Genomic DNA, 57671 nt, shown 5'->3' on the forward strand with positions numbered 1-57671 from the left:
TCTATTCCGATGTAATTATCCTGCCTACTGAATACAAAGCCTATTCCGTCATATTCACCTTCTAAGTAAAATTTGACTGCTGTTGCAAACGTTGACCAGGTACGCCTGTTATTTGCTTGGGCCATCTCGCCTGTTACTTGACACGGAACTTTGGTCTGCTTACCATTTCGTGTTTCAAACTTCCACAAGATCCATTGAGGAAGGGCCTTTAACTCAGCAGGAATTTCATTAAAATTGTATGGATTTTCTTTCATTTCGCCCTCCAATTTGCCTTTTAGGGTATAAAAAAGAGAAGTCGGTTAAAACCAACCTCTCTATTAAGTTTTATTTAGAATGGTAGATCGTCATCCCCAACACTAATTGGTGATCCACTTGGTTGAGGTGGAGTTACATTTGATGGTGCCACGAATTTGACTTTAGCAAACGTTTTATCATTCTTTGTTTCGTGTTTTACGTAAGCTAAAACTGTTTTACCTAAAATCTCACGTACAACAACAGTTAAATCTAATTCCTGTTTACCTGTGTAACCACAAGCTTTCAAGAATGAGTTACGTTTCTTTTCAGTGTCTTCTTTATAATCTTGATTACTGCTAGTTAGATATAGAGTGTTATATAGGATTTTTGCTCCTTGATGCTTTTGTTGAATATCTGAACGGATTTCTACATCGAACCCCATAGAATATTGACCTTGCCATTCTTTTGCTTCAGCAGCTATCATCGTAACTTCATATTTACCTTCCTCTACAAGACCGAATCCTTGTGATACATTTTCTTCATCAAATTTAAATTTAAAACTCATTATTTATTCCTCCAATTGGTTTATTGTTTAATTTAACTCTTCATTCTTCGTTGGTATCCCACAATCCTGACCAATCACATAACTTGTAAAGACCGATACCCATTAGAGCTAGCAAGTTAGAAAATAAAACATTAAAGAGAAGCTCGTTAGGTGTATTTATGAAGTGAACCGTGACTCCAAAACTAACCGCTAGCACTAACAAGTAGATCGTTTTCATGGTTATTCCTCCGCATTCATTAGTATTAATTCTTGTTGCACGCAGCCTTTACGTTGATCTAAATGATTCTTAGCAAACACGCTTTGATTACCTTCAAAAACAAATCCTCTTGTACCATCTGCCTTTTTAACTAATTGACCAACAACATGAACGATTCCCATAATGTGATTGACGATCTTATCCCGAATATCTGGAATGAATTGCGTATATTGTTGCCCATCATCATGAGTGATATTTCTTGTTGTCTCCCAAGCTGTGAAAATAACATTTGCATCTAATGAATTAAATGTTTCTACTAACTTTAAAAGATGGTTATCTAGCAAAGCGTAGTCCTTTAATTCCGGCATACCACTTTTTGTATTTTCACCTTTTTTAAGCAGCCATAACTTTTGGTAATGCGTTAAATTATCGATAAAGATGTTATCGTATTTACTGATGTTCGCTTTGGCCAGTGCGTAGAACTGTAGAATGCTATCATGTGGATTTTCGCCATCAATTTTAGCCATGTCTATATTTTCATATCCTTCTAATACTTGGCTTGTCCCATCGATATCAAGGACTAATGTTTTACCTGGTAATAATCCAGCAACCGTTGTTTTTCCGTTACCCGGCTTTGAATAGATAATGATTTTCGCTTTTTTACTTTTGGTAATAGCAGCACCATTTGTAATTTCCAATTAATCCACCTCTACTCTTCCTAATAAATAATCTGTTGATACACCTAAGGCTGTTGCAATATCGCTTAATACATAAATGGTAGGTTTAGAATCTCCTGTTTCATAATTAGAAACTGTGGATCTATCTTTATTAATCTTTTCTGCTAACTCTTGTTGTGTAAGATCCTTCTTTTCTCTTACTTCCCTAAGCTTTGCAGGAAACATAATATTTACCCCTCTGCCATTTTCTTTAGAACAAAGATTGAAGCTTCAAAGTCCTTAATTTTACTTTCAGTATCTTGAATATTTTGTTCAACGATTGGCTTTTTCTCTGCCATTCTTTCCAAATCACGTTGATAATCACCTAATCTTCGTTGTTCCACACTTAATGACTTTTCTAATTCTTCAATAGCAGCATTCATTTTACTCACCCGCTACTTTCTTTATGGAATGAGACTCTACATATTGTTTAATGCAATCTGTTTCATCGTGTATGTAATTACCACCAATATCACGGTACTCTTCACCAAAATAGATTTCCTTTCCACAACTTGTGCAATCACACATAACATCACTTATAACTGAATCCTGACGATTCCCGACTACCATTGAGTTTTCTACTGTTTGGTATCCCCGCAATTTTTTCTTCCATCCTTTCTGAAGTGTAGATAGAGTAGTAGACCACATTGTCACTTATAAATGCCACTTCATATGGATATTCTTCTGATTCGCGTTTTGTTATAACCGGCTTAATTTTGTATTCATCTAAAACTGATTCGAATGTTTCATTATTAAGTAAAACTTCATTACCACGAATACTAATAATGCCATCTTCATTTCCCGCTAACCTTATAGCTTGTACAGCTTTACTTATTTCTTTAATATTCATTAGCAGTTCACTCCTTTACATGAGTTGAATTCGTGCTATAATCATGTTGAAAATTTATTTTCTTAGATCACCTGTTGGCGCAGGTGGTTTTCTTTTTATACAGCTTTAAAACATTCAACATTTTGTTGCTCAACTAAGTATTCCGTTAGATTTTCTTTAAGTACGACATCCTGTCCAAACATAAAATACTTATCATCTTGCTTGATTTCACAACCGTAGAAATCTTCGATTGGATGATCAGGCTCCTTAATGGATTTACTTTTGTCAATGTCTTCCACAAATATTGCATCGATATTACTAGAAGCAATATGAACTGGCAACTTTCCAGTAGCACCTTCCCATTCAATTGTTGATAAAAAACCAAAACTATTTTTAAACGTTTTAAATTGTTCAGCTGTAAAACTAACCGTTGCACCTGATTTAAAAACCAATGTTACTTCCTTCAATTAGTTCACCTCCCTTCGATTTGAAACCTTACGGTTCATTTCCCTTAGCTGACACTTTGCTCTCATTTCGGTTACAAACATTTGTGTAGGGTTATTACGCACCTCAGCACATTGTTTGCGTACCTGAGATGCTTTCATTAATTTACTTGCGGATAATACTCCGTTCATGATTAGTCACCATCCTTTTCTCTTGTTCTGCTTTACGAGCAGCTAATACACGAGGAACCATCGTTTTCATTAAAAATCCAACCATTTTCAACTTGGTTTCTTCACTTGGCGGATTATCCAATACTGTTCGCTTCACTGATACCGCCCCTTAAAAACTTCACATTTCATGAAGTTAGTTGACAAAAAAATTTCTTCAATTCCTTTACCAAACTTTTGAGCGATTAAAAACATTTCATTCGCCTTAAATTGAGTAACCCCATGCTCTTTGTTGACATATGTTCTTTTATCAACTCCTATTAAATCAGCCATATCCTGTTGATTTAACCTATTATACATACGCAACTTTATTAGGTTGTCTTGCAATATTCCCACCTCCTTGTTAACGATTTTCATATTACATGAAGTTTTTACAAATTTCAACATTCACTTTCATGTTTTATGAAATTTATTTTTTATTTTCTTGTCCTATGAAATTTTCAGTTTAAAACTTCATGAAATATGATATAATATAGTTGGAAAGGAGGTGGAACTTCATGAAACAAGATGTTTCTAAATATGTTGGTCAACAAATTAAAAATTTTAGAAAACTAAAGAAAATGACACAAAAAGAATTAGGATTACGAATAGGAAAAAAACATAATACAATTTCATCTTATGAAAATGGGACAAACGAACCTGAACAAGATGTACTATTTGCAATAGCACAAGCATTGGATATATCGATCAATGATTTGTTCCCACCAACGAATGAAGTGTATAAGACGAATACTCCAAATATTTCTTTAGTACGTGAATCTTCATATACTTATGTTCCAACTTCAATTTCAGCTGGTTTACCACTAGAAATTGATGGAATGACAGAAATGGATTTGGAAACTATACATATTCCCGATGCATTAATGGGGAAATGGGCAGGTAGGGAAGATATCTTTATGACTCGTGTTAATGGTGACTCGATGAATAAAGTTATTCCACATACCTCTTTGATTGCCGTAAAAGCAGTCACTTTAGAAGAGCTTTACGATAATGATATAGTTGTTTTTAGTAACGGCTGCGATTATTCTGTAAAACGTTTCTTTAATGATAAGGAAAATAAACGATTAATATTCCGACCAGATTCATATGACAATCGTTTCTTTGATTACACAGTTCCTTATGAAGATGCTGCGAATATAAAGATACACGGTAAAGTAGTAATGTACATGGCCACATTAAACTAATACCTAAATCAATTAAATCTTTAGCGCTAAAAATTTAATGGACAGCCTTGCTAGCTGTCCTCTTTTTTTAAAGGAGAGAGAATAGTGACTGTTGGAATTTATATAAGAGTAAGTACCGAGGAACAAGTGAGAGATGGTTTCTCTATCTCAGCTCAACGTGAAAAATTAAAAGCATATTGTATTGCACAGGATTGGGATAATTTTAAATTCTATGTGGATGAAGGTTTATCAGCAAAAGATACTAATCGTCCACAATTAGAAATGTTACTTGATCATATAAAACAAGGTTTAATTACTACGGTTCTTGTCTATCGGTTAGATCGCTTAACTCGTTCAGTCATGGACCTATATAAGTTACTTGATACGTTTGATAAATATAATTGTGCTTTTAAATCAGCAACAGAGGTTTATGATACTTCTACAGCAATGGGTAGAATGTTCATTACCATCGTTGCCGCTTTAGCTCAATGGGAAAGAGAAAATTTAGGTGAGCGTGTTAAAATGGGACAAATCGAAAAAGCAAGACAAGGCGAATATTCAGCAAAGGCTCCTTTTGGATTTGATAAAAATAAGAATAGTAAACTTATAATAAATGAGACTGAAAGTAAAGTAGTTTTAGACATGGTACGAAAAATCGAAGAAGGTTACTCTATTAGACAACTTGCCATCCATTTAGACAGCTATGTTAGCCCCATAAGAGGTTACAAATGGCATATAGCTACCATATTAGACATTCTTTCTAATAACGCCGTATACGGGACTATAAAGTGGTCTGATGAAATAATTGAAGATACACATGAAGGAATCATTACTAAAGAACGGTTTATGAAATTACAAAAACTCCTTTCAAGTCGCCAAAACTTTAAAAAACGTCAATGTAATTCAATTTTTATTTATCAAATGAAATTAATATGTCCAAATTGCGGTAATCGTTTAGGTAGTGAGAGATCCCGATATTACAGAAAAAGAGACGATCAACATGTGGAGTGTAATCAATATCGTTGCCAATCATGTGCTTTAAATAGAGTAAATAAACCTTTTGCTTCCAGTGAAAAGAAAGTAGAGAAAGCTTTTTTAAAATACATTTCAGATTTGCATTTCGAACAAATTCCACAGTTTAAAGAAGATGATGATGAATCCGAAATAATAAAAAAACAAATTTCTAAAACAGAACGTCAAAGAGAAAAATTCCAAAAAGCATGGTCTAATGATTTAATGACTGATGAAGAATTTACGGATCGCATGAAAGAAACGAAGGAAATGCTGGAGAAATTGACCGAAAAACTACAATCTTTAACACCTAATCAAAATACAGAAATCGATTCTGATACCATAAAAGAAATTGTAGATAATATAAAAAACAATTGGTCATACTTACCTCCGGCAGATAAAAAACAATTTATGAGTATGTTTATAGAGAGTATCAAAATTGATAAAAAAAATGGCACAACAGAAGTATTAGATATAGATTTTTATTAGTATATATGTTAAGTTTACACATACAAAATGCTCCTGCTGCAGGAAACGCATTTCTTCCATCATATATCTCGCGCAATCTTCTGGGCTTCGAATGCTATATCTATTTTGATATTCTAAACGTACCATTCTTCTACCAAGTTCAAAAGCAGCTATAAGCTGGGCTGCCTTTGCAATCCCAACACCATGTATACTGACAAGCTCTTCTAACGTTGCATCTTTCAACATACGTAAACCGTCAAAGTGATGTAAAATTTTATCTGATAACTTTAAAACTGTTTCTTCTTTAGAACCTGTTCTAAGTAACACAGCAAGAAGCTCCCGATTCGATAAACTTCCAGCTCCTTCTAACAATAAACGCTCCCGTGGCTGTTCTTCTTTGACAACATCACGAATACCGTTCATTTCTCCACCCCTTTTATTTGTTCTCTCAAAGAAAATCCCATGCAATTTTACGCATGGGTTACATCAATATTAAATTGTTTTAATTCCCGAACAAGACGTGAAATTGGTAACCCGACTACACTATAGTAGTCCCCTTGAATATGTTGAACAAAAATAGATCCTTTACCTTGAATTCCATAACTCCCTGCTTTATCAAGAGGTTCTTTTGATGCAACATATACGTCAATTTCCTCTTCTGTTAATTCCCAAAACGTAACTTCTGTACGCTCGTAAAAAGTGACTGTTTTGTCTTTCGCTATAATTGCAACACCAGTATACACTTCATGTGTTTTCCCTGATAATAATCGCAACATTTCTTTCGCCTCAGCCTCATTAGAAGGCTTTCCAAGAATACGCGATTCATATGTAACAATTGTGTCTGCACCTAACACAATGTAATCACTATTCGTTTCTGCTACCGCAGATGCTTTTTGCAGGGCGAGGGACATAACGATATCAGAAGGTGATGAGTACGCACCAATCGTCTCTTCTACTTCACTTACAATGATTTCAAATGGTACATCCGCTAACTCAAGCAGTTCCTTCCTGCGAGGTGACCCTGATGCTAAAATAATTTTTCTCATATTTTCTCCTTCCTTTCTCACATGAAGCAGAATCATTTACATCAATCGTATCAAAGGAATAGTTTGTCCACAAATGACAGAAATATTATTTTCTCTAAATAAAATAATACTTTTTACTAAAATACGATTATATTCCTGCCATAGAGAAAGCACTTTGCTCTAAATTCAAAAGAAAAGAAAGAAGTACCTATACTTCTTCCTTCGTCATTTCATTATCCTATCATTTCACCTTTTGGGAAACAATTTTTTCATATGAAAGTATACCATCAATAATAACTTGATTTAATTTCGCCAAAGATTCCTTATCACCTTTTCCATCCTTCACTGTTTGCACAGCTATTGACGTATACATATACAATTTCTTTGCTTCTTCCTGCTTCATACTTTTTCCTTCTTTTTCAATTGCTTTCCACTCTTTTTCAATCGCACCTATATCTTTTGCATTACTTTTTCCACTAGCTTGTACGCTGGAAGCATATTTTGCTAAATGAGTATATAATGGCTGTACTTTTGTTAAAAATGCCCCAACTTCTTTATCATCTTTAAGTAACGCTTTATCTGTTATATCCCAGTTCTTTTTCAATACGGAGACATTATCATTTTTATACTGCGTCATTAATTGATTTATGCCTTGTTCATCGCTAGCAATACCAACAACTAATGCATACTTATCACCGCTCGGTTTTAAAGCTGCAACGCCTCCATTACCTTTCCACTCTTCAAGAGCGGCCTGTCCCTTTTCTTCGGAAGAATAAATCCCTCCTTGCACAAAAAATAACTTCATTGGATCTAATGACGTTCCTGTCTGTGCTTTTTGTTTTTCCTCTTTTGGTGCCGGTGTTTGTTCTGCCGTTCCGCCCACCTTTGATTCTTCATTTCGCATCTGCTTCGAAGCTGTTACTTCGCTTCCCCCTGTCGCACCTTGTCCTTTAAGTAACTGTAGCATTCCCATCCCAAAAGCCGTACCAATAACAATCGCAGTGGCAACGATTGCAATTAACGTATTGCTCCACTTCTTTCGTTTTTTTTCCTTAGACACCAATTTCGCTTTTTGAAACGGAACAACGTTTTTCGGTCTTTCACTTTCTACTACCATCCATTCAAATTCATCTTTCTTCTTCTCCTCATACTTCGCTTCTGTTCCATTCACTTTCACTGAGATCGTTCGTGATTGCTTGTCCATACACTCACACCTCACCTCTTATCATTGTCCGCATCATATCATATTCATTTCACAAAAAAACGAGATATTTGTCAGAGGAATTCGCCAAATAACCCTATATATTTATCTTATATGTATGCATTTGACTTCATTTGTAGAACAAAAAAACTAGATAGCAAAGACTATCTAGTTTTTCTCGCGAATATATTTTCGAACTTCCGAAATGAAATAAAGAGAACCTGTTATGATAAAAACATCATTTTCTCCAATCATTTCAACCTTCGTATCAATTGCCTCTTTCCAATTTTCAAAAACTAGTTTTGACTCTTTCTTTGAATACGATGCAAGCTTGTCAGCAGAAATAGCACGATCAAAGGCGAATGTTGTAAAAATAATGTCATCGGCAATGGTTTCTAATTGATCTACCATATTATGCAATTGTTTATCACCTAGGGCAGTAAATAAAACTATTACATTTTTATTTTTGTAATGTGATTCTACTGTTTTCACAAGACTTTCGATACCTTCTGGGTTATGGGCACCATCTATAATAATATCTGGATTGCTTTGCAGTTTTTCAAATCGACCAATCCAATACGCTTCCTGTAATCCAGTTCTTATTTCTACTTCCTCAATTAAAAATGATAAGTATGTTTTGACATACATGACTGCCATAAGTGCAAGTGCTGCGTTTCCTACTTGGTGAACACCTTTCATTGAGATTCGCACATCTTCAAAAGTGGCGAAAGGACAAGTGAAATCGAACCGTTCTCCATCTTCGCCAGACTGTTTATGTAACGCTGTAAAATGCTTGCCCATCTCGTATAAGTTTGCATGATTTTCCTTTGCAACTTTTTGAATGACTTGCAATGCTTCCTCATCTTGTACACCAGTAATAACCGGAACACCAGACTTAATAATCCCCGCCTTTTCATATGCAATTTCTCCTAGTGTATTCCCTAAAATATGCATATGATCGTGGCCGATATTTGTAATAATCGTGAGAACAGGATGAATAACATTCGTAGAATCAAAGCGCCCTCCAAGCCCTGTTTCAAATAAAACAACATCACAGAAATTAACTTTACCGAAATAACAAATTGCCATAACAGTAATAATTTCAAACTCAGTCGCTTCCCCTAAATCCGTCCCATCTAGTTTTTCAACGACTGGCTTTACCATCTTTACAAGTTCAGTAATCTCTTCATCTGCAATTGGTGTCCCGTTCACACTAATACGTTCGTTAAATGTTTCAATATATGGAGAGGTAAATGTTCCTACCTTATATTTTGCATCTTCTAACATGTAGCGCATATATGTTAACGTTGAACCTTTTCCATTTGTACCAGCAAGATGAACACATTTTATGTGACGCTCTGGATTTCCGAGCTCTTCTAGCATCCATTTCATTCTTTCTAATCCCGGTTTAATACCAAACTTCAATCGGCTATGAATCCACCCTATCGCTTCTTCGTATGTATGTATCACGTATGCTTCCCCTTTCAAAAGACAACCTTCATACTCCTATTATACGCAAAGAAAAGAGACTCACCAATATAGTGAGCCTCTAAAAAATATTTTACTTTTCAAGATCTGCTAGACGTTGGCGAACTGCTTCACGTTTTTCTAGGTAGTCTTGCTCTTTCGCACGCTCTCCGTCAATAACTGCTGCAGGAGCTTTCGCTACGAAACCTTGGTTTGAAAGTTTCTTCTGTACACGTTCTACTTCTTTGTCGAACTTCTCAAATTCTTTCTCAAGACGTGCTCTCTCTTCATCAAGATTGATAAGATCAGCTAACGGTAAGAATAACTCTGCACCTGATACGATTGCAGTCATTGCTTTTTCTGGTGCTTGTAAATCCGTTTGAATTATTAATTCGCTTGGGTTACAGAAACGCTCAATGTAAGAGCTGTTTTTCGTAAGTTGAGCAAGTACAGCCTCATCTTTTGCTTTAATTTGCATTTGAACTTTTTTGCTCATTGGCGTATTAACTTCTGCACGGATGTTACGAACAGAGCGAATGATATCAACTAGAAGGTGCATTTCTGCCGCAGCTTCTGTATCTTGTAAATCTTCACGAACTGTTGGCCATGCTGCTACTGTAATAGATTCGCCTTCATGCGATAAATGTTGCCAAATCTTCTCTGTTACGAATGGCATGAATGGGTGTAATAGACGCATTGTTTGGTCTAATACGTAAGCTAAAATAGAACGAGTTGTTTTCTTAGCTGCTTCATCTTCACCGTAAAGTGGAAGTTTCGCCATTTCAATGTACCAGTCACAGAAATCGTCCCAAATGAAGTTGTATAATGAACGACCAGCTTCACCGAACTCATATTTATCCATGTTACGCGTTACGCTTTCGATTGTTTCGTTTAAGCGAGTTAAAATCCACTTATCCGCAACTGATTTTTCACCAGTTAAATCGATTTCTTCATACTTCATATCATCCATGTTCATTAATACGAAACGTGATGCGTTCCAAATTTTATTAATGAAGTTCCAAGTAGACTCTACTTTTTCCATACTGAAACGTAGATCTTGACCTGGTGCGCTTCCTGTTGATAAGAAATAGCGCATTGCATCTGCACCGTACTTCTCGATAACATCCATTGGATCAATACCGTTACCAAGAGATTTACTCATTTTACGTCCTTGCTCATCACGAACTAAACCGTGAATTAATACATCTTTAAATGGACGCTCGCCTGTAAACTCTAAACCTTGGAAAATCATACGAGATACCCAGAAGAAGATGATGTCATAACCCGTTACTAATGCATCTGTTGAATAGTAACGTTTAAAGTCTGCTGCATCTTCATTAGGCCAACCAAGTGTTGAGAATGGCCATAACGCTGAACTGAACCATGTATCAAGTACATCGTTATCTTGATTCCAGTTTTCAATATCTGCTGGTGCATCTGTACCTACGTATACTTCACCAGTTTCTTTATGATACCAAGCTGGAATACGGTGTCCCCACCATAATTGACGAGAAATACACCAGTCGTGAATGTTTTCCATCCAGCGTAAGTATGTGTTTTCAAAACGTTCTGGTACGAACGTTACTTTCTCTTCTTCTTTTTGTTGAAGCTCTACTGCCTTTTCAGCAAGTGGAGCCATTTTTACGAACCATTGTGTTGATAAGTAAGGCTCAACAACTGCACCACTACGCTCACTATGACCTACTGAATGCATATGAGGCTCGATTTCTACTAATACGCCCGCTTCTTGTAAGTCCTTCACTAACGCTTTACGGCATTCGAAACGATCCATACCGTTATACTTACCAGCTTTTTCGTTCATTGATCCATCTTCGTTCATTACTAAGATACGTGGTAAGTCATGACGGTTACCTACTTCAAAGTCATTCGGGTCATGAGCTGGTGTAATTTTTACAACGCCTGTTCCGAAATCTTTTTCTACGTACTCATCAGCAATAATCGGAATCTCACGGCCTACGATTGGAAGTGTAACTGTCTTCCCGATTAAATGTTTGTAACGATCGTCTTCTGGATGAACTGCTACTGCTGTATCACCAAGCATCGTTTCTGGACGAGTAGTCGCAAGACGAATATGACCAGAACCATCTGTTAACGGATAGTTCATATGGTAGAATGCACCTTGAACTTCTTTATGAATTACTTCAATATCCGAAAGAGCTGTGCGTGTTGCTGGGTCCCAGTTGATAATATATTCACCGCGGTAAATTAAGCCTTTTTCGTATAATTGAACGAATACTTTATTAACCGCATCAGATAAACCTTCGTCTAATGTGAAACGTTCACGAGAATAGTCTAATCCTAAACCAACTTTCCCCCATTGTTGACGAATGTGAGACGCGTATTCCTCTTTCCATTCCCAAGCTTTTTCAAGGAATTTCTCACGGCCAAGATCGTAACGTGAAATACCTTCTTCACGAAGTTTCCCTTCTACTTTCGCTTGTGTTGCGATACCCGCATGGTCCATTCCTGGAAGCCATAATACATCGTAACCTTGCATACGCTTCGTACGAGTTAAAATATCTTGAAGAGTTGTATCCCAAGCATGACCTAAGTGTAACTTACCAGTTACGTTCGGAGGTGGAATTACAATTGTGTATGGTTGTTTCTTCTCATCTCCTGTTGCTTCGAAATATTTGCCTTCAAGCCACCATTGATAAAGGCCTTCTTCAACGGACATATGATCATATTTAGTTGGTAAATTCTTTTCCGTGTTTGACATTATTTTCCCTCCTTAAAATAAAAAATGCCCCTCATCCAAAAAGGACGAGGGACATCGCGGTACCACCTTTATTTACAAACAAATTCAGGAATTTGCTTATACTCTTAATTTGATAACGGACAAATCCGTCTTTTCCTAATGAGAACTATTCCGTTCAGAAAAGATGCTCCAGGGCTACCTTCTAACATAACTATCTAGAGAATCTCCCAGCTAATGATTCTCCTCTCTGAAGACGTTTCTTGTTATACTCTTCCCCTTCAAGGCATTTATATGATTGTTAATTATTATATACAATAGTGTAAAAAACGAAACCCTATTCGTCAAGATAAATTTAATACTACGGCTTTTGGGGCAAAAAAAGAAGATAAGTAGCATCCTCTACTTATCTTCTTTCTCCCGCTATTTGCGGGCAGTAAGACCCCATCACTTTATCCGCTCCCTTGCTGAGCAGCTTGTAATTGCGAAAGGAAATATTCTATATTGCTAACGAGCCAATGCGATTGTTGTAAGCTCTTTACTCCGAGCAGTTCATTTTCCTCATTGCGACTCTCTCTTCTTTTCTTATAAGACTGGATTTGCCGAATAAATTGCGATGGATACGTCATATATGCAAACATGAGTAGTTGCTCTTCTTTCGTAAAAGGGAAATTTTTTTGGTACATTTGATACCATTCAAACCGATCACTTCGCGCAATTGGATACGTATTTAAAGACCGAGAATAAAACCCTACTATATCTTGCACCGGTGTGGCAAACTTAGATTTTTCTAAACTAATAAAATAGCCATTCCGTTCATAATCAAATAAGAAATGATTAAGCGATACGTTACCATGTACAAAAGTAATACGTGTTTTTTCTTTTTCTTTCATCGCATCGTTCCACTCAGTTAATTGCTTCATTGCAAACTCACGCGCCCTCATTACATGATGATAGTACGTACAATATTGCAATTCAAACGGAGACATATACCACTTCGCTTCAGATTCTACGAGAAACTCTTCTAACATCTCACCATCATTCTCCCAGCGATCGGATATATTTGTATAATGTTTTTCTAAATCTTCTTCTGTATACGTTTCTTCTTTCACCGTTTTTTGATGTAACGTCCCGAGAGTTTGAAACATTTTATGGTATTGATCATTTTCCTCGCCGTTGCCTTCCGCACGTTCTAACCAAGGCATTAAATAATAATTATACGTCCCGTCACTTAAAATATAATTTCCATCCGTCGCATGGTATATAGGTACATAATTTGAAAAACCGTTCTCCTTCAAATATTGAATATGGTGCAAAAAGTTATTCCTCTCTAACTTCCCGTCTTCTATTTTCTTGAGCGCATACGGACCTTGATTCGTGTAAATTTTCGTTACACTTCCGTGCTCTTCCATATGCTGTGTATCCAATCTATATTGCCTTACAATGGGTTCATAGCGATTTCGTAATTCAATATCCATACGAATAACCCTTTCTATTCAAAACATTGCCTTTAGGAAAATAAGTGAGTGAAAACACTCACTTATTTCGCTTTTGCCCTTGAAACAGGAATATAAATAATTTGTCCCGCAGTTAAATATATATCTTCTGTTTGATTGACACGATATAAGTTTTGTACAGACGTTTCATAACGGTCTGCAACAGATTCGATTGTATCCCCTTCTTGCACGAAATACATTCTTAACTTTGTAAATTCTTCTTCCGGTTCTTTCGTAAATATTTTCGTTAAATAAAGTGCATTTTCATCTCGCTGTGAATACGTTTCTTCTTCTTGCTCTTCTTGTTTTTTCGCTTTTTCTTTCTTGAAATCTTTTCTTCCGAACAATTCAAATTGTGGCGTTGATTCTTTCTCCTCTTCACGCTCCACAAATTCATGTTCTTCTATTTCCTCTTCCTCTACTTCCTGCTCTTTTCTTTCCTCTAGTTGAAACGGTTCAAATGCGTAATCTTCCCACTCATCTGATTCCTTATAGACTGGTTCTTCTACGTGCATGGCGGGTCTATTTTCATCTTCTTGTGCGGAATCAGCCTCTAACTCAGCATACGCTGTTTCTTCCTCTTCATCCTCGATTCTTTCTTCATCACATAAACCAGTAATAGATATATCCGCTAATAATTGTAAGCAACCATTTTCCTTTAATTCATAATCAAATTCCTCAATAGATACATATAGTTCTTCAATTACTTTCACACGGTTTCTCGGAATTGATATTTCAAGCGGAAAGGAATGAACAAGTTCATTAACCCCATCTTCCCTTGTTTCTACATAATCAATCGACTTCGCTGGCGATAAATCTCTTAATGAATAAGCCGAATCATCTTGCCGCGCAACATACTCTCCCGTTAAATCTAATTGCCCTCTCACGATAACTTCATGATCAAGCTCTTCTATCTCAACGTCTGGATCTAACGAAATTGACAAAAGTTCTTCGACTTCCTGTCCTTTTTGGAACCAAACAGATTCTTTTAATGAAAAACGTAATGAATGATCTGTTGCCACTTCTTTTCCCCCTCCCAAACTATATGTCATTACAGATTTATGTATGGAAAGCTGACTTTATGAATAAAAAAAATCGCTCCCCTTATGGAGAGCGATTTTCTTTCAACAATTAAGCTTTTAATTTTGACATTGCAATTTCAGCTGCTGCAATCGTCGCTTCAATATCTGCATCACTATGTGCTGTCGATAAGAATAGACCTTCGAATTGAGATGGTGGCAAGAATACACCTTGTTCTACCATTTCACGATAGTAAGCCGCAAAGAATTCTAAGTTTGAAGATTTTGCTGCATCGTAATTAATAACTTGTTCATCTGTAAAGAAGATACCAATCATAGAACCCGCACGGTTAATATGATGCGGAATGCCATGTTTTTCAGCCGCTTTACGTAAGCCAGCTTCTAACATTTCAGCTTTACGCTCAAATTCTACATATGATTCTGGCGTTAACTGTACTAACGTTTCATAACCTGCTGCCATTGCAAGTGGGTTACCTGATAAAGTACCTGCTTGGTAAATCGGTCCGCTCGGTGCAACTTGGCGCATAATTTCTGCTTTACCACCGTATGCTCCTACTGGTAAGCCACCACCGATTACTTTACCTAAACAAGTTAAATCAGGTGTTACACCGTAATAACCTTGTCCGCAATTATAAGCAACTCGGAATCCGGTCATGACTTCATCAAAAATAAGCAATGCACCATTTTGCTCTGTTACTTCACGAAGACCTTCTAAAAATCCTGGTTGCGGAGGAACAACACCCATATTCCCTGCTACTGGTTCTACAATTATACAAGCAATATCATCACCAAATTGTTCGAAAGCGTATTTCACACTTTCTAAATCGTTATACGCTACGGTAATCGTATTTTTCGCTACACCTTCTGGTACACCTGGGCTATCTGGTAAACCTAGCGTCGCCACACCAGAACCCGCTTTAATTAATAACGAATCACCATGACCGTGGTAACAACCGATGAATTTCAAAATTTTATTACGTCCTGTATAACCACGAGCTAAACGTAGCGCACTCATTGTCGCTTCTGTTCCAGAGTTAACCATACGTACAATCTCAATTGATGGTACGCGCTCAATAACAAGTTTCGCTAATTTATTCTCAATTTCCGTTGGGGCACCGAAGCTTGTTCCTCTTTCAGCAACAGATTTTAAAGCTTCAACAACACGATCATTCGCATGACCATGAATTAAAGGACCCCATGATAATACGTAATCGATGTATTCATTTCCATCGATATCATATACTTTAGAGCCTTTTCCGCGCTCCATAAACAACGGATTCATACCAACAGACTTAAAAGCACGAACGGGGCTATTTACGCCACCAGGCATTAAATCTTGCGCCTCTTCAAACGCCGCAATCGACTTATCAAACTTTTTCATTATTTAGCGCCTCCTTCTTGTAACCATCTTGCTGCATCTTTTGCATGATACGTAATAATTAAATCTGCTCCTGCACGTTTCATGCTAATTAATTTTTCAAGTACAACTTCTTTTTCATTAATCCAACCATTTTGCGCTGCTGCTTTAATCATCGAATATTCACCACTTACGTTATAAGCAACGACTGGTAAATTAAAGTTATTTTTCACATCACGAACGATATCTAAGTAAGAAAGAGCTGGCTTTACAATTAAGAAATCTGCCCCTTCCATTACATCTGATTCTGCTTCACGGAATGCTTCCATACGGTTCGCTGGATCCATTTGATATGTTTTACGATCACCAAATTGCGGGGCACCGTGCGCCGCATCACGGAATGGTCCGTAAAATGCTGATGAATATTTCACAGCGTACGACATTACTGGTACGTGTCCAAAACCATTTTCATCTAATGCATGGCGAATTGCTGTTACGAATCCGTCCATCATGTTTGATGGCGCAATAATGTCCGCTCCTGCTTTCGCTTGGCTTACAGCTGTTTTCGCAAGAACTGCAAGAGACTCGTCATTTAAAATAATACCATCTTCAATTACACCGCAATGACCATGGCTTGTGAATTGACATAAACATGTATCTGCAACTACTACTAGCTCAGGGAATTCACCTTTAATTTGCTTAATTGCACGTTGCACAATTCCATGATCACAATATGCTGATGATCCAACTTCATCTTTTTCAGCAGGTAAACCAAATACAATAACAGAACGAATACCTAAATCAACAACCTCTTGCATTTCAGCTTGCAATAAATCTAAAGATATTTGATATACGCCTGGCATAGAAGGCACTTCATTACGAACATTTTCTCCTTCTAATACAAAAATAGGGTAAATAAAATCTTCCGTATGTAAAAACGTTTCACGCACAAGCGCACGCATATTACCGCTTTGTCTTAAGCGACGATGACGATTAAATTGTAAAGAGTTCATAGATTTCTATCCCCATTCTTTTATTTTATAGATTCACAAATGCATTGTAGTAATGCTTCTACAGTGTACTCTTTCGGCATAATAACATGTGGAAAATAAAGGATCGCCTCTTTTTCCGTAATAGGCCCTATACAAGCAATTGTACAGTTTTTTGTCCATTCTCTCCAGTTTGTACCCTCAAGTAAACGAACAAAACTAGTAACAGTTGAAGGGCTTGTAAATGTAATAATGTCTACTTTCCCTACTTCTAACGCTACTATAAGCTCTTGCCTTTTCCCTACATTCTCTTTCGTACCATATACGATTAGCTCATCTAGAGAAACACCAATTTCGCGAAGTGCAACTGGAATTACATCTCTTGCTAAATTCCCTTTCGGAAATAAAATGCACTCGTTTCCACTTAGTCTTTTTACAAACTCTTCTGCAAATACTTCTGCAACAAATGCAGTTGGAACGAAGTCCACTTGATAGCCCCGCTTTTCTAACTCTAACCTTGTTTTCACGCCTACTGCAGCAATTTTAGTCTTTGCGGGTAGCTTCTTTCTCAAACTATCTAGAAAAAAAGCTACTCCATTTTTACTCGTAAAAATAACCCAGTCATACGAATGCAGGTGCCCTGCTATATGTTGAATTTGCCTATGAGACATACCTTCCATACGCAAAAGCGGAATTTCCAATGGAATTCCGCTCTTTTCTTTCACCGCTACACTCATTTGTTTCGCTTGATGCTGGGCACGTGTAATTAATACCGTTTTGCCAGCGAGAGCGTTCATATTTATTGTTGCCCCTTATTTGCAGCAAGAATGAGTTCTTTGGCGCCTTGTTTAATTAAACGGTCCGCAGCCTCTAATCCTACTTCCTCTGGATTAGTTCCTACTACTGTCTCTTTCAATAAAATAGAACCGTCCATAGAACCGACAAGAGCTGTTAATTCGATTGCATCATTTTCTGTAAGAGTTGCATATCCAGCGATCGGAACTTGGCAGCCACCTTCAAGTTTATGAAGAAATACTCGTTCTGCCGCCACTGTTCTTTCTGTTACTGCATCATTCATATGCGCTAACAACTGTAGTAAATCCTTATCATCCTCACGGCATTCAATCGCTAATGCACCTTGTCCTACAGCAGGTACACATAACGTCTCATCTAAATGTTCTGTAATAACTTCATTATCCCAGCCCATTCTTTGTAATCCAGCTGTTGCTAAAATGATTGCATCGTAATCTTCTTCTTGTAATTTACGTAAACGTGTATCGATATTTCCTCGAATCCACTTCACTTGTAAATCTGGTCTCGCAGCTAATAATTGTGCACTGCGTCTTAAACTACTCGTACCTAAAATAGCGCCTTCTGCTAACTCTTTAAACGCTGCTCCGCTTTTTGAGATAAAAGCATCACGAGGGTCAACACGCTTCGGTGTACAACCAATCATTAATCCTTCTGGAAGTACGGCCGGCATATCTTTCATACTATGTACAGCCATATCAATTTCTTTCGTAAGTAACGCATGTTCAATCTCTTTAACAAACAAGCCTTTTCCGCCTACTTTTGAAAGAGTAACATCTAAAATAACATCACCTTTTGTGACGATTTCTTTCACTTCAAATTCATATGGTAAACCTAGTGCTTTTAACTGATCAATAAACCAGTTTGTTTGCGTTAATGCTAATTTACTCTTTCGTGACCCTACAATAATTTTGCGCATAATTCTCTCTCCTCATTATAAATACCAAAAGTGGAAATTGGATAAACTGCTTAATAGAAAAATATTGATTAGCATTACGAGAAATGCTCCGATGTTCCACTGCACGATTTTCTTCCCTTGCAACACATCTGCCACTCGTAAATACAGGCCAGCACAATATACAAATAGAACGACAAAAGACCCGATTACTTTCGTATCATACCAATGGAAATTGTCCAATTTCGTATATCCCCATATGCATCCTAATAAAATAGCTAATAAGAAAAATGGAACAGAAAATAAATTTAATCCGTAAGACATCGATTCTAGCTTCGGTAAATTCCCTAACCTTCTTAATCTCGCATTCCATTTTTTCTTTTTTAATAGGCGATATTGCAATAAATACATAATAGAAAAAATGAACGATACAGTGAAAGTTGCATAAGAAATAATAGCCATACCGACATGTACATATACAAGTTCTGAAACTAATTGCTCTGCCAGTACCGGCGACATCTTTCCGAGCGGTGTAAAAATAGAAAAAGCGCTTACGCCAAATGCGACAACATTTGTAAAAAAGACTAGAAAGTCAATTCTCATAAATCGATTAATGACTAACGACATCGTAATCAATAGCCAAACATAAAAATAAATCCCTGATAATAAAGTTAATATAGGGTTCGTTTCTGAATCTGTAGCCCTAAGTAACATAAAGATAGACTGCAGAACCCATACAATCGAAAGTAACCAAAAAGCAAATCGGTTCGCCTTTCGGTTACTTTGGAAATAATCTATAAAATATAAACTAATGCTACAAGCATATAAAATAATTGCAATATGATAAATAATACTGTTATTTAAAAAACTCATCCGATCATCCTTCCAAATTATAAAGATGGAACGGATGGTGTCCACGCTCTTTTATGTTCTACTTCTTCCGCACAACTCTCTACATCTTCCATTTCTAAGTCGAAAATCTTTGCAAATAACGCTAATTTTTCGTCTGCTCCCTCTTCAGCAGCAATTTCTTTCGCTACTAAAATTGGGTCTTTTAATAATTGATTAATAATACTTTTCGTATGCTTACTAATTACTTTTCTCTCACGATCACTAAGATTCGGTATTTTTCGTTCCAAGCTTTCCATCGTTTCACTTTGGATAGCAAGTGCCTTATCACGAAGAGCTGCTATTAACGGAACAACACCAAGTGTACTTAACCACGTTTTAAATAAAACAATTTCCTCTTCAATCATAAATTGAATTTTCTCTGCTTCTTTCAAACGCTCAGCACGATTTGCTTCCACTACTCCTTGCAAATCATCAATGTCATATAAGAAAGAACCTTCTAGTTCATCAATCGCTGGATCAATATCACGTGGCACTGCAATATCCACCATAAATAACGGACGACCAGAGCGCATTTTCTCTACCTTTGTCATCATCTCTTTCGTAATGACATATTCAGATGCACCAGTTGAACTAATTAAAATATCTGCTTCTAATAATGCACATTGCAATTCACTTAAAGGCTTTGCATGTCCCATATATTTCTCAGCCATTACTTCCGCTTTCGTAAACGTCCTATTCATGACGGTTACTTTTCGAGCACCGCTTCCATATAAGTTTTGCAGTGCCAGCTCACCCATCTTACCAGCACCAAGAATAAGCACATGACAATCTGTTAACTCACCAAATATTTTCTTTCCGAGCTCAACAGCAGCATAGCTAACAGACATCGCACTTTCACCAATCGTCGTTTCTGAGTGCGCACGTTTCGCTAACGTAACCACCTGCTTAAACAACTCATTAAAAATTGTGCCTGTCGCTTTTACTTGTTGCGCTTCTAAAAAGCTATCTTTTATTTGGCCTAAAATCTGTGTTTCTCCAACTACCATAGAATCTAAACCGCACGTCACGCGGAATAAATGATCTATTGCACCGTCTTGTTCAAAAATGGTTAAATATGGTGCGACTTCTTCTATTTCAAGCTGAAACCAATCAGCTAAAAACTTCTTAATATAATACCGTCCCGTGTGTAATTGATCGACAACAGCGTAAATCTCAGTGCGATTACAAGTTGATACAATGACATTCTCTAACACGCTCTTTTGATTTTGTAATGTAGTCATTGCTTGCTCTAGCTCTGCTGCCTGAAATGTGAGTTTCTCACGAAATTCTACAGGGGCTGTTCGATAATTTACACTAACAACAAGAATATGCACGCAGCATGTCCCCCTTCACCCGTTTTATCACTTTATCTACTATCATAATACAACTTTCCTCTTATGAATCTGACAATCGTGTGAACAACCGATTATTTTTTATTTATTCTCCGTATGTAATAAAGGAGATTCAGTAAAACTAATAAAGACTTTCTACTTTATAATGATTATAAATTAATAACTCTATTTGTACGTTACCAAAAAAAGCCCTCATAATCAAGTGATGGAAACTATTCCATATGAATTATAACATCATCTTTCCTATCTTCTTTCATCATGAAGAAAAATATGTATGATTGTTCCAAATTGTAGCACAAACTTTCTCAATACAATGTATTTGACATTGTATTTCTTTTTCGTTATATTGATTTTATAAAATTAAATTGTGCACAACTTAATTAGAAAGGAGTTATGTATGACAGAGAATTCTTTACATCTAGATAACCAACTTTGTTTTTCTATTTACGCCTGTTCTAAAGAAGTTACCCGCTTTTATCGACCATATTTAGAAGATATGGGTATTACGTATCCCCAGTACATTACTTTACTCGTACTATGGGAGCAAGATGGACTAACAGTAAAAGAAATTGGAGAACGTCTATTTTTAGATTCCGGTACGTTAACACCTATGTTAAAACGAATGGAATCATTAAAACTTGTAAAACGCGTTCGTTCCAAAGAAGATGAGCGCAAAGTTTGTATTAAATTAACAGAACAAGGTAAAGACTTAAAAGAAAAGGCTTGTTCATTGCCGAAAACAATGGCAACAAATTTAGGAATTACAGAACAAGAATATCGTTCTTTATTAATTCAATTAAATAAACTAATTGAAACAATGAAAACAATTAATGATAGAAAAGGGGAATAAACATGGATAAATTATATACTGCTTCAGTAACTGCTACAGGTGGAAGAAACGGAAAAGTAATTTCAGATGATGGCATATTAAATCTTGATGTAAAAATGCCGAAAGCACTAGGTGGTGCAGGCGGAGAGGCAACGAATCCAGAACAACTATTTGCTGCTGGTTATGCCGCTTGTTTTGATAGTGCATTACAACTTGTCATTCGTACAAAACGTGTGAAAGTAGAAAGTACAGAAGTAACTGCTCACGTTTCTATCGGAAAAGATACAGATGGTGGTTTCGGCCTATCTGCTGTACTTGATGTACATGTTGCTGGCGTCTCTCATGACGAAGCACAAGAACTTGTAGAAGCCGCTCACGGTGTATGTCCTTATTCGAAAGCAACAAGAGGTAATATTGAGGTTACATTAAACGTACGATAAAAAAATTTAGTAAATAAAAAAAACGCGCGACATTCGTCACGCGTTTTTTGTTTTTGTCATTCTATGAATTGCCTTCCACGCTTCTTCTTTTCCAAGTCCTGTTTCAGAAGAGAATAGAACGATTTCATCGCCAATTTCAACAGCAAGCGTTTCTTTTACAACTTTTAAATGCTTTTGCCATTTCCCTTTCGGAATTTTATCGGCTTTCGTCGCAATAATAATTGTTGGGATTTCATAATGCTTTAAGAAATCATACATCATCACGTCATCATTTGTCGGTTGGTGACGTAAATCAACTACTAATACAGCTGCGTCTAATTGCTCACGTGTTGTAAAGTAAGTCTCAATCATCTTGCCCCATGCTGCGCGCTCTGTTTTAGATACTTTCGCATATCCATAACCTGGAACGTCAACAAAATGCATCATCTCATTGATCAAGAAGAAGTTCAACGTTTGCGTTTTCCCTGGTTTAGAAGAAATACGTACTAACTTTTTACGATTTAAAATTTTATTAATAAAGGAAGACTTCCCGACATTTGAACGACCTGCTAATGCAATTTCTGGTAAATCACTGTCTGGATATTGTTCTGGTTTAACAGCACTAATTACAATATCTGCTTTTGTTACTTTCATTGTTTCACTCCTACTAATGCGTGCTCCAATACTTCATCTAAATGAGATGCAAGCACAAACGTAAGGTTTTCTTTTACGCTTTCTGGAATATCATCTAAATCTTTCTCGTTTTCTGCTGGCAAAATAATTTTTGTTAAGCCTGCGCGGTGAGCACTTAATGTTTTTTCTTTTAAACCACCAATTGGTAATACACGACCACGAAGTGTAATTTCACCTGTCATCCCCACTTCTTTACTTACAGGAATACCTGTTAGTGCAGAAATAAGTGCCGTTGCCATCGTAATACCTGCTGACGGTCCATCTTTTGGAACTGCTCCTTCTGGAACATGAATATGAATATCATTTTTCTCATGGAAATTCGGATCAATCTGAAGTTCTTCTGCACGAGAACGAATATAGCTAAACGCTGCTTGTGCGGATTCTTTCATAACATCCCCAAGTTTCCCTGTTAAAATTAATTTCCCTTTACCTGGCGCTACAGACACTTCAATCGCAAGTGTATCACCGCCTGCTGCTGTATACGCTAACCCTGTTGCCATACCAACTTGGTCTGTTTTTTCAGCTTGCCCATAACGGAATATGTGCTTACCAAGTAAATCAACAATGTTTTTCTCTGTTACTACAATACGCTTACGTTCTGCTGTAACGATAATTTTTGCTGCTTTACGACAAACTTTTGCAATTTGACGCTCTAGCGTACGAACACCGGCCTCACGTGTATAATAACGAATAATTTCAAGAAGCGCTTCATCACGTACTTGTAAATTACCTTTTCGTAAGCCATGCTCTTTTAATTGTTTCGGCAATAAATGTTCACGGGCAATGTGAACTTTTTCAAGTTCTGTATAGCCAGCAATTGAAATAATTTCCATACGGTCAAGCAACGGACCTGGAACACTTGAAAGTGTATTCGCAGTTGCTACAAACATAACTTTCGATAGATCATACGGTTCTTCAATGTAATGATCACTGAAGTTATGGTTTTGTTCTGGGTCTAACACTTCAAGTAATGCCGCTGATGGATCTCCACGGAAGTCGTTAGACATTTTATCAATCTCATCTAATAAAAAGACTGGATTAACTGTTTTCGCCTTTTTCATACCTTGAATAATGCGTCCTGGCATCGCTCCAACATACGTACGACGGTGACCACGGATTTCAGATTCATCACGTACACCACCAAGGGATACACGGACAAAATTACGATTTAATGATGTTGCAATCGAACGCGCTAACGATGTTTTCCCGACCCCAGGAGGTCCTACTAAGCAAAGGATAGGTCCTTTTAATGAATTCGTTAACTTCTGCACAGCTAAATATTCAAGTACGCGCTCTTTTACTTTCTCAAGCCCGTAATGATCTTTGTTCAAAATCTCTTCAGAATGAGCAAGATCAATCATATCTTCTGTTGCTTCTGTCCACGGAAGTGCTAATAACCAATCCATATAATTACGAATAACACCGCTCTCCGCAGAACTTGCTGGTAATTTTTCATAACGGTCTAATTCTTTCAGTGCAGCCTTCATTGTTTCTTCAGGCATTCCTGATTGTTCAATTTTCTCACGAAGTTCTTCAACTTCCCCGCCCTTACCTTCTTTATCACCAAGTTCAGTTTGAATCGCCTTCATTTGCTCACGCAAGAAATACTCTTTTTGCGTGCGCTCCATTGAACGTTTCACTTTTTGTCCAATTTTCTTTTCTAAACTAAGTAACTCTTGTTCATCTTGAATAATTGAAATAAGTGTATGTAATCGTTCCTTCACAGATACAATCTCTAAGATTTCTTGTTTCTGCTTCGTTTTAATCGGCAAGTGAGAAGCAATTAAATCAGCTAATCTTCCTGGCTCTTCCACATCAGCTACCGTTGCAAATGTTTCATTTGAAACTTTTTTCGAAACTTTAATATATTGTTCGAAATGCTCCAGTAATGTACGCATAAGAGCTTTCTCTTCTAGATCATCTTCCACTTCTTCAGTTACCGTTTTGATAGAAACCTGCACTACATTCTCTTCTTCGATAAACTCTACTACTTCAGCTCTATGTAAACCCTCTACAAGGACACGAAGCGTACCGTTCGGCAATTTTAACATTTGCTTCACTTTCGCCACTGTACCTACACTATATATGTCATCTTCTTTCGGATCATCGATATTCATTTCTTTTTGCATCGCTAAAAAGATGATATTTTCATCCATTGCCGCCTGCTCTAGTGCTTGTATCGATTTATCACGTCCTACATCAAGATGCAGAACCATCGTTGGATATACGAGAACGCCTCTTAATGGTAGGAGGGGTACGATTCTTTCATTCGTATTCATACTAGACATAGCACCTCCATAATAAATTAAACTCCTGTTCAACTATTTTATATTACAATACATCTAGATGCAATTGCAGAGATTTTCCGCAATTGTAAATCCCTCGTTTTTTCTCCCTTTTAAAAAGGAAAAAAGACTCCGCTTAAGCATACAAACTTAAACGAAGTCTGGCAAATTTTATTATCGTTCATTCTCACATTGATTGTGCATCTGTTTCGTCTACAGTAGTATGTATATCAAGGTCTCGATGCATATTTTCCTGCATAAATGTTAGCTCAAATACTTCTTTTAACTTACGAACAGGAATGATTTCAATTCCTTTTATTGTATACAAAAACGGTTGCATGTTTTCAGCAGGAATGATGACTTTCTTAGCACCTGCTTTTTTCGCAGCTTTTATTTTTGCGTACACACCACCAATAGGTTTCACTTCCCCGTGTATACTTATCTCACCGGTCATCGCTACTTCATTACTCACATACGTACGATGCACTGCTGAATATACACCTGTTGCCATAGCAATACCTGCCGAAGGCCCATCAATTGGGATACCACCTGGAAAATTAATATGTATATCGTACCCTTCTGGCAACACATCTAGAGAACGAAGTACTGTTAATACATTATCTACAGAACCTTTCGCCATACTTTTACGGCGAATGGATTTCGTTTGACTACCAATACTTTCCTCTTCCACAATCCCGGTAACATTTACCGACCCTTTATCTTTCGCCTTGATTGCTGTTACTTCAATTTCTAATAACGCGCCTGTATTTGGTCCGTATACAGCAAGTCCATTTACAAGACCGATTCTCGGAATAGGATAAATACGTTTTTCATATTTCGGTGTAAGTTGGCTAGAGTGAACAACCCACTCTATATCTTCATCTTTAATGAAAGAACGTTCTTCATTTATTGCCATACCAGCAGAAATTTGTACAAGGTTAATTGCTTCTCGTCCATTTCTTGCATACATCCCGATCATTTCAACACCATTTTTACCTATTTGCATTTCCACTTTATCAGCTGCATTCTTCGCTACTTTTTGAATCTCTTCTGTATCTAACTCACGGAAAAACACTTCTAAACAGCGTGACCGAATAGCAGGAGGAATCTCCTCTGGCGAACGTGTCGTCGCCCCAACTAAGCGAAAATCGGCTGGCAAACCTTTTTGAAAAATATCATGTATATACGTTGGAATCATCGAATTTTCTTCACTATAGTACGCACTTTCCAAAAATACTTTCCGATCTTCTAACACCTTTAACATTTTGTTCATTTGAATTGGATGTAATTCACCAATCTCATCAATGAACAAAATACCACCATGCGCATCTGTTACAGCCCCTTTTTTCGGCTGTGGGATACCCGCTTGCCCCATTGCACCTGCCCCTTGATAAATCGGATCATGGACTGAACCAATTAATGGGTCTGCAATACCACGTTCATCAAATCTTGCTGTCGTCGCATCAAGTTCGATAAATGTTGCATTCGTACGAAATGGAGATTTCGGATTGCGTTTCGCTTCTTCCAATACAAGGCGTGCTGCCGCTGTCTTCCCGACACCTGGCGGACCATATATAATTACATGTTGCGGATTCGGACCACAAAGAGCCGCTTTCAACGACTTAATCCCGTCCTCTTGCCCTACAATATCTAAAAAGGATGTAGGACGTACCTTCTCCGCAAGCGGCTCTGTTAAAGAAATCTCACGCATTTTACGAAGCTGTTCTAATTCTTTTTTCGATTCTCGATCAATTGAAACTTTTTGTGTTCGCTGATTTCGAAGTAAATGCCAAAAATACAATCCGACAATTACACCAAAAACAAGTTGAACAAGTAAAAATATATTTGTCCAGCTCATAATTTATTTCCTCCCGCAATGTTTTATCACTTAGTATTTCCGCGGAGGAACATAGCTAAACATAAAGAAAAACAGCAATTATAAAAATTGCTGTTTCTTCTTCGCACTATGCAGATGTTTTTGTATCAAGTACAGTACCGTCTTGTAACACCAATTTCGGCGGTTCATTATCAGCTACTGTTTCTTTCGTCAGAATACACTTCTCGATATCTTTGCGAGATGGAAGTTCGAACATTACATCAAGCATTAAGCCTTCAATAATAGAACGAAGTCCACGAGCACCTGTTTTACGTTCAATTGCTTTTTTCGCAATCTCAACTAGTGCACCTTCTTCAAACTCTAACTCAACATCGTCAAGCTCCAATAATTTTTGGAATTGCTTAACAAGTGCATTTTTCGGTTTCGTTAAAATATCTACAAGAGCATCTTCATCAAGCGGCTCTAGATTCGCAATAACTGGAAGACGACCGATAAACTCCGGAATTAAACCGAATCTTAAAAGATCCTCTGGTAAAACGTGAGATAAAACATGCTTCTCATTTACATCAGCATTTTTCTTCTCAGCACCAAATCCAATTACTTTCTCACCAAGGCGACGTTTAATAATTGGCTCAATGCCATCAAACGCTCCACCACAAATGAATAGGATGTTCGTTGTATCAATTTGAATGAACTCTTGATGCGGATGCTTACGACCACCTTGAGGTGGAACGCTCGCTACAGTACCTTCTAAAATTTTCAGAAGTGCCTGCTGTACACCTTCACCAGATACATCACGTGTAATTGATGGATTTTCGGACTTACGTGCCACTTTATCAATCTCATCAATATAAATGATTCCTTTTTCCGCTTTCTCTACATCATAATCAGCTGCTTGGATTAATTTTAGTAAGATGTTTTCTACATCTTCCCCTACATATCCAGCTTCTGTTAAAGATGTTGCGTCCGCGATTGCAAATGGAACATTTAAAATACGCGCTAATGTTTGTGCCAATAATGTTTTACCACTACCAGTTGGCCCAATAAGTGAAATATTACTCTTCGCTAATTCTACATCATCAATTTTACTGTTAGAATTAATGCGTTTGTAATGGTTATATACCGCTACCGCTAGTGCTTTTTTCGCGTTATCTTGTCCGATGACATACTCATCTAAGATTTCACGAATTTCTACCGGTTTCGGTACATCTTTGAATTCTACTTCTTCGTCCTTCGCAAGCTCCTCTTGTACAATTTCAGTACAAAGTTCGATACACTCGTCACAAATGTAAACACCTGGACCTGCAACTAACTTTCGAACCTGCGTTTGTGTTTTACCACAGAAAGAACATTTTAATTGACCTTTTTCATCATTAAATTTAAACATATTTTCACACCCCTTACAAAGTGCTAACCTCTTGCCTTCGTATGTACACGATAAATGTATCGTATGTAAATACATATTATGTCACTACGTGGCGAGAAATACAAATAATATGACTAGTTATGTACAAATAAAAAAATTTTAAAACTTTTGAAATATGTATATTCGACTTGTAAAGGAAGTTTTCCTTCTTCATCGAAAAGTTTTATAAATATATTTCTATATTTATAAAACAAGGCACGATTAAAATCGCGCCTTGTTATTTTATTATGCAGCGTTGTCTACTAAGAAGTCTACAGCTTTACGCACTTTAAGGTCTTCAGATAAAGCGTCTACGCTTCCAAGAGCTTGCTTGATAGCGTCTACTGGCATACCGTACATTTCAGCCATTTTTTCAACTTCTGCAGTTACTTCTTCTTCAGTAACTTCGATGTTTTCAGCTTCAATGATAGCTTCAAGAACAAGATTGATTCTTACGCGTTTTTGAGCGTCTTCTTTCATTTGCTCTTTTAACTTGTCAGCGTCAGTACCTGTGAATTGGTAGTAAAGCTCAAGGTTCATACCTTGTTGGCTTAAACGTTGCTCGAATTCACGAACCATACGATCTAACTCAGTGTCGATCATAGCTTCTGGAATCTCGATTTCAGCGTTAGCAGCAGCTAATTCTACTACTTCGTCACGTACTTTGTGCTCAGCTTCGTGCTTTTTGCCTTCTTCTAAGTTTGTACGAAGTTTTGTTTTTAATTCATCAAGAGTTGCAACTTCTTCGTCAGCTTCTTTAGCGAACTCGTCGTTTAACTCAGGAAGTTCTTTTGTTTTGATTTCGTGAATTGTTACTTTGAATGTAGCTGGTTTACCAGCTAATTCAGCAGCGTGGTACTCTTCTGGGAATGATACTTCAACTTCTTTAGAATCACCAGATTTAAGACCAATTACTTGCTCTTCGAAACCAGGGATGAAAGTACCAGAACCGATTGCAAGAGAATAGTTTTCGCCTTTTCCGCCTTCAAATGCTTCGCCATCAACGAAACCTTCGAAGTCGATTACAGCTGTATCACCGTTTTCAACAGTTCCTTCTTCTTTAACAACTAGTTCAGCTTGACGCTCTTGTAAAGATTTTAATTCGTTCTCTACATCTTCGTCAGTTACAGTTGTTTCAACTTTTTCTACTGCTAAACCTTTGTACTCGCCTAATTTAACTTCAGGCTTCACTGTAACTTTTGCAGTGAAGATAAGGTTAGCATTTTTTTCGAACTTCTCGATGTTGATTTCAGGATGATCAACTGGGAAGATACCAGCTTCATCGATCGCTTCACCGTATGCTTTTGGTAAGATGATATCTAAAGCATCTTGGTATAAAGATTCGATACCAAAGCGTTGTTCGAATAACGGACGAGGCATTTTCCCTTTACGGAAACCTGGTACGTTAATTGTTTGTACTACTTTTTTGAACGCAGCGTCGATAGAGTTGTTTACTTCTTTAGCATCAACTTCGATTGTTAAAACGCCTACGTTACCTTCTAATTTTTCCCATTTTGCAGCCATTTATTCTTTCCCTCCAACTATAATAATGTATGCACATACCTCTATAGATTAAAATCTTCATTATCTCTTTTTTGAAATAACAAAAGTACAAATAATCCTCTAGCAAAAGCTTTCAGATATAATGTTCCAATCTACTAATTGTCTAAAAGACAACTACGGTATATTTTGTTCGAGAATAATATGAAACATATTAAGTAAGAGAATTACACTTCTCTTCTCTTACAAACAGGCAGATTTCTGCCTTTTGCAACCCTTACATTATAACATAGAATATGCTCGTTTCAAGAACCGAACGATTCTTTTTCATAATTATACGGGCAAATATCCTTCTCTTTCAACACGTAATAACCATTGATAGGAAATATGAAACTCTTCTAATTCAATATTATACGCTGTCATAAGCTCTTCTTCATCAATAGTCAATCCGAAACGCTTTCTTCCAATTCTCTCTAAAACAGCAGCCCAAATCTCCACTTTATCCATTAATAGAGCGAATGGGAAAACGCTAATTCGCAATTCTTTCCAATATGTAACCATCGCATCAAATATATCGGGATAATTTTGCTCTAATCGGCTTGATAATGTATGTATAATGTTATTGGATTGCTCCTCATTATGACCTGTAAATGCTGGAATCACCTTGATCGTATTTCCAAACTTTTCTACCTCTATCTCTTCTTCTATTTGATTTTCTATCATTTTATATAAAATAGAAGTTTTCAAATAAGGGTGCTGTTTTTCGTCTATTAAAAATTTCTTTAAAATAGGTAATGCAAGATCCAAGTCTTTTAACGAAAGTTGCTGAATCGCTCTTAGCTTTTGCCCAAAGTTTTCTCCAAACATTTCATTAGTAAACTCATCCAATTCAAAATTCGAATCGACTAGTGACGTATCTACTTCACTTAACATACCTTCTGCAAATAAAGCGAGCTGTGCTAATTTTTCCTTTTGCTCAGGCATTACATCTTTCGTTTGCAAAACCTTTTCAACGATTTCAATGACACCTTCATAATCATTTGTTTGAACTAAAATCGTCACATATGTTTCAAGAATATCACCAAATAATACAGCTCCTGTTTCAAGTAACTGTTCACATTTGTCTTTCGCTTCTTCCATATGTTTTAATTCTAACAAACAAATAACAGAAGCGAGTTCCGTTTGTTCCGTTTCTGCATTATACTGACGTAATATTTCAAAGCAGCGCAATGCATCTTCGAATTTCCGCTCTTTCAGTGCTAAAAAACCTTCATCAATATATCGCTCTGATAGTTGTGGAAACAATACGACCGTATTTTCTTTTTTATCCATACGTCCGCCTCTTTTTCTAGATTTTAATTATCTTTAAAGTAAATATATCAAATGAGTAATAAGAACACAACATCCCAAAACCCTTTGTTTGAAATATGGAAATATTTAATTTTTACATTTCGATATAAACAAATCCTTACTAAAAATTAAAAATGTACAAATAAAAATCCTCAGCAATTAAAGCAGAGGATTCATCATTAATGGAAAGCTTTTATAATAGTGGGGTATATAACAAGGGTAATAATTTGGAGAACAATAATTGCCATAACAATCATGCTAAAATAGAAGATTGGTTTACTTCGCTTCATTAAAAACATAATAATAAGCATCGTACAAGCAAACAAACTTAAGAAGAACAAACTCGTTGTCGAACTAAGTATACCACTCGGGACAAAGAACAATAACACTACACTACAAGTACCTATAATTCCAAATAACCATTCCATTCATTCACTCATTCCCTTTCCCTCTCATGGCAGTTTTTTTACTAAGCGATTAAATGTTTTACAACATCAACTACATACGTTAATTTCTCATACGCTACAAATCCAAAAGCAACTGTTAAACCCGTTACAATTAATCCTTTCATCATTTCTTCCTCCTCGTTTTATCGTTGTTACCTTTATTATAGAGGATTAGCAATTTGTTACCATCGAACTTCCTTACAGTTACCTTACAGAATTGTAAGATTTCAAAATGGATAGAAAAAAACCTCATATTACTTGAGAGGTTTTCACGGAATTTCTCTATAATTACTTGCAAAATTAACTTTTTCTCCTGGTTATTTTTCGGAGAATCCACTCTTAAACTGATAGATTTACTAAATAACTTAGGGTTGAAATAATTATTTGTTACTTTTCTTAACTTACCTTCAAATGTTTTTAATTATAAGAAAACACTTCATTGAAATCGTGTTAATATATTTTTATACAATTAAGAATTTAATTTAAAAGGGGGATTATGTATGTTTAAAAAAATGGCTGCAGATGTATTAGGGCTAAGCGATGTAGGTTCTGTCATTACACCGAAAGATTACGATAAAGTTGATGCTGATGATTACGTGATGCATGAAGATGGGGAGAAAATTTATTTTTTAATCAAATCAAAATCAGATGAATATTGTTTCACAAACAAAGGATTAATCCACCTAGATGGTACAAGTGCAACAAGTAAAAAACGTACACTACGCCGCTTTAGTTATAGTAAGTATCAAATTAAAAACGTAGCACTTGAAACTGCAGGAACGATTGATTTAGACGTAGAAATTAAGTTCCAGATGGGGGATGAGCATTATTCAATTGATGTTCATAAAAAACATATTGAAGAATTAAAAGATTTATATAAGGCTTTACTTAAAATAGAAGAAATTTCATACGACAACGATATTACATTACAGTATGCACATAAAAGTCTAGATATGGCATCTAACGCTTTCAGCCGTATTTCAAACGCACAAGTAAATTTAGCAGAACAATTTAAAGAAATGAACGAGATTGCCTTTAACTGGCTCGTTGATACGAAGAAACAATATAACGTGAAAGATTATGGTTTTGTATTTGAGAAGTTTATTAATAACTAAACAAGAAACCCTTGTTATCAAAAGATAACAAGGGTTTCTTAGCGTCCCAGGAGAGATTTGAACTCCCACTCCGCCCATTCCCGTACTATTTTATATATTTTGATCGCAGTCTTAATATATCTTCTCCTTCACGAATGCCTGCCGATCCCTTCCTCACATTTTTTACGACAGTCCAATCTGGGTTAGTTTCATCACCGATGTTCTGTACTGTAAAGTTGCCATCACCATATTTCCGGTGACCTTCTGCCAATTTCTCTGTTAAATCATTCTCATTTGATCTAGCCATCTTTGCGCCATCTCCCTTTTTTATACAACCTTCTTAAACTGTCCAACCAATCACACGTCCAGTCAATTGGAGATTCTCGTTTTCCGCTTCTATTAATTGTAACACACTGTCGGGGATAAGTTCCGATAACGGCTACTTAATCGTACTAGAATGGTAAAAAGTTTTATAACATTCTAAGTGAACAATTGGGATAATATAGATATGGATTTAAGTTTCATCATAAGCCTATTGATTCTTTAAATTAAACAAGAGAAATAGGGCGCATAAATAGCGCTCTTTTCTTAATGCACTTTAATCTATTGTATATAATAATTATCATATGTTACTTTATATTTTTTACACCTCTTGCACATACATCAATTTTTAAACAAACAAAAAACCTTGTTATCAAAAGATAACAAGGTTTTTTTAGCGTCCCAGGAGAGATTCGAACTCCCGACCGTACGCTTAGAAGGCGTATGCTCTATCCGGCTGAGCTACTGGGACATGGAGCGGGTGAAGAGAATCGAACTCTCGACCAGAGCTTGGAAGGCTCTTGTTTTACCACTAAACTACACCCGCATATGTTATTTTATTTTTCTTCGTTAGCGCTGTTGCCCTATCGACAATATTTATTATATGTATAACCATACATAAAGTCAACACCTTTTTTAAAAGAGGATAATTTTTCTTATCCTCTTTTAAAAACTGCTTGTTCAACTAGTTGTCCGTCTAATGTTTCAAAACGAACTTCCATTTGATTTTCATCCATTTCTAATAAAGCAAATGTCTTTTCTACACGCTGACGTGGCAATAAAATACTGCCTGGATTAATAAATAAAACGCCATCGATTAATTCTGCACCTAATACGTGAGAGTGTCCGAAGCATGCAACTTGCGCCCCTACCTCTTCCGCATGGTACGCTAATGTTTGTAATGTCATTTTCACGTTATGACGATGTCCGTGCACAACTACGAAACGAATGCCATCTACATCAGTTACAATTTCATCTTGAAAGTTAGCATAATCACAGTTCCCTTTTACAACATGGAAACCTTGCAGCTCTTCATGAGCAGGCGTTAGCTCTGAATCACCGCAATGAATCATGACATCTACTTTTCCTTCATAGTTCTCTTTCAACTGCTGTAATTCCTTCACGGAGCTATGACTATCGCTTACGATTAAAGCTTTCATCAATCTCTCTCCCTTATTCTCCTAAAAACCATTCAGGGATTTTTTCTTCTAGCTTACGAAGAGCACGTCCACGGTGGCTAATGGCATTTTTCTCATCTGAACTTAGTTCCGCCATCGCTCTTTTATATTCTTCCACATAAAAAATCGGATCATATCCAAAGCCGTTTTCCCCGCGGCGCTGCTCTAAAATATACCCTTCGCACGTCCCGTTTACAATGACAGGCTTTTTATCCCCTTCAGGGAAAGCCACTGCTAATGCACAGTAGAAACGAGCTTTACGCTTTTCAAACGCTATTTCATTTAATTCTTGTAACACTTTATCAATATTCGCTTGATCATCTTTCGGCTCTCCAGCAAAACGAGCTGAATACACGCCTGGTTTTCCATTTAAAGCATCTACAATAAGGCCTGAATCATCCGCGATTACGATCGCATTCAGCTGTCTACTCAGACTATCCGCTTTTAAGATCGCATTTTCTTCAAATGTTTCACCAGTTTCTTCGACTTCTTCAATATGAGGAAAATCGTGCAATGATTTTACTTCTAAATCAAATCGCTCAAATAACTCAGCAAATTCACGTACTTTCCCTATATTTTTTGTCGCTATAACAACTTGTTTCATACTTTCCACCTCTACTCTATATGAGATACGATGTCACCTAACGCTTCTTTTTGCATGTCGATTAGTTGGAAGATACCTTGTTCCGCAGCATCAAGTAATTCATTTAACTGCGCTCTGCTAAACGTCGCCTCTTCTCCAGTTCCTTGCACTTCAACAAACTGACCTTTTCCAGTCATAATTACGTTCATATCAACGTCTGCTTTAGAATCTTCTGCGTAGTTTAAATCTAAAACAACACCTTGCTCTTCAACAATTCCTACTGACGTTGCTGCTAAATAATCTTTTACTGGAATTTTAGATACTTTTTCTGCTTGTAATAACTTCTCAAACGCTAATACCATTGCTACATATGCACCTGTAATAGAAGCAGTTCTCGTTCCACCATCCGCTTGAATAACATCACAATCAATCCAAACCGTTCTCTCACCAAGTGCTTCTAAGTCAACTACCGCACGTAATGCTCGTCCAATTAAGCGCTGGATTTCCATTGTACGTCCTGTTACTTTCCCTTTACTTGATTCCCTAATTGTACGTTGTTCTGTTGCACGTGGAATCATCGCATATTCAGCTGTTACCCAGCCCTTTCCTTCTCCACGCATAAACGGTGGGACACGCTCTTCAATTGTCGCTGAGCAAATTACCTTTGTATCCCCAACCTCAATTAATACTGATCCCTCTGGATGTTTTAAATAATTCGTATGAATATGTATATGGCGTAATTCTGTTTTCTCTCTACCATCTACTCGCATAAAAATAACCTCCTCATAACTACTTGTTAGTATAGCCAAATTTAAATGTATGATATGTATACAATAAAAGAAGAGGAACCCAAAAAGCAATTCCCCTTTCTTACTTAAGTATATCAAATTATTGAAGATTAAAAACTACCTGTATTCACGTTTTCTGGACGATCGACAGGTTTTATTAACTTTCCGCCCTTTTCATCTATAAGATTCGCTTTACCATTTACTTCAATAGAAACACTTTTCACGCCTTTCTTTTCTGTTAAAGATAAAACTAACGACTTCAATACGTAATTTGAAACCATATTTTTATCTGGGTTTATAAATATATTTTCATTAAAGTTTAATGTAAGATTTCCATCTTGTAACTTCGGATTCGTAATCAACTTAACTCCTGGATTAAAATCATTCAGAAGCGATTGATGAATCGGTCCTTTTACAAGTTCATCTACAATTGCTGCATAATCATTTTCTTTTCCTTCTACAACGCGGCGTGTTACTGGTACGTAGTATTGCTGCTTATTATTATTTTGTGCCATAAAATAAAGTGTAACCGGTTTTGTATTTGTTACATCCGCTACTTGTTCATCATCGAAGTTGATACCATTAGCACGGCTCACCCCTTCACCAATCGGTGTACCACCAGCAGGCATCTTTGCCAATTTCTCACCATTTATTTGGAACTGCACTTGTTTTATTTCTTTAAATTGCGTCAACGTCCAGGCTATTGACTCAACCAACTGACGCTCTTCCTCTTTTGCATAGTTTTTCATTTCTTTAGAGAAATCAATGACTGCCGTCCCATCTTTTTTCAAATCTAGTGTCATCGATGTATTCGCTGGAATGACTGCACGGAACCCATTCGGTAATAAATTCGTTACCGGTCCATCTTTCACAAGGTACTCTAACGTTTGCTGAATGACCTCATTCGCTTTCGGAGTAGGTATAGCTAACGTTTGCGGTACAACATAGCCATTTTTATCAACAAGGTATAGTTCTCTATTCACCGTTTGTCCTTGCTTATCTTTCTTAGCTACTTCTTTCTTTCCACCCTCTGTATACGTAACTTGTTTTGGCGGATCAATTTGTTCCGTTGCTTTCTCCTGATTTATAAAGCCACACCCTGTTAGTAAAACAGCGCTCACAGTAGCACCAACAACCCATTTAAAAGTGGATTTAGGCATGCCATTCCCCCCTAAAATCTAAGTTTGTACTATTATGTATACGAGCTGTTTCACTTTTTAGAACAAGCTGTGCTTCCTATAAACAAAAAAACTCCTGATTTCTCAGGAGCTCACTTATATGGATTCTACTATTATTCTTTTTCTAAATGAATATGTTTCACATTTTCAATCGGTTGACCGAACCATTTTGATGCAATTTCTTTAAATAGGCCTATTTTTCCTGTCGTTAAGAAGAGATGATCACTTTGTTCCTCTCCCTCATTCAACATTTTACTATGGTATAAAATTGTACTTACTTCGCGCGCTGTTTCATCACCTGAACTAATGAGTTGTACTTTATCTCCCATTACTTTTTTAATAACAGGACCTAAAATTGGATAATGTGTACAACCTAAAATAAGTGTATCAATATCAGTATTTTTCAGCGGTTGCAACGTTTCTCGTACAACTTCATACGCCATTTCACTTTCAAAATTCCCACTCTCTACAAGCTCAACGAAAGGCGGACACGCTAAACTTTCTACCATAACACGGTTATTAATAGACTTTAGCGCTTCTTCGTATGCACCACTTTTCACCGTTCCAATCGTTCCAATAATCCCAACATGATACGTGTTTGTCACTTTTAAAGCTGTACGTGATCCTGGGTGAATAACTCCTACCACTGGAATTGGTAATTGTTTCTGCATCTCTTCTAATACAACCGCAGTTGCTGTATTACACGCAATAACTAACATTTTGATATTTAAATCTAGTAAATGCTCCGTCATTTCCCACGTAAATTGACGCACTTCTTCTCGAGAACGTGGACCATAAGGGCAACGTGCCGTATCCCCTAAATATATAATACGCTCTTTCGGCAACTGACGAATTAATTCCTTCGCTACTGTTAAACCGCCAACTCCTGAATCGATAACACCGATTGCTCTATTCAACTTCATCACCCGTTTTCTCATTCATCATCTTATTTTATCATTATATTTTACACACTTTAAGTTCGCTAACTTAAACTGCTTCTGTATGAAAATTTTCATTTGTACCTGTATAGACTAGGACTTTTTTATTTTGCTCCTTTTTTTCATAATTTGCAAGACAGAAAAATAACCGACCTTCTATATGAAAGTCGGTTTCTTCTATATAAAGCGCGTATTTATTGCTCCATCTTTTTTTGGAAAGAAGACATTCCTATTAATAAGAAGAAATGAGAAGAAATTAAAATGACAATTAAAATAAAATTCAAACGATAACTATTTGTAGATTCCATAATTTTGCTCGCTACAGCTGGTCCAAATGCCATACCGAAAAAGTTAATTAAATTATATAAACCAAGACCGACTCCAACTTTAGTTGGATGTAATGTTTTCGGTATAAATGTGTTTAATGATACTTGAATAGCTGAATAACTCATAAATGTTAAAATAATCGCCACTACAATAACGACTATGTTCCCATTCGGAATAAACCCTAAAATTAAAAAGCCAACGATCATAATGACAGACGCTACATAAATCATATTCACATTTCCAAAGGAAGGGACAATTTTTCCAGTAATAAAACTAGATACAATACCAAAGAGTGATGCAATAAACAATGCAATTCCGATAACGAATGGAGACAATCCGTGCTCTCTTCCTAACAGCAATGGTAATAATAATAAACTAGCACATAGCGCCACATTCATTATAAATCCGACCACTATTAAACGAAGAAATGGTTTATTTGCAAACAACTCAATATCAATAAATGGATGCTCCGCGTTCTTCATACGAACCGTGAATAAAAATAAGAAAACTACCGATAACACAAATAGCCAACTATTAATATTTACACCTAATAAAACAGTCGTAATGAACGCAAATAATAACACCGCTCCAATGTAATCAAAATGAAACGCTTCATCCGTATGCTGTGCTTCTTCTGGCATAAATTTTATAAGCAAGAAAATCCCAACTACTGAAATAACCATAAATAAAAATAAATATGGCCAACCCAATGTATTTGTAATAGCCCCGCCAACTAAAGGACCAATACCTATTGCTAATGCAATAGAAGAACTGATCATCGCTAATGCATCAGACTTCTTATCAGGAACAACTAATTTTGCCACTGCAATCATACTAAGCGCAATAAACGCCGCTCCTCCACTCGCCTGCACTAATCTTGCAAGAATGGTAATCGTATAAGATTGATTCATAAATCCAATAATAGAACCCGCTACAAATATGATGATTGAAATAATTAATAATTTTTTTACACTGTAACGATCAGCCAGCTTCCCATAGATCATCGAACCAATACCGACAACCAAGGAATAACCTACTACAACCCAGCTTACTTTCGATTGGCTAATGGATAAATCATTAGCAATATCTTCTAACGCTATATTAAATAAAACCGCATTCATCGGTCCTAATAAAACGATAAAACATAATGTAAGAACAAACCATTTTGAATGGTTACTTATATCTTTCCCCATGTGTAGCACCTCTCCTGATTGTAGTAACTGTAAATGAAAAATAAAGTGAAACTTTAATCAGCGGGTGGTCTTCATCCTCCGCTATCACCACTAAACAACTTCATCAAATGTATAAATTTATCGCGCGACAAACTGAATTCGAAACGAAGCATGTATGTTGTTCGATATTCATGGAACTATCATAGTTTCAGCATTACAGTTTGTCAACGAAAAATATACAAAGTGAACTAAATTAGTGTTTTTAGTTTACTTTGTTCAAGAATTGTTATACACTAATTTCGAATCCGATATAAGGAGGACTGACGTGGTTATTCAAGTTTGCAATTTCTAACTTAATAAAATTAAGTAAATAAAGAGCTTTTATATAGAAGAAACATTATAGGAGGATTATGATGAAGAAAAAAATGTTAGTCGTATTAACGAGCGTAGAAAAATATCCAAATTTAAATAGAGCTACTGGTCTTTGGCTTGGTGAAGCTGTCCATTTCGTTAAAAAAGTAGAAGAAGCTGGTTACGAAGTAGATTATGTCAGCCCACAAGGCGGTTATACACCAATTGATCCGCATAGTTTAGCAATGGCGGAGAGCATCGATTGGGAATGGTATCAAAAGAAAGAATTTATGAATCGTCTCGGTTCTACAATGAAACCGAGTGAAGTGAATCCAGCAGACTACTCCGTCATTTATTACGCAGGCGGTCACGGTGTAATTTGGGACTTCCCAGAAAATAAAGAACTTCAAATGATTAGCCGCAACATTTATGAAAATGGCGGAATCGTTTCCTCTGTTTGTCACGGAGCTGCTGGTTTATTTCATATCACATTAAGTAATGGGGAACGTTTAATTAGTGGTAAAAAAGTAACAGGTTTTTCAAACGAAGAAGAAAAACTAGCTGAATTAGATCAATTTGTTCCATTTTTAACAGAAGATGAACTCATTAAAAATGGAGGACTTTACGAAAAAGCTGCGCAACCTTGGGAAGCTTATGCTATAGAAGATAATCGTGTTATCACTGGTCAAAACCCAGCTTCAGGTGGTTCAGTAGCTGAATTAGTATTACAACACGTAAACAAATAACAGGTGATAAAAAAAGCAGGTTTTCCATTATCATAGGAAAACCTGCTTTTTTACGAAATCATTTGCAAAATAGCAATAACTTCTTTTTCAATTTCGGAATCATCAATTGTATCTATATACTCTGGTTTAAAAAGTTGATACTTCTTCAATTGATAAAAATCAAGTATCGCTTTCTTTAACGTAATATCGTACTGAATACAAAAAGAATGATCTATAATACGTCTTAACATCACATCATCTTGCACCATAAATAATTGTGCGTTCATTTTATTAAAGTAGCCTTGTTCCATACCCGCTTCAAAAAACATTTGCAAATTATGATTACGATTTTGTTGTGCAGTGACTAGCTGATCAGATAAATGCGGATATGCCTCTTTCAAATCTTGTAAAAAGACATCAGAAATATATGTCACACATTTTAAAGAGTGGATAAACGTCTTTTGGAAACGTTCTGCAAAAGACATACTTTCATCTTGATTATCCGCATCTCCTTCAAGAAGGTAGTTCATAAAATCTTCTACCACTGCTTCAATAATCTCATCTTTTGAAGAAAAACGTTTATATAAAGTAGCTTTACTAATATCCATATATTTCGCAATTTCATCTATTTTCAATTGGCTAAAACTCGTTTTTCTAATAACGGGCTTTATTTTATTAATATAAGTATTTGCACACGCAACTTTTCTCATTAAAAGAGCCTCCCCTTTTGTCCATACAAAATAGTATAGCAAATTCACGATTAATTATAAATGAAGTCACTATACTCAATACATCTTTTTAGTTTAAATCTTTTTCATTTACACTACTGAAAAAATGCCCGCTACCTTTATGAGTAGCGAGCACCTTTTCTATAATTTATTTACAGCTCTTCTTATAGCTTTCCCTATTTCCATACTAGACTGCGGGTTTTGCCCTGTAATTAAACGCCCATCTACTACTACATGCGGTGTGAAATTTGGAGCAACATAAAACAAAGCTCCTTCTTCTTTCAATTTACTTTCTAATAAAAACGGCACTCGCTTTTCTAAATGCACAGCTTTTTCCTCATCGTTTGTATAACCTGTTATACGCTTACCGGCAACAAAAAACGAGCCATCTTTATTTTTCACACCGACTAAAGAACTTACTCCGTGACAAACAGCCGCTACAATCCGGTTATTGTTGTACATATTCTCAATCAAATTTGCAACATATGGATTACCTGGAAAATCTACAATTGCCCCGTGCCCACCACCAAATAAAACCGCATCATAATCCGAAAAATGAACATTTGAGATCGGCTTCGTATTTTGCAATAAAGAAGCGACATACTTAAATTCACGAGGTATCCCGTTCGGAATAGACACTCTATCAATAGGTACTTTACCGCCCTTTATCGACACAATATCAACATCGAACTTAGCTTTTTTAAATACATTATAAGGAGCTGCGAGCTCTTCCAGCCACAAACCAGTCGGGTGTCCATTCATATCATGAGCGCTTGTTGAAACTAACAATATCCTTTTCAACATATCCCCCCTCCTTACTACCTATTTATGTATGGAATGTTCTTATCATTCATATAGCAAGCGGAAAAAACGATAACAACAAGCTGACCTTTTGTATAAAAGTCAACTTGTTGTTATCGTTTGAATTCTTTCGTACGAAGATTTTCACAACCTTATAACTTTTATCTCCAACGCCACGCAATCGTGTTATCCTCCATATGAATAGCAGGTATATCAATCCCTAAATACCGCTGATTATCCTCATCAAAAACAGACCAATTTCCTTCATATAAAAATTCAGGATCTATGCTTTCAAAATCAAATCCACTATCTTCGTCTACCATCTCACGAAAATATTTTTGGAACGGTTTACTATTTTCATATAGACGAATTGTTCCATACATCCATGGCATGTCTCCAAAAACATCTTTAATTTCACCTATCTCCATATCCTTAAAATACAACTTCATATTTGCACCTTCTTATTTGTAAATGACAAAGATACCTACCCTGAATGCCTCATCATGTTCTAAAGTAGTTATTTTTAACGTTTCTTTCTTAAACATATCTTCCTTCTCAAAGTCTGAAATACCTTTTTAAGTTCAAAATATAAACAGAAAAATAGCCGACTTTTCATATAAAAGTCGGCTTTCTTTTTATAGTTCGAGCTCTCCCATGCGAAGAAGCTCAACAACTGCTTGTGAACGTCCTTTAACTCCTAGCTTTTGCATTGCGTTTGAGATGTGGTTGCGTACTGTTTTTTCACTGATAAAAAGTTCACCTGCAATTTCCTTCGTTGTTTTATCTTGAACCAGTAATTCAAATACTTCTCTCTCTCTCTTTGTGAGTAACGGTTTAGATTGATACGCTTTTTCCTTCAACTGGTATAAACCTCCTTGCTTAAGCCAGAGCCGTGTATGTGTAAGTTGGGTGTTTATTTAGTCAAGATATTGTATGAACGAAATGTGCGGGTGGTGAATGAAAATAGGCTTTATTTCACATGTTATTTTAGACTTTTATACAGTGCAGACACTCTTTGTATCCACTCACTTTTCATTACGCCATATTTGTTCTAGTAATATGCTGACAACTGTACCTACGAACAAACCATTTCCGAATATATATTGCATAACAGACGGCAGTGATTGGAGTGCTCCAGACGGTAAAAACATAACACCGCTTCCAAATAATACAGAAACTCCTAAAACCGTTACATTCCTTTCGCTCATTGGCACTTGTTTTATATTATGAAACCCAATTCCAATTAACTGTACGAACGAAGCCATTAAAACCGCAGATGCGACAGCGGGTGGTAACGATGCTAAGTAACGAATAATATTTGGAAACAACGACATTACGACTAGTAACAAACATGCTAGTAAGAACGATCGTATATATTTTTGTTTCGTTAAACGTATAAATCCTGCCGTTGCTGGTAACGGCACGACACCTACAGTTGAAAATACAGAAGAAATGATATGCGAAATCCCTCCAACCCACGTACCACCCTTCAACTGTTTTTGTTCAATAGTCCCCTTTTGAATGGTAGCTTGATTAATTGCTATAATAGCTGCCACTGTATTTGAAACTAAAATACATACCATAACGAAACTGGATACAGCCATACCTGTATTCCACTTTGGAAGTCCCCAAGCAAATATATGTGGAAGTTGCACAAAATGAGTTACTTGAGATGGAATCGTCATTTTTCCTGCAATGAGAAAAAGAATCCACCCACTAATTAATCCTATTAAAACCGCATAACTTTTGACAAAACCTTTTCCGAAGTTAGATAGTATAATAACGAAAAGAAATATGCTAAACGCAATTATCGCTGTAAATCCATCGATTTGAGAAACAGTAGCAGTAATTCCTAGCATTCCTTTTAGAAATACACCGCTTAATTGTAAACATAGTAAAAGTAAAAACGTCCCTGTCACAAGCGGCGTGAATAAAAATAAAATACGTCCGATAAAACCAGTGACTCCTAATCCTATTAAAATAACACCGGAAATTATCATTCCTAATTCTAAAATTTGCAACGTACTATGTAATTGATCTTGCCCGGCCGTTGCATAAGCAAGTACGGTAAATACTCCAACCCACGATCCAGCTGGTCCATCCGCAATTGGTAGTCTATGTCCAAGCCACCCTTGTAAAAAAGAAGATATACCAACTACAAAAAACGTACGCTGCATTAAATAAAATATTTCTTCCGTTGTAAGATGAAATAATCCGCCAACGACAATTGGTAGTGCGATTGAATTCGCTAATAAAAATATAAACCATTGCAAAGTTCCCATAATATGATTTTGGTTATGTTGATTGTCCAAATTTTTCATCCTTTCTAGCTTCCCTATAAGAAATATATTGCAAGCATAACAAAGAAGGGTTCTACACTCACAATTAGAACCCTCCTCAAAACATTTACACGATTCTTTTACACAAGATTATTTAATTCCACCTCATTTAAACTTCCAACAACAATATTCCCTTTATGCACGACTAAACGTTTCTCTGTTTGACGCGCTACCGCTTCAGCAGTACATGTTGCATTCGTCAAAACAAAACTCGCTTCATCTCCTACATTCGGCCATGCTCGCTTCCCTTCATTGTTTAACGTTTCTTTTCCTCCCGTAATAAAGTGAAGGGCTTTTCCTAAAGACCTTTCGTCACTCCACCCAAAACGTTCCGCTAATCGATTTGCCTTTTGCAGCATATCACCTGTGCCAAACGGTGACCAATGATCAGTAATACTATCATTTCCTAATGAAACTTTCACACCTTTTTTATCTAATAACGGAATTGGGATTACTTGTTTCCCAATTGGCACCGTTGAAGTAATATCAATATTTAAAGCAGCTAGTCTTTCCGCCACTTCTTCAACTTCTTTATCCGTAACACCACCAAGTCCAAGTGCATGACTAATTGTTACGCGACCTTGCCATCCCGCTTCTTCTGTTAAACTTGCCAATCGCTTCATCGTAAACGTCCCAAGATTATTCGCATCATGCAGATGAATATCAACATCCGCATTAAATTCTACTGCGATATCCATAATGGTATGTAATGATTTTTCAATATCATTATCCACTGTAGCTGGATCCACTCCACCGACTAGATGCGCACCCATACGCATCGCATCTTTCACAAGTTGTACAGAATTACTGCGCAATAATCCATGTTGCGGAAAAGCAACAATTCTACCAGAAACCTGATTTTTATATGTTTCCAACGCCGCTAACGTCGCCTCCAAATTACCAAGTCCAATAATCGGATCAACATTACAATGCGTTCTTATATTCGTTGCACCATTTCGAAGCAATAACGCTAACATATTTTCCGCCCTATCTTGAGCAGTTGCTAATTGCTTCGGCAGAATTTTTTCTTCTTCATTAAAACGCGTAAAAATATTCTCTGCTGGCATACAAGCTTTCCAAGGGCCACTATAATATGTCTTATCAATATGAATATGCATCTCTTCGAAAGCTGGCAAAATCAATAAACGATTAGCATCAAGAATTAATACTCCTTCCTCTTGAACAGCCCCTGCTATCATTTTTTTAATTCGTCCATCTTCAATGAGTAAACTACATAACTCTGTTTCTGTTTGGGAAATTCTCCCCTCTTCATATGTATACCCCGATTCAAGCATTACATTAGTCAGCCAATATACTGTCATCTCTATTTCCCCCACCCTTTATTAAAAGTTACCTCTTACTATAATTTTAATATCAACTGAAAATTAAGACAATTAATACGACTGTTCCCTAAAAAAAATGTAATACAACCGCATAGTCTTCTCATAAATTTCCATATAGAATAGAAGTATATAGCTTGCTATAAAGTGAAACTTTGATCAGTGGGGGGTTGTTCACCCCCCCACTGATCATTAGTTAAACCAATCGGGCTTTTACGGGCAGTTAATCCCCACCTAACTTCTTTGCTTTCGCTGAATTTTTAGGTGGAGTTCTTACTACCCGTTAAAGCGGGATAAAAAGGAGTGGATTGGAAGATGTCAAAAAGGTTATGTAAATCCGAAACTGATAAAATGCTATTTGGTATATGTGGTGGTTTAGGGGAATATTTTGATATTAGCTCTACTCTCATTCGCATACTTTGGGTCATTGCTATTTTATGTTTTGGGACGGGGTTTTTAGTTTATTTTATTTGTTTATTACTTATGCCACGTTCGTACTAGTGGCATCCTGCATATACTTAATCGAAATATAAAAAATCACCTATAGAATTCTATAGGTGATTTTTTTATGAAGAATATTTCATCGTTAAATGTAATACTGCTACTTCATCTTCTTCATTTCTATAACTATGTTTTTTATTCGCTTCAAATTGAATAGAGTCAAACTCATTTAATTCGTATACATCGCTTTCTACTTGAATCGATACTTTCCCTTTCATTACTGTTACAAGCTCAATAGCACCTTCATGATGAGCTTCTGGTTCATATATACTATTCGATCTTAAACAAGCACGGTGCATTTCCATCCCCGTTTCTTTCGTATAGCGGAACATCGTTTCTAAATGCCATGCTTGTCCTACATCTACTGCAAATCCTTCTCCGCAGCGCGCCACAGCTACAGGTTCTCCAACAACCATCAATCTCGATAAAGGAATCGATAACCCTTTCGTTATTTTCCAAATGACAGCTAACGTCGGATTCGTGTCGCCTCTTTCAATCTTTCCTAATGTTAATTTACTAACCCCTGTTTTTTGGGCTAATTCTTCTAAACTTAATTTTTGTTCATTTCGAATTTGTCTTAACAGCTGACCTACTTGCTGAATGACTTCTTTCGTTTGCATATCTTCATGTTCTTTCATCTATAAAACCACCTTAAAGTATAAAATAGTTTACTTTTATTATTTTTAAGTATATTATACTATACATAATCATCAAATTCCGAAAGGAGTGCTATACTTCATGCGCGCAATTTTATTAGGCCTTTTATCATCAGCCTTTTTTTCCGCAACCTTTATTATTAATCGAGCGATGAATGTATCTGGAACGAGCTGGGCCTGGACAGCTTCCTTCCGTTTTTTATTTGCTCTCCCTATTTTATTCCTTATCGTTTTATTTCGCAAAAACTTAAGGGGTTTATGGGAAGAATTAAAGAAACATCCATTAGCGTGGATCGGATGGGGTTCCGTTGCTGGTATTGGTTTCTATTCTTTATTAAGTTTCGCAGCTGTCTTTTCTCCAGCTTGGCTCGTTGCCGGAACTTGGCAAGTTACTATATTAGCAGGTTTACTTTTATCACCATTATTCTTCGTTAAAATAGAAACGAAATCAGGCACAAAACGTGTACGCGGAAAAATTCCACTTCGTAGTTTATATGTCGCATTATTTATTTTACTTGGTGTAATTTGTATGCAAGCGACTGCAGCAGGTCATATTACAATGACTCAGTTCATTTCAGGTTTTTTACCTGTCGTAGTAGCAGCCTTCTTATATCCATTCGGCAACCGAAAAATGATGGAACTTGTTGGCGGACGTCTTGATACGTTCCAACGTGTATTAGGAATGGCAATAGGAAGTCTACCTATAACAATTTTACTTGGTATATACGGATTTTCTACTACTGGTATTCCAACATCCAGCCAAATGTTGCAAGGATTTTTGTTAGCATTATGTTCTGGCGTGATTGCGACGATGACATTTTTCTTTGCTACTGACTTAGCCAAAGATAACCTCTCTCTACTTGGAGCTGTTGAAGCAACGCAAGCTGGAACGATGGTCTTTACCGTGCTTGGCGAAATTGTTTTCTTGAATGGTTCATTTCCTGGTGGTCTTTCCCTACTAGGAATGATTATTATTATGTTAGGAATGGTTGCAAATAGCGTTTTAAACCGTTCTGCTCCAGTCGTTAAGCAGAAAAAAACTGCATAAAAAAGAGTATAGTTCTCTAACAAAGAACTATACTCTTTTTTTATTGTCCCCCTATTTTGCCTTATCAGAATAGTATTTCATTAGCTGTTTATACTAAAACCTATGTTATAATACGTTTCATGCGCAATATTAGGAGGTAAATTATGTTAAAAAAAGCAATCGCTGAATTTATTGGTACATTTGTACTTGTATTATTCGGAACTGGAGTAGCTGTCATTGGCGGCGGAATTGAAGGAATTGGAACATTAGGAATCGCTATGGCTTTCGGTCTATCTATTGTGGCTATGGCATATAGCATCGGAACAATTTCTGGATGTCACATTAACCCAGCAGTATCAGTAGCTATGTTCATCAACAAAAGAATGAACGCTATGGAACTTTGTTATTATGTATTAGCTCAAATTTTAGGTGGTTTATTAGGAACTGCAACGTTAGTAACGATTTTACGCTCTGCTAAAACACCTTTAGATAATTTAGGACAAAATGGTTTTGGAACTCTTGGTTTATCTGGAGCATTTCTAGTTGAATTTATTTTAACTTTCGTATTCATTTTAGTTATCGTTGCTGTAACAGGTAAAAAAGGAAGTTCTTCTCTAGCAGGATTAGTAATTGGTTTCACATTAGTTTTAGTTCACTTATTAGGAATTCCGTTAACTGGAACTTCTGTTAACCCAGCTCGTAGTATCGCACCAGCTCTATTCGCTGGCGGAGAAGCACTTTCTCAACTATGGGTATTCATCGTAGCACCAATTCTTGGTGGTATCGTAGCAGCTATTGTTGGTAAATTCATTTTAAATACTGAAAAATAGAATTTTCAATATTTCTGAATAAAAAAAGGCGAGCCCTCATTATGAGGTTGCTCGCTTTTTTACTCTTTCATTTTAGACTTTAAGTTTGTAACTAATTGATCTACCGTTACATTTGCAAGTACGTTTTCCATCGCTTCTTGCGCTTGCATTAAAATAATTTCTAATACTGATTGAATATTAGCTCCTACTGGACATTCAATGTTGGGATTTTCATGGAAGGAAAATAGTTGTCCTTCTTCTACAACTTCCACTGCTTTATATACATCAAGTAATGTAATTTCTTCTAAATCACGAGCAAGTGTCGTACCACCTTTACCAGCTTGTACATCAACAAGTCCTGCTCTCTTCAACATTCCTGTAATGCGACGAATCACAACTGGATTTGTATTCACACTACCAGCAATCCATTCAGAGGTACAGCGAGAGTTTCGATCTATCGCAAGTAACGTTAACATATGAACACCTACTGTAAAACGACTACTAATCCCCATCTGCACACCCTCCTTTGTATTCATTCTATTAAAAGACGACTCTTATTATTATATACTATTTTTAATTTATACATAAAGAAAAAGCATGATTCCAATAGGAAATCATACTTTTCTCTCATTATTGACGCTTTATAAACTTCGCTAAATCTTTAAATTTCACTTTATCTGAGTAATTCATTACGCCATTTACGTAAATGCGACTTGCAAGCATATTGATGATAACGATAGTCACCAATAAAATTACTAACGTCACACCAATTTCTACAGCACCTGCTTCACCAGCTACAAGTCTTGAAAATGTAACCATAGGTGTAAAGAATGGAATATATGAACTAACTACAGCTAATGTACTATTAGGATCAAATAATGATTTAATACTAATGAAAAATGCTGCTATACCTAACATAGTAATTGGGAACGAAAGAGATTGCACATCCTCAATTTTTGATACAACAGCCCCAACCGCTGCATATAACATTGCATATAGTAAGTAGCCCGTAACAAAATATACAACGAACATACTAATTACTACCGCATCCAATTTAGAAAAGTCTAGTGTAAGTCCTATTAAAGATGCGTTTTCTAAATCTACCCAACCTAATAGATATGGTACAAGAAAACCGAAGGAAGCAATAACTAGTAATAGTAAAGCGCTAGAAACAATTGCTAAAATTTTGGCATGTAGCATTGTTAATGGTTTTACTTTCGGAAGCATTAACTCCATAACACGAGATGACTTTTCAGAGGCTATCGTCGTCCCAATTGCAGTTCCAAACACAATAATAAACATATATAAAGCAAACGAAAAAACATAACCAATTCCAAAGGAAGATGCATGATCCTTTACTGCTTCTTGTTTTAACGGAATTTCGATCTGTAACTGTTTTGCTACTTCGGCAGATACATTATTTTTTTCAATCATTACCGCTGTATACTGTTCCTTTAAATAACTTGCCATAAGTGTAGCAGTTGATTGACTCGGAAAACCACTATACATATACGTCACTTCCGGAATACCATTCTTTTCTGTAATATGGAATAAACCGTCTAAATCCCCATCTTCCACTTGCTTACGTAGCTCATTAAATTTATCCTTATTTTCTACAGTTACCTTAGCAGACGGAAGTAACTTTGTTACATCACTTTCTTGCACTTTATAAGTATCGCTTTCCGTTACTACCGCAAATTTATCTTTTCCTTTATCGTTATCAGCAGTGAAATGATTAAATGCGAAAAGTCCAAACACAACTAAAAATAAAATCGCACTCGTAATTAATGATTTTTTAGATAAAAATGCTTCCCTGAAATAAAATGAAAATACGTGAGAAAATTTACGCATCGTTATTTCGCCCTCTCTACAAAGATTTCGTTTAACGTCGGCTCTAACATTTTAAATTGTCGTAAGGTAACACCTTGTTCTTGCAACTGTTGTAAAATCTTTAGAGCTTCTGCATCATCTTGTACTTGCACATAAAGAAGGCCTTGTTGTTTTTCATACGATACATGAATAGCTTCTAATCCCTTCGCATTCTCTTCTGTATCTTCAATCGTTAAATTACGGAAACCGTACTCTTTTTTAATATCACTTAACTGGCCTTTTACGACTGCTTCGCCTTTTTTCAAAATACATACATGTTGGCAAAAAGCCTCTACTTGTTCCATACGATGACTAGATAAAATAATTGTCTTTCCGCTCTGTACTTGTTCTTCAATAATGCTAGCTAACATTCCAGCATTAACTGGATCCAGTCCACTAAATGGTTCATCTAAAATGAGAAGTTCAGGATTATGAAGAAGAGCAGCAATTAATTGGATTTTTTGCTGATTTCCTTTTGAAAGCTCTCCTGCCGTTTTAAATTTATATTCCGGTATTGCTAATCGCTCTAACCAGTGATCAATAGCAAGATCTACTTCTTTTTTCGACATTCCTTCTAATCTACCAAAATATCGCAACTGGTCTATTACTCTACTTTTTGTATATAAACCTCTTTCTTCTGGTAAATACCCAATCGTTACCCCACTAGTCCCAAATGATTTTCCATCCCATGTAATAGATCCTTCATTAGGCGTTAATAATCCGAGAAGCATTTTGATTGTCGTTGTTTTTCCTGCACCATTTCGTCCAAGTAATCCTAGCACTTCACCTTTTGGTAACGAAATTTGCAAACCGTTCACTGCTTTTGATTCCCCAAATAGTTTCGTTAAGTTCTGAATTTGTAAACTCAAAGTATAAAGCCTCCCCTTTAATATCATTCATACTCTCTTTCAAAGACTATGTTTATTCAGGATAAAATATAGCACTACACTTCATCCTCTTAGTATGTAACATCTCCTTAATCCATCATTTGTTCTATTTAGTTAAAATTGTAAATAATATCATGTCATTCGTCAATTATAATTGTCATTTCGACAATAAAAGTTGTCAAAATGATTTCCATTATTTTTCTCATCTTTCTAATATAGGACATACTACTATATATACAAAAGACAATATGCAAATGTTCATAAAAAAATTTTTATATTTTAATATATAATATAAGATGATTTTCTAACATCAAGGAGGATACATATGAAGATGAAGAGGGGTATTACCACTTTATTATCTGTAGCGGTTCTATCTACATCGCTTGTAGCATGTTCAGGAACACCAGAGAAAACATTGGCAAAAGAAGAAAAAGTAAAATTAACAGAACAGCAATTAATGGCTGATTTATGGTATCAAACAGCTGGTGAAACGAAAGCACTTTACTACCAAGGATACAATATCGGTCAATTGAAGCTTGATGCAGCTCTTGCAAAAGGGACAGAGAAAAAACCTGCTATCGTACTTGATTTAGATGAAACGGTTTTAGACAACAGTCCTCATCAAGCAATGAGCGTAAAAACAGGAAAAGGCTATCCGTATAAATGGGATGACTGGATTAATAAGGCTGAAGCTGAAGCCCTTCCAGGCGCAATTGATTTCTTAAAATATACAGAATCTAAAGGTGTAGATATTTATTACATCTCAAATCGTAAAACGAACCAACTAGATGCAACAATTAAAAATCTTGAGCGTGTAGGTGCTCCTCAAGCAACGAAAGAACATATATTACTACAAGATCCGAAAGAAAAAGGAAAAGAAAAACGCCGTGAACTCGTTTCGCAAACACATGATATCGTCTTATTCTTCGGTGATAACTTATCTGATTTCACTGGTTTTGATGGAAAGTCTGTAAAAGACCGCAATCAAGCAGTATCAGATTCGAAAGCACAATTTGGTGAGAAATTTATTATTTTCCCGAATCCAATGTATGGCGATTGGGAAGGCGCTTTATATGATTATGATTTCAAAAAATCAGATGCAGAAAAAGATAAAATCCGTCTCGACAACTTAAAATCATTTGATGCAAAATAAAGAGGATGGCATTCGCCATCCTCTTTATTTTCCCTTCTCTGTTAAAGGCAAGATAAACACTTCCACACGCCTATTCTTTGCCTTTCCTTCTTGTGTATCGTTTGGAGCAATTGAACGGTATTCTCCGTAACCAATCGCACTAAATTTTTCTGGTTGTAATTCTTTATTTTGGAGTAATACTTGCATAAAATTAACTGCACGCTGCGTACTTAATTCCCAGTTCGATGCAAACTGCGCATTGGCAATAGGGACATTATCCGTATGACCAGATACTGTAATCTCACGAGGTGACGCTGAAACAAGTAAGCTAGACATCTCTTTTGCAATCCCTAGTGATTCTAACTTCACATCTGCTTTCCCCGAATCAAACAGCACATTCTCTAATATTGTCACCATTAATCCCTTTTCAGTTAATTTAGTTTGAAAAGAAGAGGATAATTGTTTCTCATTAATATATTGATCAATCTTTTTTTGTAATGCTTTCAATTCATCCATTTCTTTTCTTTCTTTTTCTCTAGCTTCTTCTTGTTTTTTTGCTTGTTCTGCCTCAAGGCTACTTGCTGATAATTCCTTTTCATCATTTGGCTTCTGATCACTTAAAAACTCTTTATTTCCTGTTCCACCTGCTAATTCGCTTCGAAATGCTACTGCCATCTGTTTGAACTTCGCAGCATCTATACTACTCATCGCAAATAAAACGATGAACAATGCAAATAACAACGTTAACATATCAGAATAAGGGATTAACCAAGTTTCATCGATATGTTCTTCGTGTTTTTTCTTTTTACCTCTTCTATTTTTTTTACTCCGCATTTTTTTCTGCTCCTTTTTCTAGCTTTTTACGTTCAGTTGCAGAAAGTGCACCTAAAATGCGGTTCTTCATAATAAACGGATATGTACCCTCTTGTAACATTAATAAACAATCAATAATTAAACGTTTTTTCTCTAATTCAGCTGCAGATTTTTGCTTTAGTTTATTTGCAAATGGATGCCATAATACATAGCCTGAAAAAATACCAAAAATCGTTGCAATAAAAGCACCCGAAATAGCGTGACCTAACTTTTCAATATCAGTTAAATTGCCAAGTGCAGCTACAAGACCAATAACAGCACCTAAAACCCCTAATGTCGGTGCATATGTACCAGCTTGAGAAAAAATTGCCGCTCCTTTTGCATGCCTTTCTTCAATTGCTTCTAATTCAGCTTCTAAAATCTGTTCTAGATCTTCTGCGGATACGCCATCAATCACAAATTTCATACCACGCAAAAGAAATTCATCTTGAATTTTGTCTAATTGTTGCTCTAAAGACAAAATACCGTATTTTCTACTTTCTGATGTCCAATGAACAAATAATTCTAGCAACTGTTCATAACTTAAATCCTTTTTATTTGAACCAAAAAGAACTTTAAATAATTTTGGAACCCTTTTTAGTTGATTCATCGGAAATGCTATACATACTGCAGCAAATGTACCGATAAAAATAATTAATGCTGCGGCAGGATTCAATAAGGCATTTATGTCAGCGCCCTTGACGACCATCCCTACTACTACCGCTACAAATCCTAAAATAAGTCCAATAATTGTTGCAAAATCCATTCCCATTCACTCCTAGTCTATACAAGAAGTTCTTTATTCTCGATAATCGCTACATCTTCTTATGTATATATATTACATAAAAAATTCATTTCATGAAAGATAAGAAATGAATTAAATGAAAAAATACTACAATTTCACACATTTTCTGACATTTTCTTTGCATTTCTATTACGTTACGACTCTTATATTTCTTTTTCAGTAAACTAGACTTATAATAAAAAACGATACATATTTTATTAAGAAAGGACTGTGATTACAAGGTATCATGAAAAAGATAATCATTATTTCTGCCACTACTATTGTAATCGGTATCACTTCTTTCGCTTACTTTAGTTCTAAATCACCACTACAAAATGAGGCGAAAGCTGTCGAAAGTCAACAGCATAGTAATCACCAAAAAGAAGAGATTCCTGCTTTTCCAAAAGCTGATCATACTGCAAAGAAGCTAGAAAATGATTTTTCCGTTGTAACAAATCCAGAGTCTAATCTTGTCTTAGTTAATAAACATCGAAAACTACCAGACGGATACACACCTGAAGACTTAACAAGACCAAACGTACCATTTACTAGTCCAAAAGATAAAGAAAAAACATTGCTGCGTAAAGATGCTGCAGATGCGCTTGAAAATATGTTTGAAGCGGCAAAGAAAGAAGGACTTGAACTTACAGCTGTATCTGGTTATCGTTCATACAAACGCCAAAAATCATTACATGATACATACGTTAGACGTCAAGGAAAAGCTGAAGCTGATTCAGTAAGTGCCATTCCTGGTACGAGTGAACATCAAACTGGTTTAGCAATGGATATTAGTTCAAAATCTGCTAAATTCCAATTAGAGCCTATTTTTGGAGAGACAGCCGAAGGAAAATGGGTTGCAAAACATGCCCATGAATTTGGCTTTGTAATTCGTTATTTAGAAGATAAAACAGAAACAACAGAATATTCATATGAACCGTGGCATTTGCGCTACGTTGGTAATCCATACGCTACATACATATATAAACATCATTTAACATTAGAAGAAGCAATGAAAGACAAAAAATAAGAGAGCAAATTGCTCTCTTATTTTTCTTTCACTCTATCATTGTAGTAATTTTTTCTTCCATTCTTCAGGCCACGGTTCGCCTTTTCCCGTTTTTTTCGATGCTTGAACCATCATTCCACGGCCGACTAAACAAGCTTCTCCTTCTGCATTCTTCACCATGTAATGCAAATCTAAAGAAGAATTCCCAACCGATCCCGCTTTTACATACACCTTCAACTGTTCATCAAAATATATTTGCTTAATAAAATTACATTGTAAATCTGCAACAACGATCATCGTTTCTGAAGATTCATGCGTCCATTCTTGCATAAATCCAAGTTCTTTAAACAATGCGATACGTGCTTCTTCAAAATAGGTAAAGGCAACGACATTATTTACATGCCCAAACATATCTACTTCACCAAAACGAACTTTTACAGGATTGTAAAATGAAAAACCACTTTCCCATCGCTCAAAGTCTTCAATATAAGAAATCCTCTTCATTGTTTCCTCTCCTTTTCGCCCTCAAAATAAACAGAATAAACAGAAAAATAAAGTTATAAATATTGCCTCTTCAACATGAAGAGGCAATATTTATTAATAGTTATTGTCGCTACCAAAGAAATCTTTAAACGATTGAATTGTTGTATCACGGTTTAATGCCGCAATTGAAGTTGTTAATGGAATACCCTTTGGACATGATTGCACACAGTTTTGAGAGTTACCACAGTTTGCAAGTCCTCCATCTCCCATAATTGCACGTAAGCGATCTGCTTTATGCATTTCACCCGTCGGATGTGAGTTGAATAAACGAGCTTGTGATAACGGTGCTGGTCCAATAAAGTCAGATTTACTATTTACGTTTGGACATGATTCTAAGCAAACACCACATGTCATACATTTTGAAAGCTCATAAGCCCATTGACGTTTCTTCTCAGGCATTCTTGGTCCTGGTCCTAAGTCATACGTACCATCAATTGGAATCCAAGCTTTAACGCGTTTTAGAGCGTTAAACATGCGACTACGGTCAACTTGTAAGTCACGTACAACTGGGAATGTCTTCATCGGCTTTAAGCGAATTGGTTGTTCTAACTGATCAATAAGAGCTGTACATGATTGACGTGGTTTTCCGTTAATCACCATCGAACATGCGCCACATACCTCCTCTAAACAGTTCATATCCCATGCAATCGGAGTCGTTTGGTTTCCTTTTGAATCAACAGGATTACGACGAATTTCCATCAGTGCCGAAATAATGTTCATATTTGGACGATATGGAATTTCAAACTCTTGGTCAAACGCTTGAGCGTCTGGTCCATCTTGTCTCGTAATGATGAGGCGGATTGTTTTCTCAGACATGTTGCTTATCCCCCTTCTCTTCACCCTTAGCAGCTACATCATGTTTTGAGGAATAGTCACGTTTACGTGGTTTAATTAATGAAACATCCACTTCTTCGTAATGGAATGCTGGTGCATTTCCTTCTCCTTCAAATTTCGCCATCGTAGTTTTTAAGAAGTTTGCATCATCACGATTTGGGAATTCAGGTTTGTAATGCGCCCCGCGGCTCTCATTACGGTTATATGCGCCAATTGTAATAACACGTGCTAACTCAAACATATTTGCAAGTTGGCGTGTAAATGAAGCACCTTGGTTACTCCATCTCGCTGTATCGTTAATGTTAATGCGTTTGTAACGCGCCATTAACTCTTCAATTTTCGCATCAGTTTCTAGTAGCTTTTTATTTTCACGAACTACTGTAACGTTATCTGTCATCCATTCTCCAAGCTCTTTATGAAGAACATATGCATTTTCGTTACCATCAAGCGTTAAAATATTGTTAAATTTCTCTGTTTCGATTAATTCATTTTGCTCATATACAGTAGATGAAACAGCATCAGACGATTTAGACAGACCTTTCATATACTCAATCGCGTTCGGTCCTGCTACCATACCACCGTAAATTGCTGATAATAGTGAGTTCGCACCTAGACGGTTACCACCGTGCATAGAATAATCACACTCACCTGCTGCAAATAAACCTGGAATACTTGTCATCTGCTTATAATCAACCCATAGTCCGCCCATTGAATAGTGAACTGCTGGGAAGATTTTCATTGGTAGTTTACGAGGATCATCACCTGTAAACTTCTCATAGATTTCAATAATTCCACCAAGTTTAATATCTAGTTCTTTCGGATCTTTATGAGAAAGATCTAAGTACACCATGTTTTCACCGTTAATACCTAGTTTTTGCTCTACGCAAACGTCAAAGATTTCACGCGTTGCAATATCACGAGGTACAAGGTTTCCGTAAGCCGGATATTTTTCTTCTAGGAAGTACCATGGTTTACCATCTTTATATGTCCAAACACGGCCACCTTCACCACGTGCCGATTCACTCATAAGACGTAATTTATCGTCTCCAGGA

Annotated in this window: 63 protein-coding genes, 2 tRNA genes, 1 pseudogene and 1 other annotated feature (1 of these 67 running past the window's edge); of the genes and pseudogenes, 11 read left to right on the plus strand and 55 right to left on the minus strand. The window is 36.3% G+C overall.

Annotated features, from left to right (window positions below; genetic code table 11):
* The 11 genes and pseudogenes from JDS99_RS08615 to JDS99_RS08665 form a co-directional block, all read right to left on the minus strand.
* Positions 1-254: pseudogene (locus tag JDS99_RS08615) on the minus strand (phage/plasmid primase, P4 family); the annotation flags it as partial.
* Positions 255-328: 74 nt separating this feature from the next.
* Positions 329-799: a DUF669 domain-containing protein gene (locus JDS99_RS08620; protein ID WP_199694932.1), complete on the minus strand. Its 471-nt coding sequence runs from the start codon at positions 797-799 to the stop codon at positions 329-331.
* A gap of 40 nt (positions 800-839) precedes the next feature.
* A complete protein-coding gene (locus JDS99_RS08625; protein ID WP_199694933.1) occupies positions 840-1016 on the minus strand; it encodes a hypothetical protein in 177 nt (58 codons plus the stop codon).
* Between the two features lie 2 nt (positions 1017-1018).
* Positions 1019-1693 carry an AAA family ATPase gene (locus tag JDS99_RS08630; RefSeq protein ID WP_199694934.1) on the minus strand — a complete coding sequence of 225 codons (675 nt, stop codon included), beginning with the start codon at positions 1691-1693 and terminating at the stop codon, positions 1019-1021.
* The gene (locus tag JDS99_RS08635) at positions 1694-1897 is read right to left on the minus strand and encodes a helix-turn-helix domain-containing protein (RefSeq protein WP_199694935.1); all 204 of its coding nucleotides are present in this window, start codon (positions 1895-1897) and stop codon (positions 1694-1696) included.
* 5 nt (positions 1898-1902) lie between these two features.
* Entirely contained in the window at positions 1903-2094 is a 192-nt protein-coding gene (locus JDS99_RS08640; RefSeq protein WP_199694936.1) for a hypothetical protein, read from the minus strand.
* A 1-nt stretch (position 2095) separates the two neighbouring features.
* Positions 2096-2281 (minus strand): hypothetical protein, encoded by a 186-nt coding sequence (locus tag JDS99_RS08645; protein ID WP_199694974.1) that lies wholly within the window; start codon positions 2279-2281, stop codon positions 2096-2098.
* Positions 2244-2561, minus strand: a complete 318-nt coding sequence (locus JDS99_RS08650; protein WP_199694937.1) for a hypothetical protein — start codon at positions 2559-2561, stop codon at positions 2244-2246. Before JDS99_RS08650 ends, JDS99_RS08645 begins: the two co-directional genes overlap by 38 nt.
* Before the next feature lie 95 nt (positions 2562-2656).
* Positions 2657-3007 carry a YqaI family protein gene (locus tag JDS99_RS08655; RefSeq protein WP_199694938.1) on the minus strand — a complete coding sequence of 117 codons (351 nt, stop codon included), beginning with the start codon at positions 3005-3007 and terminating at the stop codon, positions 2657-2659.
* Positions 3008-3149: 142 nt separating this feature from the next.
* Positions 3150-3311, minus strand: a complete 162-nt coding sequence (locus JDS99_RS08660; protein WP_199694939.1) for a hypothetical protein — start codon at positions 3309-3311, stop codon at positions 3150-3152.
* Positions 3308-3511: a helix-turn-helix transcriptional regulator gene (locus tag JDS99_RS08665; protein WP_472926332.1), complete on the minus strand. Its 204-nt coding sequence runs from the start codon at positions 3509-3511 to the stop codon at positions 3308-3310. Before JDS99_RS08665 ends, JDS99_RS08660 begins: the two co-directional genes overlap by 4 nt.
* A gap of 197 nt (positions 3512-3708) precedes the next feature.
* On the opposite strand from JDS99_RS08665, the gene JDS99_RS08670 reads away from it, so the two are divergent.
* Positions 3709-4395: a helix-turn-helix domain-containing protein gene (locus tag JDS99_RS08670; protein ID WP_199694941.1), complete on the plus strand. Its 687-nt coding sequence runs from the start codon at positions 3709-3711 to the stop codon at positions 4393-4395.
* Positions 4396-4479: 84 nt separating this feature from the next.
* The gene (locus tag JDS99_RS08675) at positions 4480-5874 is read left to right on the plus strand and encodes a recombinase family protein (RefSeq protein ID WP_199694942.1); all 1395 of its coding nucleotides are present in this window, start codon (positions 4480-4482) and stop codon (positions 5872-5874) included.
* On the opposite strand, the gene JDS99_RS08680 is transcribed toward JDS99_RS08675, so the two are convergent.
* The 13 genes from JDS99_RS08680 to hemA form a co-directional block, all read right to left on the minus strand.
* Positions 5854-6276 carry a UPF0758 domain-containing protein gene (locus tag JDS99_RS08680; protein ID WP_199694943.1) on the minus strand — a complete coding sequence of 141 codons (423 nt, stop codon included), beginning with the start codon at positions 6274-6276 and terminating at the stop codon, positions 5854-5856. The genes JDS99_RS08675 and JDS99_RS08680 overlap by 21 nt on opposite strands.
* A gap of 47 nt (positions 6277-6323) precedes the next feature.
* Positions 6324-6899: a Maf family protein gene (locus JDS99_RS08685; protein WP_075312532.1), complete on the minus strand. Its 576-nt coding sequence runs from the start codon at positions 6897-6899 to the stop codon at positions 6324-6326.
* A gap of 220 nt (positions 6900-7119) precedes the next feature.
* A complete protein-coding gene (locus tag JDS99_RS08690) occupies positions 7120-8082 on the minus strand; it encodes a stage II sporulation protein B (RefSeq protein WP_088123459.1) in 963 nt (320 codons plus the stop codon).
* A 165-nt stretch (positions 8083-8247) separates the two neighbouring features.
* Entirely contained in the window at positions 8248-9549 is a 1302-nt protein-coding gene (locus tag JDS99_RS08695; protein WP_199694944.1) for a glutamate ligase domain-containing protein, read from the minus strand.
* A 91-nt stretch (positions 9550-9640) separates the two neighbouring features.
* A complete protein-coding gene (locus tag JDS99_RS08700; RefSeq protein WP_199694945.1) occupies positions 9641-12286 on the minus strand; it encodes a valine--tRNA ligase in 2646 nt (881 codons plus the stop codon).
* A gap of 37 nt (positions 12287-12323) precedes the next feature.
* Positions 12324-12556, minus strand: a binding site (T-box leader).
* A gap of 158 nt (positions 12557-12714) precedes the next feature.
* Positions 12715-13740, minus strand: a complete 1026-nt coding sequence (gene ysxE, locus JDS99_RS08705) for a spore coat protein YsxE (protein WP_199694946.1) — start codon at positions 13738-13740, stop codon at positions 12715-12717.
* 62 nt (positions 13741-13802) lie between these two features.
* Positions 13803-14780, minus strand: coding sequence for a stage VI sporulation protein D (gene spoVID / locus JDS99_RS08710; protein ID WP_048541357.1), 978 nt, complete (start codon positions 14778-14780; stop codon positions 13803-13805).
* Positions 14781-14889: 109 nt separating this feature from the next.
* Positions 14890-16179 carry a glutamate-1-semialdehyde 2,1-aminomutase gene (gene hemL, locus JDS99_RS08715; RefSeq protein WP_048541355.1) on the minus strand — a complete coding sequence of 430 codons (1290 nt, stop codon included), beginning with the start codon at positions 16177-16179 and terminating at the stop codon, positions 14890-14892.
* Positions 16179-17168 carry a porphobilinogen synthase gene (gene hemB / locus JDS99_RS08720; RefSeq protein ID WP_088064512.1) on the minus strand — a complete coding sequence of 330 codons (990 nt, stop codon included), beginning with the start codon at positions 17166-17168 and terminating at the stop codon, positions 16179-16181. The genes hemL and hemB overlap by 1 nt, the downstream gene beginning before the upstream one ends.
* Before the next feature lie 20 nt (positions 17169-17188).
* The gene (gene hemD / locus JDS99_RS08725) at positions 17189-17941 is read right to left on the minus strand and encodes a uroporphyrinogen-III synthase (protein ID WP_088064513.1); all 753 of its coding nucleotides are present in this window, start codon (positions 17939-17941) and stop codon (positions 17189-17191) included.
* A gap of 2 nt (positions 17942-17943) precedes the next feature.
* Positions 17944-18873, minus strand: a complete 930-nt coding sequence (gene hemC / locus JDS99_RS08730) for a hydroxymethylbilane synthase (RefSeq protein WP_088064514.1) — start codon at positions 18871-18873, stop codon at positions 17944-17946.
* Positions 18874-18888: 15 nt separating this feature from the next.
* Entirely contained in the window at positions 18889-19722 is an 834-nt protein-coding gene (locus JDS99_RS08735) for a cytochrome c biogenesis protein (protein ID WP_000008998.1), read from the minus strand.
* A gap of 17 nt (positions 19723-19739) precedes the next feature.
* Positions 19740-21074, minus strand: coding sequence for a glutamyl-tRNA reductase (gene hemA, locus JDS99_RS08740; protein WP_000547847.1), 1335 nt, complete (start codon positions 21072-21074; stop codon positions 19740-19742).
* 415 nt (positions 21075-21489) lie between these two features.
* On the opposite strand from hemA, the gene JDS99_RS08745 reads away from it, so the two are divergent.
* Together JDS99_RS08745 and JDS99_RS08750 are read left to right on the plus strand one after the other, a co-directional pair.
* On the plus strand, positions 21490-21942 hold the full coding sequence (locus tag JDS99_RS08745) for a MarR family winged helix-turn-helix transcriptional regulator (protein ID WP_098135087.1): 453 nt from the start codon (positions 21490-21492) through the stop codon (positions 21940-21942).
* A 2-nt stretch (positions 21943-21944) separates the two neighbouring features.
* Positions 21945-22361: an organic hydroperoxide resistance protein gene (locus JDS99_RS08750; protein ID WP_048541345.1), complete on the plus strand. Its 417-nt coding sequence runs from the start codon at positions 21945-21947 to the stop codon at positions 22359-22361.
* A gap of 36 nt (positions 22362-22397) precedes the next feature.
* Here JDS99_RS08750 and ysxC read toward each other — a convergent pair whose 3' ends face one another.
* From ysxC to JDS99_RS08785, 7 genes are all read right to left on the minus strand, one after another.
* Positions 22398-22994 carry a ribosome biogenesis GTP-binding protein YsxC gene (ysxC, locus tag JDS99_RS08755; protein ID WP_000869124.1) on the minus strand — a complete coding sequence of 199 codons (597 nt, stop codon included), beginning with the start codon at positions 22992-22994 and terminating at the stop codon, positions 22398-22400.
* Positions 22991-25321 carry an endopeptidase La gene (gene lon / locus JDS99_RS08760; protein ID WP_000097312.1) on the minus strand — a complete coding sequence of 777 codons (2331 nt, stop codon included), beginning with the start codon at positions 25319-25321 and terminating at the stop codon, positions 22991-22993. Before lon ends, ysxC begins: the two co-directional genes overlap by 4 nt.
* Before the next feature lie 184 nt (positions 25322-25505).
* Positions 25506-27176: an ATP-dependent protease LonB gene (gene lonB, locus JDS99_RS08765; RefSeq protein ID WP_000119166.1), complete on the minus strand. Its 1671-nt coding sequence runs from the start codon at positions 27174-27176 to the stop codon at positions 25506-25508.
* A gap of 106 nt (positions 27177-27282) precedes the next feature.
* Positions 27283-28542: an ATP-dependent protease ATP-binding subunit ClpX gene (gene clpX, locus JDS99_RS08770; RefSeq protein ID WP_000472285.1), complete on the minus strand. Its 1260-nt coding sequence runs from the start codon at positions 28540-28542 to the stop codon at positions 27283-27285.
* Positions 28543-28806: 264 nt separating this feature from the next.
* Positions 28807-30084 (minus strand): trigger factor, encoded by a 1278-nt coding sequence (gene tig / locus JDS99_RS08775; protein WP_000729261.1) that lies wholly within the window; start codon positions 30082-30084, stop codon positions 28807-28809.
* Positions 30085-30393: 309 nt separating this feature from the next.
* Positions 30394-31392: a hypothetical protein gene (locus JDS99_RS08780; protein ID WP_098858169.1), complete on the minus strand. Its 999-nt coding sequence runs from the start codon at positions 31390-31392 to the stop codon at positions 30394-30396.
* A 197-nt stretch (positions 31393-31589) separates the two neighbouring features.
* Positions 31590-31838 carry a hypothetical protein gene (locus JDS99_RS08785; protein ID WP_001983650.1) on the minus strand — a complete coding sequence of 83 codons (249 nt, stop codon included), beginning with the start codon at positions 31836-31838 and terminating at the stop codon, positions 31590-31592.
* A 518-nt stretch (positions 31839-32356) separates the two neighbouring features.
* On the opposite strand from JDS99_RS08785, the gene JDS99_RS08790 reads away from it, so the two are divergent.
* The gene (locus tag JDS99_RS08790) at positions 32357-32971 is read left to right on the plus strand and encodes a PH domain-containing protein (RefSeq protein ID WP_000473869.1); all 615 of its coding nucleotides are present in this window, start codon (positions 32357-32359) and stop codon (positions 32969-32971) included.
* Between the two features lie 85 nt (positions 32972-33056).
* Here JDS99_RS08790 and JDS99_RS08795 read toward each other — a convergent pair whose 3' ends face one another.
* From JDS99_RS08795 to JDS99_RS08835, 9 genes are all read right to left on the minus strand, one after another.
* Positions 33057-33257, minus strand: coding sequence for a hypothetical protein (locus JDS99_RS08795; protein ID WP_000124458.1), 201 nt, complete (start codon positions 33255-33257; stop codon positions 33057-33059).
* Between the two features lie 412 nt (positions 33258-33669).
* Positions 33670-33743, minus strand: a tRNA-Arg gene (locus JDS99_RS08800).
* A 1-nt stretch (position 33744) separates the two neighbouring features.
* A tRNA-Gly gene (locus JDS99_RS08805) sits at positions 33745-33818 on the minus strand.
* A gap of 109 nt (positions 33819-33927) precedes the next feature.
* Complete coding sequence (locus JDS99_RS08810) at positions 33928-34431, minus strand: metallophosphoesterase (protein WP_000645521.1); 504 nt, start codon at positions 34429-34431, stop codon at positions 33928-33930.
* Positions 34432-34444: 13 nt separating this feature from the next.
* A complete protein-coding gene (locus JDS99_RS08815) occupies positions 34445-35053 on the minus strand; it encodes an XTP/dITP diphosphatase (protein ID WP_141542736.1) in 609 nt (202 codons plus the stop codon).
* An 11-nt stretch (positions 35054-35064) separates the two neighbouring features.
* The gene (gene rph / locus JDS99_RS08820) at positions 35065-35802 is read right to left on the minus strand and encodes a ribonuclease PH (RefSeq protein WP_001261765.1); all 738 of its coding nucleotides are present in this window, start codon (positions 35800-35802) and stop codon (positions 35065-35067) included.
* A gap of 128 nt (positions 35803-35930) precedes the next feature.
* Positions 35931-36980, minus strand: coding sequence for a spore germination protein GerM (gene gerM / locus JDS99_RS08825; RefSeq protein ID WP_199694947.1), 1050 nt, complete (start codon positions 36978-36980; stop codon positions 35931-35933).
* Positions 36981-37111: 131 nt separating this feature from the next.
* Entirely contained in the window at positions 37112-37921 is an 810-nt protein-coding gene (racE, locus tag JDS99_RS08830; RefSeq protein ID WP_000774000.1) for a glutamate racemase, read from the minus strand.
* A 209-nt stretch (positions 37922-38130) separates the two neighbouring features.
* Positions 38131-39456, minus strand: coding sequence for an MFS transporter (locus tag JDS99_RS08835; RefSeq protein ID WP_199694948.1), 1326 nt, complete (start codon positions 39454-39456; stop codon positions 38131-38133).
* Between the two features lie 392 nt (positions 39457-39848).
* Here JDS99_RS08835 and JDS99_RS08840 point away from each other — a divergent pair, with 392 nt between their 5' ends.
* A complete protein-coding gene (locus JDS99_RS08840; protein WP_098858152.1) occupies positions 39849-40532 on the plus strand; it encodes a type 1 glutamine amidotransferase domain-containing protein in 684 nt (227 codons plus the stop codon).
* 50 nt (positions 40533-40582) lie between these two features.
* On the opposite strand, the gene JDS99_RS08845 is transcribed toward JDS99_RS08840, so the two are convergent.
* The 6 genes from JDS99_RS08845 to JDS99_RS08870 form a co-directional block, all read right to left on the minus strand.
* Positions 40583-41221 carry a TetR/AcrR family transcriptional regulator gene (locus JDS99_RS08845; protein WP_088064521.1) on the minus strand — a complete coding sequence of 213 codons (639 nt, stop codon included), beginning with the start codon at positions 41219-41221 and terminating at the stop codon, positions 40583-40585.
* 159 nt (positions 41222-41380) lie between these two features.
* The gene (locus tag JDS99_RS08850) at positions 41381-42043 is read right to left on the minus strand and encodes a type 1 glutamine amidotransferase domain-containing protein (protein ID WP_046956269.1); all 663 of its coding nucleotides are present in this window, start codon (positions 42041-42043) and stop codon (positions 41381-41383) included.
* A 158-nt stretch (positions 42044-42201) separates the two neighbouring features.
* Positions 42202-42489 carry a hypothetical protein gene (locus tag JDS99_RS08855; RefSeq protein ID WP_048541328.1) on the minus strand — a complete coding sequence of 96 codons (288 nt, stop codon included), beginning with the start codon at positions 42487-42489 and terminating at the stop codon, positions 42202-42204.
* A 186-nt stretch (positions 42490-42675) separates the two neighbouring features.
* The gene (gene gerE, locus JDS99_RS08860) at positions 42676-42900 is read right to left on the minus strand and encodes a spore germination transcription factor GerE (RefSeq protein ID WP_000659484.1); all 225 of its coding nucleotides are present in this window, start codon (positions 42898-42900) and stop codon (positions 42676-42678) included.
* Between the two features lie 165 nt (positions 42901-43065).
* Positions 43066-44361 (minus strand): purine/pyrimidine permease, encoded by a 1296-nt coding sequence (locus JDS99_RS08865; RefSeq protein ID WP_199694949.1) that lies wholly within the window; start codon positions 44359-44361, stop codon positions 43066-43068.
* A gap of 98 nt (positions 44362-44459) precedes the next feature.
* Positions 44460-45701, minus strand: a complete 1242-nt coding sequence (locus JDS99_RS08870) for an amidohydrolase family protein (protein ID WP_075312488.1) — start codon at positions 45699-45701, stop codon at positions 44460-44462.
* Between the two features lie 333 nt (positions 45702-46034).
* Between JDS99_RS08870 and JDS99_RS08875 the strand changes: the two genes are divergently transcribed.
* Positions 46035-46220: a PspC domain-containing protein gene (locus tag JDS99_RS08875; RefSeq protein WP_000044335.1), complete on the plus strand. Its 186-nt coding sequence runs from the start codon at positions 46035-46037 to the stop codon at positions 46218-46220.
* Between the two features lie 65 nt (positions 46221-46285).
* Here JDS99_RS08875 and JDS99_RS08880 read toward each other — a convergent pair whose 3' ends face one another.
* Entirely contained in the window at positions 46286-46858 is a 573-nt protein-coding gene (locus JDS99_RS08880; RefSeq protein WP_199694950.1) for a helix-turn-helix domain-containing protein, read from the minus strand.
* A 100-nt stretch (positions 46859-46958) separates the two neighbouring features.
* Between JDS99_RS08880 and JDS99_RS08885 the strand changes: the two genes are divergently transcribed.
* Complete coding sequence (locus JDS99_RS08885; RefSeq protein WP_098858148.1) at positions 46959-47924, plus strand: DMT family transporter; 966 nt, start codon at positions 46959-46961, stop codon at positions 47922-47924.
* A gap of 143 nt (positions 47925-48067) precedes the next feature.
* Positions 48068-48733, plus strand: a complete 666-nt coding sequence (locus JDS99_RS08890) for an MIP/aquaporin family protein (RefSeq protein WP_000913204.1) — start codon at positions 48068-48070, stop codon at positions 48731-48733.
* Between the two features lie 59 nt (positions 48734-48792).
* On the opposite strand, the gene JDS99_RS08895 is transcribed toward JDS99_RS08890, so the two are convergent.
* The 3 genes from JDS99_RS08895 to JDS99_RS08905 form a co-directional block, all read right to left on the minus strand.
* A complete protein-coding gene (locus tag JDS99_RS08895) occupies positions 48793-49224 on the minus strand; it encodes an Rrf2 family transcriptional regulator (RefSeq protein WP_000512998.1) in 432 nt (143 codons plus the stop codon).
* Positions 49225-49342: 118 nt separating this feature from the next.
* A complete protein-coding gene (locus JDS99_RS08900; RefSeq protein ID WP_199694951.1) occupies positions 49343-50563 on the minus strand; it encodes an ABC transporter permease in 1221 nt (406 codons plus the stop codon).
* A gap of 2 nt (positions 50564-50565) precedes the next feature.
* Positions 50566-51450, minus strand: coding sequence for an ABC transporter ATP-binding protein (locus JDS99_RS08905; protein ID WP_137014411.1), 885 nt, complete (start codon positions 51448-51450; stop codon positions 50566-50568).
* 343 nt (positions 51451-51793) lie between these two features.
* Here JDS99_RS08905 and JDS99_RS08910 point away from each other — a divergent pair, with 343 nt between their 5' ends.
* Positions 51794-52621 carry a 5'-nucleotidase, lipoprotein e(P4) family gene (locus JDS99_RS08910; protein ID WP_098858145.1) on the plus strand — a complete coding sequence of 276 codons (828 nt, stop codon included), beginning with the start codon at positions 51794-51796 and terminating at the stop codon, positions 52619-52621.
* A gap of 24 nt (positions 52622-52645) precedes the next feature.
* Here JDS99_RS08910 and motB read toward each other — a convergent pair whose 3' ends face one another.
* Both motB and motA read right to left on the minus strand, forming a co-directional pair.
* Entirely contained in the window at positions 52646-53434 is a 789-nt protein-coding gene (motB, locus tag JDS99_RS08915) for a flagellar motor protein MotB (RefSeq protein WP_098858144.1), read from the minus strand.
* Positions 53424-54218, minus strand: a complete 795-nt coding sequence (motA, locus tag JDS99_RS08920) for a flagellar motor stator protein MotA (RefSeq protein WP_060488187.1) — start codon at positions 54216-54218, stop codon at positions 53424-53426. The genes motB and motA overlap by 11 nt, the downstream gene beginning before the upstream one ends.
* Before the next feature lie 265 nt (positions 54219-54483).
* Here motA and JDS99_RS08925 point away from each other — a divergent pair, with 265 nt between their 5' ends.
* On the plus strand, positions 54484-55263 hold the full coding sequence (locus JDS99_RS08925) for a M15 family metallopeptidase (RefSeq protein WP_098089276.1): 780 nt from the start codon (positions 54484-54486) through the stop codon (positions 55261-55263).
* 36 nt (positions 55264-55299) lie between these two features.
* Here JDS99_RS08925 and JDS99_RS08930 read toward each other — a convergent pair whose 3' ends face one another.
* From JDS99_RS08930 to sdhA, 3 genes are all read right to left on the minus strand, one after another.
* Complete coding sequence (locus JDS99_RS08930; RefSeq protein ID WP_000822749.1) at positions 55300-55746, minus strand: acyl-CoA thioesterase; 447 nt, start codon at positions 55744-55746, stop codon at positions 55300-55302.
* A 93-nt stretch (positions 55747-55839) separates the two neighbouring features.
* The gene (gene sdhB, locus JDS99_RS08935) at positions 55840-56601 is read right to left on the minus strand and encodes a succinate dehydrogenase iron-sulfur subunit (protein WP_001291827.1); all 762 of its coding nucleotides are present in this window, start codon (positions 56599-56601) and stop codon (positions 55840-55842) included.
* On the minus strand, positions 56594-57671 hold the 3' portion of the coding sequence (gene sdhA, locus JDS99_RS08940) for a succinate dehydrogenase flavoprotein subunit (RefSeq protein WP_000676749.1). Its footprint extends 716 nt past the window's final position; 1078 of the gene's 1794 nt are visible here — the last part of the coding sequence; its start codon lies off the right edge, out of view; its stop codon occupies positions 56594-56596. The genes sdhB and sdhA overlap by 8 nt, the downstream gene beginning before the upstream one ends.

It is taken from the genome of Bacillus cereus group sp. N6, from assembly GCF_016483705.1.
GTDB classification, from domain to species: Bacteria; Bacillota; Bacilli; order Bacillales; family Bacillaceae_G; genus Bacillus_A; species Bacillus_A wiedmannii.

Excerpts from the sequence above, each read along its gene's own strand:
- JDS99_RS08640 (WP_199694936.1), bottom strand. The coding sequence starts at position 2,094 with ATGAATGCTGCTATTGAAGAATTAGAAAAGTCATTAAGTGTGGAACAA.
- JDS99_RS08870 (WP_075312488.1), bottom strand. The coding sequence starts at position 45,701 with ATGACAGTATATTGGCTGACTAATGTAATGCTTGAATCGGGGTATACA.
- JDS99_RS08690 (WP_088123459.1), bottom strand. The coding sequence starts at position 8,082 with ATGGACAAGCAATCACGAACGATCTCAGTGAAAGTGAATGGAACAGAA.
- JDS99_RS08670 (WP_199694941.1), top strand. The coding sequence starts at position 3,709 with ATGAAACAAGATGTTTCTAAATATGTTGGTCAACAAATTAAAAATTTT.
- JDS99_RS08815 (WP_141542736.1), bottom strand. The coding sequence starts at position 35,053 with ATGAAACAAGTTGTTATAGCGACAAAAAATATAGGGAAAGTACGTGAA.
- motA (WP_060488187.1), bottom strand. The coding sequence starts at position 54,218 with ATGGATTTTGCAACAATTATTGGACTTATTTTAGGATTTGTAGCGGTA.
- JDS99_RS08780 (WP_098858169.1), bottom strand. The coding sequence starts at position 31,392 with ATGGATAAAAAAGAAAATACGGTCGTATTGTTTCCACAACTATCAGAG.
- JDS99_RS08900 (WP_199694951.1), bottom strand. The coding sequence starts at position 50,563 with ATGCGTAAATTTTCTCACGTATTTTCATTTTATTTCAGGGAAGCATTT.
- hemB (WP_088064512.1), bottom strand. The coding sequence starts at position 17,168 with ATGAACTCTTTACAATTTAATCGTCATCGTCGCTTAAGACAAAGCGGT.
- JDS99_RS08875 (WP_000044335.1), top strand. The coding sequence starts at position 46,035 with ATGTCAAAAAGGTTATGTAAATCCGAAACTGATAAAATGCTATTTGGT.
- JDS99_RS08850 (WP_046956269.1), bottom strand. The coding sequence starts at position 42,043 with ATGTTGAAAAGGATATTGTTAGTTTCAACAAGCGCTCATGATATGAAT.
- JDS99_RS08840 (WP_098858152.1), top strand. The coding sequence starts at position 39,849 with ATGAAGAAAAAAATGTTAGTCGTATTAACGAGCGTAGAAAAATATCCA.
- JDS99_RS08735 (WP_000008998.1), bottom strand. The coding sequence starts at position 19,722 with ATGAGTTTTTTAAATAACAGTATTATTTATCATATTGCAATTATTTTA.
- racE (WP_000774000.1), bottom strand. The coding sequence starts at position 37,921 with ATGAAGTTGAATAGAGCAATCGGTGTTATCGATTCAGGAGTTGGCGGT.
- lon (WP_000097312.1), bottom strand. The coding sequence starts at position 25,321 with ATGTCTAGTATGAATACGAATGAAAGAATCGTACCCCTCCTACCATTA.
- gerM (WP_199694947.1), bottom strand. The coding sequence starts at position 36,980 with ATGCCTAAATCCACTTTTAAATGGGTTGTTGGTGCTACTGTGAGCGCT.
- sdhB (WP_001291827.1), bottom strand. The coding sequence starts at position 56,601 with ATGTCTGAGAAAACAATCCGCCTCATCATTACGAGACAAGATGGACCA.
- hemL (WP_048541355.1), bottom strand. The coding sequence starts at position 16,179 with ATGAAAAAGTTTGATAAGTCGATTGCGGCGTTTGAAGAGGCGCAAGAT.
- JDS99_RS08620 (WP_199694932.1), bottom strand. The coding sequence starts at position 799 with ATGAGTTTTAAATTTAAATTTGATGAAGAAAATGTATCACAAGGATTC.
- JDS99_RS08795 (WP_000124458.1), bottom strand. The coding sequence starts at position 33,257 with ATGGCTAGATCAAATGAGAATGATTTAACAGAGAAATTGGCAGAAGGT.
- JDS99_RS08745 (WP_098135087.1), top strand. The coding sequence starts at position 21,490 with ATGACAGAGAATTCTTTACATCTAGATAACCAACTTTGTTTTTCTATT.
- hemD (WP_088064513.1), bottom strand. The coding sequence starts at position 17,941 with ATGAACGCTCTCGCTGGCAAAACGGTATTAATTACACGTGCCCAGCAT.
- clpX (WP_000472285.1), bottom strand. The coding sequence starts at position 28,542 with ATGTTTAAATTTAATGATGAAAAAGGTCAATTAAAATGTTCTTTCTGT.
- lonB (WP_000119166.1), bottom strand. The coding sequence starts at position 27,176 with ATGAGCTGGACAAATATATTTTTACTTGTTCAACTTGTTTTTGGTGTA.
- JDS99_RS08635 (WP_199694935.1), bottom strand. The coding sequence starts at position 1,897 with ATGTTTCCTGCAAAGCTTAGGGAAGTAAGAGAAAAGAAGGATCTTACA.
- JDS99_RS08895 (WP_000512998.1), bottom strand. The coding sequence starts at position 49,224 with ATGGGGATTAGTAGTCGTTTTACAGTAGGTGTTCATATGTTAACGTTA.
- rph (WP_001261765.1), bottom strand. The coding sequence starts at position 35,802 with ATGCGAGTAGATGGTAGAGAGAAAACAGAATTACGCCATATACATATT.
- JDS99_RS08680 (WP_199694943.1), bottom strand. The coding sequence starts at position 6,276 with ATGAACGGTATTCGTGATGTTGTCAAAGAAGAACAGCCACGGGAGCGT.
- JDS99_RS08930 (WP_000822749.1), bottom strand. The coding sequence starts at position 55,746 with ATGAAGAGGATTTCTTATATTGAAGACTTTGAGCGATGGGAAAGTGGT.
- JDS99_RS08810 (WP_000645521.1), bottom strand. The coding sequence starts at position 34,431 with ATGAAAGCTTTAATCGTAAGCGATAGTCATAGCTCCGTGAAGGAATTA.
- tig (WP_000729261.1), bottom strand. The coding sequence starts at position 30,084 with ATGGCTGCAAAATGGGAAAAATTAGAAGGTAACGTAGGCGTTTTAACA.
- JDS99_RS08750 (WP_048541345.1), top strand. The coding sequence starts at position 21,945 with ATGGATAAATTATATACTGCTTCAGTAACTGCTACAGGTGGAAGAAAC.
- JDS99_RS08845 (WP_088064521.1), bottom strand. The coding sequence starts at position 41,221 with ATGAGAAAAGTTGCGTGTGCAAATACTTATATTAATAAAATAAAGCCC.
- JDS99_RS08665 (WP_472926332.1), bottom strand. The coding sequence starts at position 3,511 with ATGTATAATAGGTTAAATCAACAGGATATGGCTGATTTAATAGGAGTT.
- hemC (WP_088064514.1), bottom strand. The coding sequence starts at position 18,873 with ATGCGCAAAATTATTGTAGGGTCACGAAAGAGTAAATTAGCATTAACG.
- ysxC (WP_000869124.1), bottom strand. The coding sequence starts at position 22,994 with ATGAAAGTAACAAAAGCAGATATTGTAATTAGTGCTGTTAAACCAGAA.
- JDS99_RS08685 (WP_075312532.1), bottom strand. The coding sequence starts at position 6,899 with ATGAGAAAAATTATTTTAGCATCAGGGTCACCTCGCAGGAAGGAACTG.
- JDS99_RS08925 (WP_098089276.1), top strand. The coding sequence starts at position 54,484 with ATGAAAAAGATAATCATTATTTCTGCCACTACTATTGTAATCGGTATC.
- JDS99_RS08910 (WP_098858145.1), top strand. The coding sequence starts at position 51,794 with ATGAAGATGAAGAGGGGTATTACCACTTTATTATCTGTAGCGGTTCTA.
- JDS99_RS08625 (WP_199694933.1), bottom strand. The coding sequence starts at position 1,016 with ATGAAAACGATCTACTTGTTAGTGCTAGCGGTTAGTTTTGGAGTCACG.
- JDS99_RS08855 (WP_048541328.1), bottom strand. The coding sequence starts at position 42,489 with ATGAAGTTGTATTTTAAGGATATGGAGATAGGTGAAATTAAAGATGTT.
- motB (WP_098858144.1), bottom strand. The coding sequence starts at position 53,434 with ATGCGGAGTAAAAAAAATAGAAGAGGTAAAAAGAAAAAACACGAAGAA.
- ysxE (WP_199694946.1), bottom strand. The coding sequence starts at position 13,740 with ATGGATATTGAATTACGAAATCGCTATGAACCCATTGTAAGGCAATAT.
- JDS99_RS08835 (WP_199694948.1), bottom strand. The coding sequence starts at position 39,456 with ATGGGGAAAGATATAAGTAACCATTCAAAATGGTTTGTTCTTACATTA.
- JDS99_RS08885 (WP_098858148.1), top strand. The coding sequence starts at position 46,959 with ATGCGCGCAATTTTATTAGGCCTTTTATCATCAGCCTTTTTTTCCGCA.
- JDS99_RS08790 (WP_000473869.1), top strand. The coding sequence starts at position 32,357 with ATGTTTAAAAAAATGGCTGCAGATGTATTAGGGCTAAGCGATGTAGGT.
- JDS99_RS08650 (WP_199694937.1), bottom strand. The coding sequence starts at position 2,561 with ATGAATATTAAAGAAATAAGTAAAGCTGTACAAGCTATAAGGTTAGCG.
- JDS99_RS08785 (WP_001983650.1), bottom strand. The coding sequence starts at position 31,838 with ATGGAATGGTTATTTGGAATTATAGGTACTTGTAGTGTAGTGTTATTG.
- JDS99_RS08880 (WP_199694950.1), bottom strand. The coding sequence starts at position 46,858 with ATGAAAGAACATGAAGATATGCAAACGAAAGAAGTCATTCAGCAAGTA.
- JDS99_RS08865 (WP_199694949.1), bottom strand. The coding sequence starts at position 44,361 with ATGAAAAATTTGGACAATCAACATAACCAAAATCATATTATGGGAACT.
- JDS99_RS08890 (WP_000913204.1), top strand. The coding sequence starts at position 48,068 with ATGTTAAAAAAAGCAATCGCTGAATTTATTGGTACATTTGTACTTGTA.
- JDS99_RS08645 (WP_199694974.1), bottom strand. The coding sequence starts at position 2,281 with ATGGTAGTCGGGAATCGTCAGGATTCAGTTATAAGTGATGTTATGTGT.
- JDS99_RS08700 (WP_199694945.1), bottom strand. The coding sequence starts at position 12,286 with ATGTCAAACACGGAAAAGAATTTACCAACTAAATATGATCATATGTCC.